Source organism: Stenotrophomonas sp. SMYL89 (assembly GCF_036319985.1).
Classification (GTDB): domain Bacteria; phylum Pseudomonadota; class Gammaproteobacteria; order Xanthomonadales; family Xanthomonadaceae; genus Stenotrophomonas; species Stenotrophomonas maltophilia_Q.
In genome coordinates, this window is record NZ_JAWIRW010000014.1 from 1 (window position 1) to 56,995 (window position 56,995).

Annotated in this window: 45 protein-coding genes and 1 pseudogene; 23 read left to right on the forward strand and 23 right to left on the reverse strand. The window is 68.0% G+C overall.

Annotation, left to right across the window (positions count from 1 at the left end; genetic code table 11):
* Positions 1-465: 465 nt before the first annotated feature.
* Positions 466-696, reverse strand: coding sequence for a hypothetical protein (locus V3B41_RS15905; protein ID WP_329861671.1), 231 nt, complete (start codon positions 694-696; stop codon positions 466-468).
* Here V3B41_RS15905 and V3B41_RS15910 point away from each other — a divergent pair.
* A complete protein-coding gene (locus V3B41_RS15910) occupies positions 689-1,876 on the forward strand; it encodes a benzoate/H(+) symporter BenE family transporter (protein WP_329861672.1) in 1,188 nt (395 codons plus the stop codon). The two genes, V3B41_RS15905 and V3B41_RS15910, sit on opposite strands and share 8 nt — an antisense overlap.
* 6 nt (positions 1,877-1,882) lie before the next feature.
* Here the strand turns inward: V3B41_RS15910 and V3B41_RS15915 are convergent, their stop codons facing one another.
* From V3B41_RS15915 to egtB, 4 genes are all read right to left on the reverse strand, one after another.
* Complete coding sequence (locus tag V3B41_RS15915; protein WP_043403041.1) at positions 1,883-2,656, reverse strand: DUF2628 domain-containing protein; 774 nt, start codon at positions 2,654-2,656, stop codon at positions 1,883-1,885.
* A gap of 26 nt (positions 2,657-2,682) precedes the next feature.
* Positions 2,683-4,869 carry a lytic murein transglycosylase gene (locus V3B41_RS15920; RefSeq protein WP_329861673.1) on the reverse strand — a complete coding sequence of 729 codons (2,187 nt, stop codon included), beginning with the start codon at positions 4,867-4,869 and terminating at the stop codon, positions 2,683-2,685.
* A 78-nt stretch (positions 4,870-4,947) separates the two neighbouring features.
* Positions 4,948-5,922: an L-histidine N(alpha)-methyltransferase gene (gene egtD / locus V3B41_RS15925; protein WP_329861674.1), complete on the reverse strand. Its 975-nt coding sequence runs from the start codon at positions 5,920-5,922 to the stop codon at positions 4,948-4,950.
* Positions 5,919-7,190 (reverse strand): ergothioneine biosynthesis protein EgtB, encoded by a 1,272-nt coding sequence (gene egtB, locus V3B41_RS15930; RefSeq protein ID WP_329861686.1) that lies wholly within the window; start codon positions 7,188-7,190, stop codon positions 5,919-5,921. The genes egtD and egtB overlap by 4 nt, the downstream gene beginning before the upstream one ends.
* 150 nt (positions 7,191-7,340) lie before the next feature.
* Here egtB and V3B41_RS15935 point away from each other — a divergent pair, with 150 nt between their 5' ends.
* Positions 7,341-8,621, forward strand: a complete 1,281-nt coding sequence (locus V3B41_RS15935) for a GGDEF domain-containing protein (protein ID WP_049429219.1) — start codon at positions 7,341-7,343, stop codon at positions 8,619-8,621.
* Between the two features lie 3 nt (positions 8,622-8,624).
* Here the strand turns inward: V3B41_RS15935 and V3B41_RS15940 are convergent, their stop codons facing one another.
* Entirely contained in the window at positions 8,625-9,017 is a 393-nt protein-coding gene (locus V3B41_RS15940; protein ID WP_049429218.1) for a YchJ family protein, read from the reverse strand.
* Between the two features lie 102 nt (positions 9,018-9,119).
* Between V3B41_RS15940 and V3B41_RS15945 the strand changes: the two genes are divergently transcribed.
* Positions 9,120-9,899 carry a sulfite exporter TauE/SafE family protein gene (locus tag V3B41_RS15945; protein ID WP_329861675.1) on the forward strand — a complete coding sequence of 260 codons (780 nt, stop codon included), beginning with the start codon at positions 9,120-9,122 and terminating at the stop codon, positions 9,897-9,899.
* A gap of 105 nt (positions 9,900-10,004) precedes the next feature.
* Here V3B41_RS15945 and V3B41_RS15950 read toward each other — a convergent pair whose 3' ends face one another.
* The 4 genes from V3B41_RS15950 to folE all read right to left on the reverse strand — a co-directional run bounded on the left by V3B41_RS15950 (position 10,005) and on the right by folE (position 16,283).
* Positions 10,005-13,385 (reverse strand): SbcC/MukB-like Walker B domain-containing protein, encoded by a 3,381-nt coding sequence (locus tag V3B41_RS15950; RefSeq protein ID WP_049429217.1) that lies wholly within the window; start codon positions 13,383-13,385, stop codon positions 10,005-10,007.
* 16 nt (positions 13,386-13,401) lie between these two features.
* A complete protein-coding gene (locus V3B41_RS15955) occupies positions 13,402-14,103 on the reverse strand; it encodes a DUF4194 domain-containing protein (RefSeq protein ID WP_049429216.1) in 702 nt (233 codons plus the stop codon).
* Positions 14,090-15,559 (reverse strand): DUF3375 domain-containing protein, encoded by a 1,470-nt coding sequence (locus V3B41_RS15960; RefSeq protein ID WP_329861676.1) that lies wholly within the window; start codon positions 15,557-15,559, stop codon positions 14,090-14,092. Before V3B41_RS15960 ends, V3B41_RS15955 begins: the two co-directional genes overlap by 14 nt.
* A 112-nt stretch (positions 15,560-15,671) precedes the next feature.
* Positions 15,672-16,283, reverse strand: coding sequence for a GTP cyclohydrolase I FolE (gene folE / locus V3B41_RS15965; RefSeq protein WP_004141296.1), 612 nt, complete (start codon positions 16,281-16,283; stop codon positions 15,672-15,674).
* Between the two features lie 691 nt (positions 16,284-16,974).
* Between folE and V3B41_RS15970 the strand changes: the two genes are divergently transcribed.
* The 6 genes from V3B41_RS15970 (at position 16,975) to V3B41_RS15995 (ending at position 22,663) form a co-directional block, all read left to right on the forward strand.
* Positions 16,975-17,430, forward strand: coding sequence for a MarR family transcriptional regulator (locus V3B41_RS15970; RefSeq protein WP_008265191.1), 456 nt, complete (start codon positions 16,975-16,977; stop codon positions 17,428-17,430).
* A 108-nt stretch (positions 17,431-17,538) separates the two neighbouring features.
* Positions 17,539-17,748, forward strand: a complete 210-nt coding sequence (locus tag V3B41_RS15975) for a DUF1656 domain-containing protein (protein WP_329861677.1) — start codon at positions 17,539-17,541, stop codon at positions 17,746-17,748.
* The gene (locus V3B41_RS15980; protein WP_049429212.1) at positions 17,745-18,662 is read left to right on the forward strand and encodes an HlyD family secretion protein; all 918 of its coding nucleotides are present in this window, start codon (positions 17,745-17,747) and stop codon (positions 18,660-18,662) included. Before V3B41_RS15975 ends, V3B41_RS15980 begins: the two co-directional genes overlap by 4 nt.
* The gene (locus tag V3B41_RS15985; RefSeq protein WP_329861678.1) at positions 18,659-20,128 is read left to right on the forward strand and encodes an efflux transporter outer membrane subunit; all 1,470 of its coding nucleotides are present in this window, start codon (positions 18,659-18,661) and stop codon (positions 20,126-20,128) included. The genes V3B41_RS15980 and V3B41_RS15985 overlap by 4 nt, the downstream gene beginning before the upstream one ends.
* 3 nt (positions 20,129-20,131) lie before the next feature.
* Positions 20,132-22,171, forward strand: coding sequence for an FUSC family protein (locus tag V3B41_RS15990; RefSeq protein WP_049429210.1), 2,040 nt, complete (start codon positions 20,132-20,134; stop codon positions 22,169-22,171).
* 93 nt (positions 22,172-22,264) lie between these two features.
* A complete protein-coding gene (locus tag V3B41_RS15995; RefSeq protein WP_197633478.1) occupies positions 22,265-22,663 on the forward strand; it encodes a hypothetical protein in 399 nt (132 codons plus the stop codon).
* Positions 22,664-22,769: 106 nt separating this feature from the next.
* Here V3B41_RS15995 and recD read toward each other — a convergent pair whose 3' ends face one another.
* Genes recD through recC form a run of 3 tightly spaced genes read right to left on the reverse strand, consistent with a single transcriptional unit; the run spans position 22,770 to position 31,671 of the window.
* A complete protein-coding gene (gene recD / locus V3B41_RS16000) occupies positions 22,770-24,650 on the reverse strand; it encodes an exodeoxyribonuclease V subunit alpha (RefSeq protein WP_329861679.1) in 1,881 nt (626 codons plus the stop codon).
* The gene (recB, locus tag V3B41_RS16005) at positions 24,647-28,327 is read right to left on the reverse strand and encodes an exodeoxyribonuclease V subunit beta (protein WP_329861680.1); all 3,681 of its coding nucleotides are present in this window, start codon (positions 28,325-28,327) and stop codon (positions 24,647-24,649) included. Before recB ends, recD begins: the two co-directional genes overlap by 4 nt.
* Positions 28,324-31,671, reverse strand: coding sequence for an exodeoxyribonuclease V subunit gamma (gene recC / locus V3B41_RS16010; RefSeq protein WP_329861681.1), 3,348 nt, complete (start codon positions 31,669-31,671; stop codon positions 28,324-28,326). The genes recB and recC overlap by 4 nt, the downstream gene beginning before the upstream one ends.
* Before the next feature lie 189 nt (positions 31,672-31,860).
* Here recC and V3B41_RS16015 point away from each other — a divergent pair, with 189 nt between their 5' ends.
* The 6 genes and pseudogenes from V3B41_RS16015 (at position 31,861) to V3B41_RS16040 (ending at position 35,960) form a co-directional block, all read left to right on the forward strand.
* Entirely contained in the window at positions 31,861-32,649 is a 789-nt protein-coding gene (locus V3B41_RS16015; protein ID WP_049429226.1) for an ATP-binding cassette domain-containing protein, read from the forward strand.
* Positions 32,649-33,398, forward strand: a complete 750-nt coding sequence (locus tag V3B41_RS16020; protein ID WP_005414955.1) for an MlaE family lipid ABC transporter permease subunit — start codon at positions 32,649-32,651, stop codon at positions 33,396-33,398. Before V3B41_RS16015 ends, V3B41_RS16020 begins: the two co-directional genes overlap by 1 nt.
* A gap of 59 nt (positions 33,399-33,457) precedes the next feature.
* Positions 33,458-33,922: pseudogene (mlaD, locus tag V3B41_RS16025) on the forward strand (outer membrane lipid asymmetry maintenance protein MlaD); the annotation flags it as partial.
* A 56-nt stretch (positions 33,923-33,978) separates the two neighbouring features.
* On the forward strand, positions 33,979-34,641 hold the full coding sequence (locus V3B41_RS16030; RefSeq protein ID WP_049429205.1) for an ABC transporter substrate-binding protein: 663 nt from the start codon (positions 33,979-33,981) through the stop codon (positions 34,639-34,641).
* The gene (locus V3B41_RS16035; RefSeq protein ID WP_197633471.1) at positions 34,631-34,942 is read left to right on the forward strand and encodes an STAS domain-containing protein; all 312 of its coding nucleotides are present in this window, start codon (positions 34,631-34,633) and stop codon (positions 34,940-34,942) included. Before V3B41_RS16030 ends, V3B41_RS16035 begins: the two co-directional genes overlap by 11 nt.
* 1 nt (position 34,943) lies before the next feature.
* The gene (locus tag V3B41_RS16040) at positions 34,944-35,960 is read left to right on the forward strand and encodes a VacJ family lipoprotein (protein WP_197650269.1); all 1,017 of its coding nucleotides are present in this window, start codon (positions 34,944-34,946) and stop codon (positions 35,958-35,960) included.
* A 106-nt stretch (positions 35,961-36,066) separates the two neighbouring features.
* Here the strand turns inward: V3B41_RS16040 and V3B41_RS16045 are convergent, their stop codons facing one another.
* From V3B41_RS16045 to rmuC, 3 genes are all read right to left on the reverse strand, one after another.
* The gene (locus tag V3B41_RS16045; protein WP_049429202.1) at positions 36,067-36,612 is read right to left on the reverse strand and encodes a glutathione peroxidase; all 546 of its coding nucleotides are present in this window, start codon (positions 36,610-36,612) and stop codon (positions 36,067-36,069) included.
* A gap of 126 nt (positions 36,613-36,738) precedes the next feature.
* Positions 36,739-37,137, reverse strand: coding sequence for a hypothetical protein (locus V3B41_RS16050; RefSeq protein WP_197619875.1), 399 nt, complete (start codon positions 37,135-37,137; stop codon positions 36,739-36,741).
* A 71-nt stretch (positions 37,138-37,208) separates the two neighbouring features.
* Entirely contained in the window at positions 37,209-38,759 is a 1,551-nt protein-coding gene (gene rmuC / locus V3B41_RS16055; RefSeq protein WP_197619876.1) for a DNA recombination protein RmuC, read from the reverse strand.
* Positions 38,760-38,804: 45 nt separating this feature from the next.
* On the opposite strand from rmuC, the gene V3B41_RS16060 reads away from it, so the two are divergent.
* Positions 38,805-39,410, forward strand: a complete 606-nt coding sequence (locus V3B41_RS16060) for a glutathione S-transferase N-terminal domain-containing protein (protein ID WP_049429199.1) — start codon at positions 38,805-38,807, stop codon at positions 39,408-39,410.
* A 161-nt stretch (positions 39,411-39,571) separates the two neighbouring features.
* Here V3B41_RS16060 and V3B41_RS16065 read toward each other — a convergent pair whose 3' ends face one another.
* Complete coding sequence (locus V3B41_RS16065) at positions 39,572-40,579, reverse strand: zinc-binding alcohol dehydrogenase family protein (protein ID WP_049429198.1); 1,008 nt, start codon at positions 40,577-40,579, stop codon at positions 39,572-39,574.
* Between the two features lie 91 nt (positions 40,580-40,670).
* On the opposite strand from V3B41_RS16065, the gene V3B41_RS16070 reads away from it, so the two are divergent.
* Positions 40,671-41,642 carry a LysR family transcriptional regulator gene (locus tag V3B41_RS16070; RefSeq protein ID WP_065428073.1) on the forward strand — a complete coding sequence of 324 codons (972 nt, stop codon included), beginning with the start codon at positions 40,671-40,673 and terminating at the stop codon, positions 41,640-41,642.
* 14 nt (positions 41,643-41,656) lie between these two features.
* On the forward strand, positions 41,657-42,286 hold the full coding sequence (gene leuE / locus V3B41_RS16075) for a leucine efflux protein LeuE (protein WP_049429196.1): 630 nt from the start codon (positions 41,657-41,659) through the stop codon (positions 42,284-42,286).
* A gap of 148 nt (positions 42,287-42,434) precedes the next feature.
* Here leuE and V3B41_RS16080 read toward each other — a convergent pair whose 3' ends face one another.
* On the reverse strand, positions 42,435-43,337 hold the full coding sequence (locus tag V3B41_RS16080; RefSeq protein ID WP_049429195.1) for a LysR family transcriptional regulator: 903 nt from the start codon (positions 43,335-43,337) through the stop codon (positions 42,435-42,437).
* Positions 43,338-43,434: 97 nt separating this feature from the next.
* Between V3B41_RS16080 and V3B41_RS16085 the strand changes: the two genes are divergently transcribed.
* From V3B41_RS16085 to V3B41_RS16095, 3 genes are all read left to right on the forward strand, one after another.
* Positions 43,435-44,520: an aldo/keto reductase gene (locus tag V3B41_RS16085; protein WP_197619877.1), complete on the forward strand. Its 1,086-nt coding sequence runs from the start codon at positions 43,435-43,437 to the stop codon at positions 44,518-44,520.
* A gap of 57 nt (positions 44,521-44,577) precedes the next feature.
* Positions 44,578-44,997 carry a hypothetical protein gene (locus V3B41_RS16090; protein ID WP_049429193.1) on the forward strand — a complete coding sequence of 140 codons (420 nt, stop codon included), beginning with the start codon at positions 44,578-44,580 and terminating at the stop codon, positions 44,995-44,997.
* A 158-nt stretch (positions 44,998-45,155) separates the two neighbouring features.
* Positions 45,156-46,583: an amino acid permease gene (locus tag V3B41_RS16095; protein ID WP_197619878.1), complete on the forward strand. Its 1,428-nt coding sequence runs from the start codon at positions 45,156-45,158 to the stop codon at positions 46,581-46,583.
* A gap of 126 nt (positions 46,584-46,709) precedes the next feature.
* Here the strand turns inward: V3B41_RS16095 and V3B41_RS16100 are convergent, their stop codons facing one another.
* The gene (locus V3B41_RS16100; RefSeq protein ID WP_049429191.1) at positions 46,710-47,945 is read right to left on the reverse strand and encodes a dipeptidase; all 1,236 of its coding nucleotides are present in this window, start codon (positions 47,943-47,945) and stop codon (positions 46,710-46,712) included.
* A gap of 138 nt (positions 47,946-48,083) precedes the next feature.
* Positions 48,084-49,253: a class I SAM-dependent rRNA methyltransferase gene (locus tag V3B41_RS16105; protein ID WP_010487449.1), complete on the reverse strand. Its 1,170-nt coding sequence runs from the start codon at positions 49,251-49,253 to the stop codon at positions 48,084-48,086.
* 320 nt (positions 49,254-49,573) lie between these two features.
* On the opposite strand from V3B41_RS16105, the gene V3B41_RS16110 reads away from it, so the two are divergent.
* Both V3B41_RS16110 and V3B41_RS16115 read left to right on the forward strand, forming a co-directional pair.
* Positions 49,574-50,536, forward strand: coding sequence for a TerC family protein (locus V3B41_RS16110; protein WP_010487446.1), 963 nt, complete (start codon positions 49,574-49,576; stop codon positions 50,534-50,536).
* A gap of 105 nt (positions 50,537-50,641) precedes the next feature.
* Complete coding sequence (locus V3B41_RS16115; protein WP_049429190.1) at positions 50,642-51,412, forward strand: rhomboid family intramembrane serine protease; 771 nt, start codon at positions 50,642-50,644, stop codon at positions 51,410-51,412.
* A 140-nt stretch (positions 51,413-51,552) separates the two neighbouring features.
* On the opposite strand, the gene V3B41_RS16120 is transcribed toward V3B41_RS16115, so the two are convergent.
* The 3 genes from V3B41_RS16120 to V3B41_RS16130 all read right to left on the reverse strand — a co-directional run bounded on the left by V3B41_RS16120 (position 51,553) and on the right by V3B41_RS16130 (position 56,831).
* Positions 51,553-52,668, reverse strand: a complete 1,116-nt coding sequence (locus V3B41_RS16120; RefSeq protein ID WP_100443733.1) for a glycerophosphodiester phosphodiesterase — start codon at positions 52,666-52,668, stop codon at positions 51,553-51,555.
* Between the two features lie 137 nt (positions 52,669-52,805).
* Positions 52,806-54,155 carry a tRNA uridine-5-carboxymethylaminomethyl(34) synthesis GTPase MnmE gene (mnmE, locus tag V3B41_RS16125; RefSeq protein WP_049429188.1) on the reverse strand — a complete coding sequence of 450 codons (1,350 nt, stop codon included), beginning with the start codon at positions 54,153-54,155 and terminating at the stop codon, positions 52,806-52,808.
* Positions 54,156-54,158: 3 nt separating this feature from the next.
* Complete coding sequence (locus V3B41_RS16130) at positions 54,159-56,831, reverse strand: polysaccharide deacetylase family protein (RefSeq protein WP_049429187.1); 2,673 nt, start codon at positions 56,829-56,831, stop codon at positions 54,159-54,161.
* Positions 56,832-56,995 lie beyond the last annotated feature (164 nt).

Below are 56,995 nucleotides of genomic sequence, written 5' to 3' on the forward strand. Positions count from 1 at the left end.
GGCCTACCGCCAGCGTTCACTCTGAGCCAGGATCAAACTCTTCACTTAAAACTACATGATCCGAAGATCAAAATTTAAAGCTGCAGATGATTGATGCTGGCAACGTATCGCTTGCTTTAAAACAATTAATAGTTGCTTGATCAAACGTCTGCAAGATGGACAATCATCCTTCCTGCAGGCGCCTTCACAAGATACCTGCGCATACTTTCAAAGATCAGGGGAAGTGGCCTCAGCGCCGTTCCCGTGTGCTGCGAAGTTTCCTTCGTAGCGAGCCGCCCATTATAGCCGGCTTTTCCGCTTCGTCAACACCTTTTTTCAAGGCCGTCTCACCGAAGTGGACGTTGTTGCCGATGCTGCTTCGTCGTTGGACCCGAAGGCCTTTCGTCGTTGCGAGCCGCCTATTATGCCGGACTTTTCGAGTCCGTCAACACCTTCGTTCGATCATCTCGTTCGTCGGTGGTGGCGTCACTGCTCGCGTGCCGTTTCCGAAGAAGCGATGCGCTGCAGCAAGGGAGCGAATTCTAGAGATCCTGCAGATTTCGTCAAGGCTTTTTTTTCATGGTGATGACAGAAGCGCCGCGACTTCAGGCATGACGTACGCTCGAAGATCACTGCGGCGTTGCCCGCGCGTTGCGCGGTCAACGCCGCAACGGCTATCAATGCACGGATGCAACAAGGAGAGACGGCAATGAACATGCAGGTGCGGCAAGCATGGTGGCGCGACCTTTCAGTGCCGGCCGTGGTCGCCGGCTTCATCACCGTGCTGGTCGGCTTCGCCAGTTCCGCAGTGATCGTGTTCCAGGCCGCACAGGCTGTCGGTGCCGACCAGGCACAGATCGCCTCATGGATGTGGGCACTGGGACTGGGCATGGGTGTCACCTGCATCGGGCTGTCGCTGCGCTATCGCGTGCCGGTGGTGACCGCATGGTCGACACCGGGCGCGGCGATGCTGGTGGTCGGTGCCGGTGGCGCCTCGCTCGCTGAAGCCACCGGCGCATTCCTGCTCGCTGCGGTGCTTGGCATGCTGGCAGGCTTCTCCGGGGTGTTCGCACGATTGATGCAGCGGGTGCCGATGGCGCTGGCCGCCGGCATGCTGGCCGGCGTGCTGCTGCGCTTCGGTCTGGACGTGTTCGTGGCCATGAATTCCCAACTGGTACTGGCACTGGCAATGTTCGCCACCTGGCTGGCGGGACGCCGCTTGTTCCCGCGCTATGCGGTCATCGCCACACTGCTGGTCGGCATCGCGGTCGCAGCCAGCCGTGACCTGCTGCACGCACAGCAGGTGCAGCTGCAGCTGGCGGTGCCGCAATGGGTGACCCCGTCCCTGTCCTGGACTGCGGTAGCCGGCATCGCCCTGCCCCTGTTCGTGGTCACCATGGCCTCGCAGAACATCCCCGGTGTGGCAGTGATGCGTGCCTCCGGCTATGACGCGCCGGTGTCGCCTCTGATCGGCTGGATCGGCGTGGTCAATACATTGCTGGCGCCGTTCGGTGCCTACGCACTGAACCTGGCCGCGATCACGGCCGCGATCTGCATGGGCCGTGATGCGCACGAGGATCCGGCACGGCGCTACACCGCCGCCATGGCCGCTGGGGCTTTCTATATTGTCATCGGGCTGTTCGGTGCCACCGTGGCCGCCCTGTTCGCGGCTTTCCCAAAGGAGCTGGTGGCCTGCGTGGCCGGTATCGCGTTGTTCGGCACCATCGCCAACAGCCTGGCCAGTGCGCTGGCAGTAGAGCAGGACCGCGAGGCGGCACTGGTCACCTTCCTGGTCACCGCCTCCGGCGTCTCACTGGCCGGCATCGGTTCGGCGTTCTGGGGCCTGGTGGCCGGTGCGCTGTGCCTGCTGGTGCTGCGGCCGCGTCAGGGCCGCTGACCTGTCCTACCCCGCCAGTGCGGCGCCGACGGTGCTCAACACCACCGAGATGACGATGGCGGCCAGTGTGGCGACCACGCTGGTGCCGCCGCGTGCGGTCAGCTCGCTGCGCAGCCGTGCGTCATCGCCGCCGCTGACGGCACGGGCTTGGGCGATCAGGCGTTGGCAGTGTGCCAGGTACCAGGTGTTGCCAAAGGTGCCGGTGGTGACGCTGAGCGCGATGGTGATGACCAGCGACACGCCTTCGGGCACATCCAGCAAGGTCTCCACCACGCTGATCAGCAGCAGCAGGCCGACCCACATTGCCGCCAGGCGGTACATCCTGCGGTACATCATCCAGATCGGGCCGAGCAGGAAGGCCGGCCAGTGCCAGGTTCCACTGGCGGTGGCAATGCCCTGATCCAGCCGCCAGCGCTGGCGATAGATCGGGAAGTTGCCGCCGACCACGCTGGCGTACAAGGCCATCTCGCCCTCCAGCCCCGCGGCGGCAGCCGTATCCGGTGCAGCGGCGGGGGCTCGATACGGATCGGACGGATCGCCGACACTTGGCGCAACGACCTCAACCGGTGGGGCTGTGTCGATATCCGGAGCCGGCGCCATCTCGATGGGCGTTGAATCCTGTTCCAGCTCCGCCAAGGGGCGCCACGAGGGCATGCCTTCGCGCCACAGCAGCGTGCGTGCCGTCACCGTGCCATCCTGCTGCAGGCGACGCAGGGCGGCCAGGTCCACCGGTCCTTCGCTCTGCCTGCTGTTGGCGTACCACCACTGTGCGTCCTGCATGAAAACATCCTTGCTGCGTTGATTCGTTACCGGGTTACCGGTGTCCACGGTGCCGCGGACAATGTCTGTGACAGCACATGGCTGCCACCCGGCGGCAGGGTCACCACGTCGGGTCCGGCGTTGGCCGCTTCCAGGCAGACGTAGTCGCGCCAGCCCTCACCCACATCTGCCATCTTCGCTGCAGCCTCGGCACCGGGATTCCACGCCACCAGCGAGCGGCTTCCTTCCGTACGGATGTCGATGCGGCGTTTCAGCACCGGATCACGCAGGACATAGTGACCCTTGGCCTGCGTGTAGATGCGGTCGCTGCGCCCGGGATCACGGGGATCGCGCAACGTCCAGGCGCCCTGCTGCCGACGCGGCGTCGCATAGTTCTCGAACTTGTCCAGATAGTCCAGTCCGTCCACGCCGTCCACATCCACCGCGCTGGCATCACCCACGCGGAAATAGTTGTGCAGCGCCTGGGTGATGCTGGCAGGGGAACTGCCGACGTTCTCGGTGATCAGTCGCTGGGTCAACTGGCGGCCTACACGCACAGTCATCCTCAATCGCAGGTCCAGGCTCTGCAGCACCGGGGGTGCCAGCGTGAGCTCGATGCTGCCGTCGTCCAAGCGACGGGCCTGTTGCAGTTCCCACGGCACGGTACGGACGAAACCGTGGGCGGGCACGTCGTTGCCCTGGCCTTGGCGGCCGAAGTACGGCCAGCAGACGGGGCTGCCTCCGCGGATCGGCGTGGGCAGTTCGGCGCGCCGGGGGGACAGCCACATCAGATCCGGCTGGCCCTTGGGCACGAAGGAAAGCAGCTGGCCGCCAAACACACTGATGGCCGCGCTGGCGTCGCCGGTTTCCACCAGCCAGGCATCGAGCCCCTGGTACTGCCCGCTGCGTACACCCTGGATCTGCTGCACGTGGGATCGACTCCGTATGGCCGGCGATTGCACGGCACTGTAGTTGCTGGGAAGCATGAAACGCGTGGGCACCGCTGCAGTGCGCGGCGCGTTCTGCAGAGTGCGAAGGATACGCTGTCCCGCGCGCCCATCTGCGTTGGCCCAGCCCAGGCGCTGCTGCTCGACCTGGATAGCGCGACGCGTGGCCGTACCGATCATGCCGTCGGCGCTTCCGATGTCGTGGCCGCGGGCCAGCAGCAGGGTCTGCAGCTGGCGGCGCTCATCGCGGCCGATACCGGGATCATCGGTCGGCCAGGCCGTGGCCAGGCCCGTGCCGCCACGCAGCTGGTCGGCCAGCGTGGCGATCGCCAGCGCGTAGCTTTCGGCAGCGTTGTAGCTGTAGATCGCGTCGTAGTTGCGGAACACCAGCAACGCAGGGCCCTTGCCGCCCGCCGGCAGCAGCAGGGCCGCGCGCGCGTCGGCAGGCAGGTTGGCCGGGGCCAACGCGCTGCCATCCAATGCGGTCACACCTTGCGCACGCCAGTCGGCCAGCGCCCGACGCTGGGTGCGCCCGGCCTGGCTGGCGTCGAAACCGGGCGGGATACGCACTTCCATGCCCCACGGCTCTCCGCTGCGCCAGCCGGCGCGCTTGAGGTAATTGGCGGTGGAGGCCAGCGCATCGGGAATGCTGCCGACCAGATCGCGGCGGCCATCGCCATCACCGTCCACGGCGATGCCTGCATAGGTGCTGGGCATGAACTGCGTATGCCCGAAGGCGCCGGCCCAGGAACCGGTGAGCCCCTGTGCCTGCAGGTCGCCGCGGTCGATCAACTTGAGCAGGGCCAGCAGCTCACCACGGAAGAAGGGCTGGCGGCGGCCGGCACAGGACAGCGTGGCCAGCGACTGCAGCAGCGGGCGCTTGCCGAACACACGGCCGTAGTCGCTCTCCACGCCCCAGACCGCGACGATGGTGGCCGGATCGACGCCGTACTGGGCCGACACCCGATCAAGCAGGGCCCGATGCTGCTGCAGCAGGACGCGCCCATCGTCCACGCGCTGGCGATCGACCAGCGCGGCCAGGTAGTCCCAGATCGGCGTGGTGAATTCCGGCTGCGCGTCGAGCAGGCCGAGCACGCTGGGATCGGGGGTGAGCCCGGCGATAATCCCATTGAAGCGGTCGGCACTGATGCCCTGGCTGGCGGCTGTCGATTGCAGGACGGCCAGGCAGCGGCTGAAAGCGGCATCGCTGCTGGCCGCAGGCGCTGCTGTCGAAGCGGGTGCCGCGGCGAGCACGGCCGCCAGGCCGAGCGTGGTCAGAATGGGCATGGCGTCCTCCGTGTTGCCGTTGCAGGGCCATCTTAGGCGCAGCGTAGGCGAACCTGAAGCAGCGCGGGCTGGCGGCGGCTAAAGGGCGCGAAGCAGGCGCAGGCCATAGGCCGGGCTTTCAGCATCCCAGCGCCGCACGACCTGCAGGCCCGCTGGCAGCAGCAACGCTTCGAAGCTGTCGTCGGTGTACTTGTGGCTGTATTCGACGCGGATCGGCTCGTCGGCCTGGAAGTGGAAGGTGCGGCCATCCAGACGGACGTCCTGCGCCCACTGGCTGACCAGGTCGGTTTCAATGCGCAGCCGCGCGGTGCTGTAACGGGCGCGGTGGCGGAATCCGTCGAGATCGAAGTCGCTGCCGATCTCGCGATTGAGGCGGGCCAGCAGGTTGAGGGTGAATGCGGCGGTGACGCCCTGCGCATCGTTGTAGGCCGCCTCGATCAATGCCGGGTCCTTGTGCAGGTCGATGCCAACCAGGGCCAGGCCATCACGGCCCATGGTCTGGCGCATCGCGCGCAGCAGCGCGACCGCGTCCTCGCCTTCAAAGTTGCCCAGCGTAGACCCGGGGAAGAACAGCAACCGCCGCGCGGGTTCGCGTTCGGGCATGGGCACGGCAACGGGACGGGTGAAGTCTGCACAGACCGGCAGCATCTCGACCTCGGGCAGCGCCGGGGCGAGATGGTCGATGCTGGACAGCAGCGCGGCACGCGAGATCTCGATGGGGGTATAGGCCACCGGCTCACGCAGCGCGGCCAGCAGCAGTGCGGTCTTGCGGCCACTGCCACTGCCCAGCTCCACCACGTGCAGGTGCGGGCCGACGCTGCGGGCGATGTCCGGCAGTACCTGCGAAAGCAGGGCCAGCTCGGTACGCGTGGGGTAATACTCGCGGGTCCGGGTGATCTGTTCGAACAGGCGCGAGCCACGTGCATCGTAAAAGTACTTGGACGGCAGCTGGCGCGGTGTGCGCGACAACCCGGCCACCACGTCAGAAAGGATCTGCTGGCGACCGGGCGTGAGATCGGTCAGCGCCTGCAGCGCGTCGCGCACCGTGCTCATGCCAGATCCCGGGCCAGGCGCAGGCCGGAGAACTGCCAGCGCGCCGGTGGCATGAAGAAGTTGCGGTAGCTGGCGCGCACATGGCCCCGGGGCGTGGCGCAGCTGCCACCGCGCAGCACCCATTGGCCACACATGAATTTGCCGTTGTATTCGCCGAGGTTGCCGGCAAAGGGGCGGAAGCCCGGGTAGGCGCCGTAGGCGCTGTGGGTCCATTCCCAGACATCACCGAACAGCTGCCGCAGGCCGCTGCCCTGCCCCACCTGGGGATGCAGATGATCGTCATCAGCGAAGTGACCCCGCACCGGCTGAGACGCGGCCGCAGCCTCCCACTCGAACTCGCTGGGCAGGCGCGCTCCGGCCCAGCGGGCACAGGCGTCGGCCTCGAAGTAGCTGAGATGGCAGACCGGCGCGTGCGGATCCAGTTCGCGCCAGCCGCCCAAGGTGTATTCGCGCTGCAGGGTGTCATCCCAGTACAGCGGATGCTGCCAGTCTTCGGTTTCGCGCAGTGCCCAGCCTTCGCTGAGCCACCAGCGCGGTTCGCGGTAGCCGCCGGCGTCGATGAAGGCGCGGTACTCGGCGTTGCTGAGCGGGCGTTCGGCCAGGGCGTGGGCGGGCAGCAGCACGCGGTGCGGCGGCGATTCGTTGTCGTAGGCGAACACGGCGTGGTGCGGCCAAGAGGCGGCGCCGACGGTGACGATGCGTTCGGGCGATTCGATCCAGCCCTGGGCACTGGCAGCGCCGGGGGTGGTAGGCAGGTCCTCGCGGTAGGCCGGCTGCAGCGGATTGCACCAGAACGCGTGCTTGATGTCGGTGAGCAGCAGCTCCTGGTGCTGCTGTTCGTGCTGCAGGCCCAGCTGCAGGTGCTGCAGCGCCTGATCGTCGAGATCACCCGCGTCCAGCCGTGACTGTACCTGCGCATCGATCTGGCAGCGGTAGTCCTGCACCTGCTGCAGCGAGGGCCGTGACAGCAGCCCGCGCTGCGGCCGTGCATGCGCCGGGCCGATGCTCTTGTAGTAACTGTTGAACAGGTAATCCCAGCCAGGGTCATGCGCCGGTGCAGCCGGGAAGCCGGCCAGCACGAAACGTTCGAAGAACCAGGTGGTGTGGGCCAGGTGCCACTTGCTGGGGCTGGCATCGGCCATGCTCTGCAGCATGGCATCTTCGGCACTGAGGGGGGCCGCCAACTGCACGCTGCGGTCCCGCACACGTGCGTACTGGCGGGCGAGATCGCGCTGCGGGGCAGCGACGGCGGCGGCTACGCTGTCCATGCCGGCAGCATCGGCGCCGGCGGGTGAGTGCGACGTCATGGTTCGACGTCAATGCGTTCACAAGCGTGACCGCGCCGCATTCAAGAAGCCGGTGCGGGCGCCGCTAACGGCAATGCTGCGGCCGCGTCGTCACCGCGCTGGAATTCCTGCTTGCCCCTGCATCCGCTCCGCCAGCCTGCGCATTACCTGTTCGTGCTGCCCGCCGTGCTGGTTGCCGTGGTGCTGTGGGCAGCACTGGGCAACGAAGACGTGGCCAGTCCGGCCCAACGCATCCTGCCCTGGCTGCTGGCCTGCCTCGGCGCCGGCCTTGCCCTGCTCTACCACCAGGTGCGTACGCTCTGCCTGATGCTGGTGGTGGCCGTGATGTTCGCCCTGCTGCACCAAGACGTGGGTGGCTACCTGCGCAGCGGCCATGTCACGGCGCTGACACCGTTGCGCTTCCATGCCATTTCGGCCTGGTTGCCCTTGCTGTTCGCTGGCCTGGCGTTGTGGCCCGAGCGCGGCCGCCGCCGCCGCGACCTGCTGCTGCGGGGCGTTTCCAGTGGCACCGCGCTGATGATCTTCCTGCTGCTGGCCACGCAGCAACCGCGTGGCATGCACGATCTCCTGTCCAACCGCCACTGGAGCTGGATTCCGGCCGACTGGAACGCGCTGGCACAGCTGCCAGCCCTGCTGTTCCTGTTGGCAGCCGCCGCGCTGGGCTGGCAGGCCTGGCGGCATCCGCGCCCACTGCACACGGCGATGCTGCTGGCCCTGCTGTGCCTGTGGTGGATGCTGCCAAGGGTGTTCCTGCAGCCGGTGCTGCTACCGGCACTGGCCAGTGCGGCCCTGCTGCTGCTGCTGGGCGCGATGCTGCAGGAGTCGTTCCATATGGCCTTCCGCGATGAACTGACCGGCCTGCCGGGGCGCCGCGCATTCAATGAGACCCTGCAACGGGCGCGTGGCACCTACAGCATCGCGATGGTGGACGTGGACCACTTCAAATCGTTCAACGACACCCACGGCCACGACACCGGGGACGATGTGCTGCGCCTGGTGGCCTCGCGCCTGGGCCGGGTGGATGACGGTGGCCGGGCGTTCCGCTACGGCGGCGAGGAGTTCGCGGTGGTGTTCCTGGATCGTCCCGCAGCGGCCTGCGTGGATGCGGTCGAGGCACTGCGGCAGACCATCGAGGAAACCCGCATGCAGCTGCGCGACCGGAGCACCCGCAGCCGCGACGATGAGACGGGGCGCCAGCAGCGCGGGCGCGGCGGAAGCGGGCAGACGGTGCAGGTGACGGTGAGCATCGGGCTGGCGGACAGCCGCGTGGATGGGCGGCCGGCCGCAGTGATCAAGGCCGCCGACCTGGCGTTGTACGCAGCCAAGGACGGTGGCCGCAACCAGGTCCGCGCGCATGCCGGCCAGCGCGTGTTGGCGGTACGCGGCGGCTGAGGCTCACACAGCGTCGAGGTAGTACCAGCGGCCGTCGATGCGCAGGAAGCGGCTGTGCTCGGCCATCTTCACCGCGCTGCCGCCGCCCACGCGGTAGCGGGCGGTGAAGCGTACTTCGGCGCTGTCGGCACCGGTGACCGTGTGTTCGTGCACGGTCAGGCCCAGCCAGTGCGTACGCTGGCCCGGCGCATCGTCCAACGCCAGCTCGGCCGGGCGGGTATCCGGGTGCCAGCTCTGGCGCAGATAGTCCGCCAGCCCCCGCACATAGGCGCTGTAGCGCGATCGCATCAGGTGCTCGGCATCGGGTGCGGCCTCACCGGCATGGAAACGGCCACAGCAGGCGGCGTAATCGGCGGGAAGGCCGCAGGGACAGGGATCGGAGGGTTTTCGGCTCATGCGGGCATTGTCGCCGGGTTGTGCGGATTGATCCACGCGGGGCACGGGTCAGCCGGTGCGGGACAGGCGTATGCTGTCGCGCCCCCACATCGATTGATCGCCGTGCTGGAACTGGTTCCCCCTGAGTTGTGGTGGCTGGTGGTGATCGCCTTCATCGCCGGCCTGGTCGATGCCGCCGTCGGTGGCGGTGGGCTGGTGCAGCTACCCGGCCTGTTCACCGTGCTGCCGCAGCAGACGCCGGCGATGCTGTTCGGCACCAACAAGTTCAGTTCGATGTTCGGCACCGGTGCAGCCGCCTGGCGCTATGCGCGCAATGTGCGCTTCCCGTGGAAGCCGGTGTTGTTCGCGGCAGGCACAGCCTTCCTCTTTTCCTTCGCCGGCGCCACCGCGGTAAGCCTGCTGCCCAAGGACGCGGTGCGCCCACTGGTGCTGGTGCTGCTGATCGCGATGCTGGGCTACACGCTGTGGAAGAAGGATTTCGGCGCGCTGCACCGGCCGCAGGAGATCGGCCGCCGTGAACTGGCGATCGCGCTGGCCATCGGTGCAGCGATCGGCTTCTACGACGGCTTCTTCGGGCCGGGCACCGGCAGCTTCCTGATCTTCCTGTTCGTGCGCTTCTTCGGCCTGGATTTCCTGCGTGCTTCTGCGGCATCGAAGGTGGTGAACCTGGCGACGAATGTGGCGGCGATCTCGTTCTTCGTGCCGACCGGCAACATCCTGTGGTTGTTCGCGCTGCCGATGGCAGCGGCCAACATCATCGGTTCGGTGGTGGGCACGCGTCTGGCGCTGAAGGGCGGCACGCCGTTCATCCGCAAGCTGTTCGTGGGGCTGGTGGTGGTGCTGATCGCGCGGATGGCGTGGGATACGTTCCGCGGTTCTTGAGGGGCGTTATGACGTGGCAGGTGCCAACCTTGGTTGGCACGTTGTTTCAGGTCGCGAAGGGCAGCCGAGCATGGCTCGGCTCTACAGGTGGATTGCCCGAGGCGCTCAGGCCTCGGCTTCTTCCGGTTCGTTGGCCTGTTGGCGGCTGCGTTCGGGCAACCTCAGGCGCTTGCCCTCTTCGTCGTACTCGATCAGCAGCACGCCGGAGTCGTGGCGGCCGCTGATTTCGACGAAGCAGGCGCCGCCGATGAACGGTTCCAGCGTCATCACCGACTTCAGCGGGGTGGCGACCACCATCTGGAAGCCGAAGTTGTCGAAGATGTTCATCGCCAGCGCGGTGAACTCGTTGTCGGCCTTGTCGAAGGCCTCGTCGAGCACAACCGCGGCATAGCTGGGCAACTGGCTGTCGGCACCACCCAACTGGTAGCGCAGCGCGGCGGCCAGGCAGGTGGTGGCCAGCTTCTGGCGCTGGCCACCAGACTTGCCGGCGCCGCTTCGGTAGATCTCGACCTGCTGGCGCGTTTCCGCATCCAGCTCGACGCCGATGAACTCCACGTGCATGCGCACGTCCAGCACCAGCTCGCGCCAGCGCTTGTCCTCGCCTTCCTGCGAGCCGAGGCGGTTGACCAGCTGCCGCAGCACGGTGAACTGCGATTCGGCCAGCTCGCGCTGCTCGGTCTGCTGCTGCGACAGCACCTCACGCAGCTGCAGGTGGAACTCGCCCACCTCCGGCAGACGGCGGTCGCTCAGTTCGATGGTCAGCAACGTGCCACGGTTGAACGGCACTTGTTCCAGGCTGGCGTTCACTTCGTCCAGGCGCTGGCCGATCGACTTGCGTGCCTCCGCGCTGTGGCGCTGCAGGGCCAGCAGGTTGTTCTTGCTCTGGTTCTGCAGCAGGTCGAAGAAGCGCTCTTCGTGCTGCGGCAGGCCATCGCGCTCCAGCCGTTCGAGGCGGGCGAGGAAGTCCTCGGCCGACGCCACCGACACGGTGAAGTCGCCCGATTCCTCCGGCCACTGCTGGATGAAGCGGCGGAAACAGCCGACCAGCTGGTTCTCGATGCGGTTGAGGTCCTGCTGCGAGGAGGACAGCTGCTCGTTCAGCGCGTTGCTGACCTGGCGCATGTGCGCTTCCAGCGTTTCCAGGCTGAGCGGGCCCTGCTCCTGCAGGCGCTCGGCCAGACCGGCTTCCTGCTCCTGGGCCAGGCTCGGCAGCACCAGCGCACGGCTCTGCTGGCGTGCGCGGTCGAGGCGATCGCGCTCCTTGACCAGCTGGCCACGCTCGACGCGGACGTCTTCATAGGTGCGGCGCGACTGTTCGATGTCAGCGCGCACCGCATCGATCTGCTTGGCCAGCTTGGCCAGGTCGGCATTGCCTTCGCGCAGGTCGCGCAGCGTCGCTTCGATATCGCTCAGGCGCTGCTGCGGGGCGGCGATATCGATCTCGTTCCAGCTGATGCTGACCAGCTCGTGACAGGCCAGGCGGCGTTCGTTGTCGCGGTCACGCTGGCCACGCAGGCGCGCGATGTCGGTCTCGCAGCCGGCGATGCGCTTGGCCAGTTCCTGCGCTTCACGCTCGAAGGCGCCGACCTTGTCGTGGTTGTTGAAGCCGAGGATCCAGCGACGGCGGTCGCCAACGGCGCTGCGGTCGTCCTTCTCGAAACGGTCGCCCGGATGCTTGACCTGGCCTTCGCGGGTGATGCCGCGGTCAACGTTGCGCAGCTGCCTGGCGTCCACGCACTCGTAGTCGAAGCGCTTGCCGAGTTCGCGGCGCAGCCAGCTTTCAAACACGTGCTCGCGCAGTTCCAGCTTGTGCAGCAGCGACTTCGCCGACGGCTCGCGGGCGAACGCATCGTCGTTGCGGCGCACGCGGTAATAGGTGAAGCGCATGCCCAGGTGGGTACGGTTCACCCACTCGGCGACGTCGTTGTAGTGCTTGTCATCGACCAGCAGCGACAATGCGAAGCCGCCCAGCACGCGCTCGATGGCCCCTTGCCAGCCCTGCTCTTCCGAGCGGACCTGGATCAGCTCGCCGACGAACGGCAGCGCCGCTTCGGCGATGCCGGTTTCCTCGGCCAGGCGCGCGCGCAGCTTCTGCATCGGCGCCGGGATGTTGGACGGCGTGCGCTGCATCGCTTCAAGTTCCGCGCGGACTTCACCGAAGCGGCGCTCGTCATCGCGCTTGCCGCCCAGGCGATCGCTGATCGCGTCGTCCAGTGCCGAAGAGGCACGCTGGCGGTCCTGCAGTTCGTTCTGCGCGCGCTCGACCAGCTCGGCGAAGCCGTGCGCGTCGTCCGGCAGTTCAGCCTGCAGCTGCTGCGCGGCCTGGCGTGCCTGCTCGCGCTTGGCCTGGCGGCGGTCGCGCTCGGCTTCGGCACGGCCCTGCTCGCGTTCCAGTTCCTCGATGCGCTCACCGCCCTGCTGGCGGCGCTGCAGTTCCAGCTCGGCCAGGCGCTCGGTGTGATTGTCGAGTGCGGCACGGCGCTGGGCTTCCTCGCCCAGCAGGCCACGGTCACGCACGTCCATCTCGCGCAGGCGCGCTTCGATCAGCGCCTGGCGGCGGCTTTCGCGGAAGCTGTCGACGCCGAGCTTCAGCGCTTCGTCGTCGCCACGCTGGCGGTGCATTTCCTTCAGGTCGTTGTAGTAGGCGCGTGCCGGCAGCAGGGTTTCCACCTGGCGGCGCGCGGTGACCACCGCCTGGTGTGCGCCATCAAGCTCGGCGAAGTCGCTGACCAGGCGCTCGGCGGCGTCGAAAGTCTTCGGCGTGTCGAGCATGAAGTCGCGCAGGAAGACGTTGAGGTCGCCCAGGTTCTTCGCCGACTGCGTCTTGTGCAGCAGGCGCAGCGCCATTTCGTTGTCGATGCCGAGCAGGTCGCGGAAGCGCTCGGCGTAGCCGGAGAAGGTGTCGAAGTGGTGCAGGTCGGACAGCTTCTGCTTGAGCTTGCGCAGGTCCAGGTCGAAGCCACCAAGATCCTTGGCGATGTCGAACGGGCGTTCGGCGATCATGTAGTGCTTGCGCACATCGCCGGCCGAGGTGCCGTTGCCGGAGATCCACAGCAGGCGCACCAGGCTGACCACACGGCCATCGCCGGCGCGGTATTCCAGCACCAGCGCGGTCCAGGTCGCGCCCTTGCGCAGGTACTGGGTGGCGATTTCGCCGGTGCCGCTGTCCTGCTGGTCGGCCCACGCGCCACGCACGTAGGACACCAGGTTGCGGTCGCGGCCACTGCGCTCGGCTTCACGCGCGGCGGCGTTGAAGTCGACGATGGCCGGCGGCGTCAGCAGCGCGGACATGGCATCGAGCAGGGTCGACTTGCCCGAGCCGGAACGGCCGACGAACAGGAAGCCACGCTCGGCGATCGGTACTTCGGTCAGGCCGTTGAACGTGCCCCAGTTGTGCACCTGCAGACGGCGCATGCGGAACTGCTGCAGGCGCGGGTCCGGCAGGCCTTCGTTGAACAGGGCGGGAGTGTGCTTGGAGATAGCCATGCGATGGTCGGGTCTCTCAGGCCTCGGCGGCCGGGGTTTCGCGCAGCTGGCGGTAGACCGCCGAGAGCTGGGACACGTCTTCGGCGGAGAACAGCAGCTTCAGCGCCGGCGAGACTTCGTGGCGGTCTTCCTGGCCGCTGAGGCGGGTCAGGATGTGGTTGTCCTTCATTTTCTGCACCGCCGAGGCGACGCGGCGGTTGAAGCCGGCGCGGTCGGTGGACAGGTTCTTTTCATAGATGGCCAGTGCTTCGGCCATCTCGGCATCGGCGACCACCGCGCGGTTGCCGCGCGCATCGGCCTCGGCCAGCTGCTGGCGCAGGTACAGCAGCAGCACCGAGTCGATGAAGGTCAGCGGCGAGGTGCGCAGCAGCACAGGCGCGTCGACATCTTCGGTATCGGCCTGGCGGGTGAACGCCACGCCGCTGTCACGGTCGAGCACCAGTTCCAGGAACAGGTCCGCCAGCGACGAGCGGATCGCCGCTTCGCTGCGGATCAGCGCCGGCCACAGCTTGGCGTGGCGCAGCTGGTCGATGCTGGGACCGATCAGCAGCTGGCACAGCGCGCGGCGCGCATCCAGCGGCAGGCGCCCGGTATCGCCGAGGTAATACACGTCGTTGCCACGGCGGGGCTGCGCCACGGCCGTCACCGGCTCGGCCTCGTAGGCGTCTTCCGCCACGTCGGCCTGCGGTGCGTCGATGGGATCTTCATGCCAGCTCATGGCGTCTCTCCTGGGTGAACCAAACCAGCGGGATGCGGGCGCGACGGATCTGGCCGTCGCCACCACGCCATTGCGCAAGCTCCTGCTCGCCGGCAACCACGTTGCCGAAGCGCGTGCCCAGCGACAGGTAGCCGATGACGCTGCCGAGGCCCTGCGGCGCTTCGCGCTGCGACAGGGCCTGGGCGATGCTGAGCCGCGGCTGTGCATCGAGCAGGTCGTGCAGGTCCTGGCGCAGCGTGCGGAAGTCGATTTCGGACGAGGCCACCAGGTCGCCGACGCTCTCCAGGCTGATCGCAGCGGCGTCGTTGTACTCGACGTTGCCGTCGACCTGGGCGCTGCGCGGATCGTGCAGCTTCCACTGCGACCACGAGCGCAGGCGGCTGGTGGTCAGCTGCAGGTCGCGGCCGATGCCGCGTTGTGCGGGGAATTCGTCACGCAGTGCCAGCGCTTCGGACTGCGCCTGCTTCAGCAGCTGGTTGAGGCGGCGCTGTTCCAGGTAGCCACGGCTCTGCACGAAGCCGCGCAGGCTGCGCGCGAAGTTCTGCAGCACATCGTGCACCTGGCCACCGCGCTCGAGCATGGTGCTGGTGAAGCTGCGCAGGAAGTTGCGTTCGTTGCGGTCCAGGCGGCGCGCGAACCCGCGCGCCAGCACCGCTTCCAGCGCGGCATCGAGCTGGGCACTCTGTTCGGCGTCGTTTAGCAGGCGCCAGAAGGCCTGGAAACTGCGTCCGGCGTCACTTTCGCCGATGACATCCACACCTTCGAACAGCTGCGACAACACATCGCCGCGCTCGCCCTCGTCGTCGATGATGCGTTCGCGGAAATCGCGGTTGAGCTGCTCGAAGTCATCGCGCACACGGCGGAAGTCCTCGGTCAGCTCGTCGGCCAGGCCGATGATCTGGCGGGTGCGTTCCAGCGCGCGCTTGCCGTCCAGCGCAACCACGCGGCCAGTGCCGACCCGGGCGATTTCGGCATCGATGCGGTCGCGCTCGTCGTGCAGCGCGGACAGGCGCGCATCAGGATCGGCCTCGGTCTGCGCAGCCAGCGCCGAGAGCTGCTCAATGACCAGCGCCAGGCGGCTTTCGGTGGCGGCCACGCGGGCCTGCTCGAGGCCGTCGGCGAAGCGGATCGCCTGCAGTGCAGCGGTGGACAGTTCGTACTGCTCCTGGTCGGCGCCTTCGGGCAAACGGCGTTCCAGCCAGCCCTGGGCCAGCCAGTGCGCGATGTAGGCCTGGGCGGTACGCGGCAGCTCGCGCGAGAGATCATCGCCGGCCAGCTGGTCCAGCGCGCGCTGCAGTCGTTCGTTCAGCACCGAGGACGGCAGCGTGCGCTCGCCGTCCATCAGCAGGCCCTGCAACAGGCCGATGATTTCCGGGGCGTGGTCGGCGGCAAGCAGCTTCCACTGGGGCTGTTCGCGCAGGTGGCGGTAACGGGCAATGCGTTCGCGATGCTTCATGCAGCGAAAGAAGTCTGTAGGGCTGACAGGGACGAGCCGCGATGCACGGCTGCCGCGAGGGCAGCCGTGGGCATGCCGGCCTGCAGGGGCCGGCGCGGTGCGGGCAAGCGGCTCAGCGCTTGCCGCCCACTTCGATGAAGCGCAGGAACTCGGCGCGGGTGCGCGCGTCGTCGCGGAAGCTGCCCAGCATCTTGGAGGTGACCATGCTGACGCCGCGCTTGTGGATGCCGCGGGTCGTCATGCATTCGTGGGCGCCTTCGACGACCACGCCGACGCCGATCGGCTGCAGCACATCCTGGATGCACTGGGCGATCTGCGCGGTCATCTTTTCCTGCACCTGGAAGCGGCGGGCGTAGGCTTCGACGACGCGGGCCAGCTTGCTGATGCCCACCACCTTGCCGGCCGGCAGGTAGCCGACGTGCACGCGGCCGATGATCGGCGCCATGTGGTGCTCGCAGTGGCTTTCGTACTCGATGTCACGCAGGACGATCAGTTCGTCGTAGCCGGCCACTTCCTCGAAGGTCCGCTCCATGTAGGCGCGCGGGTCGTCGCGGTAACCGCTGAACCAGTCGCCATAGGCTTCGGCGACGCGGCGGGGGGTATCCAGCAGGCCTTCACGGGACGGGTCCTCACCGGCCCAGCGCAGCAGGGTGCGCACGGCATCCTCGGCCTGGTCCTGGGTCACGTCGCCCTGCGGGGCGGCCTTTTCGTTGTTCTTGCTCATTGCGTACAGCGTCCCGAACGGGGGGCGAGCATCGTACCCGACCGGGGGGTGGGTCGTCCTGTTGGGACGGTTCATCGGGGGTCTCTTGCGGCGCCTCGTTGCTATCGGTTTGGAGGAGGAGAGGGGGCTGCGCAGGACACGCCGTAAACCCGTCCCTGGGGGCTCGATGGCGCCATCCATGGCGCCCACGGTCCTGCGCAGCCCCCTCTCCCCCTCCCGGACGGTTTCCTGCGGGCGCGGCCGAACCGCCCGAAAGCGGGGTCGAAAGCTTGGGTTCATGGCTTCGGAAGCGCCGCGCGACTGCGCGACTGCTGTGGTGGGTGCGAACCCTTGGTCCGCACAGCGTTGGCTTCTGCCCCTGCCTTTAAAGAGCCAACCCACCGCGCTCGCGGGATGTGGGGTGGGTGGCGGAGGGCCGGGCGGGGCAGGGCCGTGAGGCGCATGGATGCGCCGATCGAGCTTACATGGGTGAGGGCGCTTTGCTTGCGAGGCATGCCTCGCAAGCGACCGAACGCCCGGCCGCCAGCGGCTGGGCCGGGCCCCGGAGGGGTACTTGCAGCGTGCCCTGCCCCGTCCGGCCCTCCGCCACCCCAGCCGATAGCCAGCAGGCGCAACGCTTTCCTCAACCCACCCACCCATTCAGCAAAAACTATTGATAGGAATGAAATTAGTAGTATCCTATCTATCTCTTATGGACCGACCCCTCGACGAGCGCACCGTGCTGCAGATGCAGCTCAGCTCCGGCCTGCTGTACGCAGGGCGGCAGTGGCAGCGCCTGGCCGACAGCCGGCTCGGCAGCTACGGCATCTCCACCGCCTGCACCATGCCGCTGCTGATGATCGGCCGCTCCGGCGGTGGCATCCGGCAGGTGGCGCTGGCCCAGCAGCTGGGCATGGAGGGTCCCTCCCTGGTGCGCCTGCTGGACAAGCTGTGCGCCAGCGACCTGGTCCGCCGCGAAAGCGATGCCAGCGACCGCCGCGCCAACCTGTTGTGGCTGACCGACGCCGGCCAGGCGCTGGTCAGCGAGCTGGAAGACCAGTTGATCGGCCTGCGCCAGGACGTGTTCGGCGAACTGTCCATGGATGAACTGCACGCCGTGCTGAAGGCATGGCGCCTGCTGGCCGAGGCCGCCGACCGCATCACGTAAGCGCGCTGCCCCCGAACACCGCCGCTGCCGTGCACACGCCAGCGGCTTTTGCCCGTTGCCGTTGTTCTGTTGTTCCTCCCCTCCCCCACTTGCCCCCGCCCCCTACCGATGCCCGGTGAATTCAGTCTCCACGGAGTGTTCGTCCCGACCCTGCTCGGGTTGATGGTGTTGGCCTACCTGGTCAACAGCGGTATGCATGCGCTGCTGCAGCGTGCCGGTGCCTATCGCCATATATGGCACCCGCCACTGTTCAACCTGGCGCTGTACGGGATCGTGCTTGGCCTGCTGTTCCACCTCCTGCGTTGGATGCAATCGTGAACAAGATCGTGAAGAAAGCCCTTCCCGTACTGCTGACCAGCGCAGCGGTGATCGTCGCCCTGCTGGTGCTGCGCCAGCTGTGGGTCTATTACATGGATGAGCCGTGGACCCGCGACGCCCACGTCGGCGCCGATGTGGTGCAGGTCGCGCCGGACGTGTCCGGGCTGGTGGAAACAGTTGACGTGGCCGACAACCAGGCGGTGAAGAAGGGCGACCTGCTGTTCGTGGTCGACCGCGCGCGCTACCGCATCGCGCTGGAGCAGGCGCGGGCCAGCCTGGCCGAGCGCCAGGCCTCGGTAGCGCAGCTGCGCCGCGAGATCGGTCGCGACCGCAGCCTGCAGGACCTGGTCGCCGCCGAGGATGCCGAAGTGCGCCGCGCCAAGCTGCAGGCTGCACAGGCGGCGCTGGCCACCGCACAGGCCGCGGTCGACCTGGCCGAGCTCAACCTGGGCCGTACCGAGGTGCGCGCGCCGGCCGATGGCCGGGTCAACGACCGCACGATGCGCGTAGGCGACTATGTGGTGGCCGGCAAGCCGGTGCTGGCGTTGCTGGATACCGGCTCGTTCCGCATTGATGGCTATTTCGAGGAAACCCGACTGCGCGGCGTGGCGCCGGGGCAGACGGTGGACATCCGGCTGATGGGTGAATCGACGCCGCTGCGCGGCCATGTGGAAAGCATCGCCGCCGGCATCGAGGACCGCTACCGCAGCAACGGCAGCACCCTGTTGCCGAACGTGACGCCGGCCTTCGACTGGGTGCGGCTGGCGCAGCGCATCCCGGTGCGCATCGCCATCGACGAAGTGCCCAAGGGCGTTGAGCTGATTGCCGGGCGTACCGCCACGGTGACCGTGCAGACCAACAGCACGAAGCACGCAGACAAGGCCGGCGCCGCGCCGACACAGGCGGGCCTGTGAACGCCACCCTGCCCCGTCTCGGCCTGATCGTCGCGCTGGCCAGCCTGGCCGCGTGCAGGACCGTCGGCCCGGACTATGCATTGCCGGAAGGCTCGGCGTTCAAGCGCCCCGAAGCCAATGCCGCCTTCATCGATACGCAGAACCCGCAGGTGGCCGCCAACCAGGCGCTGCCCGACCGCTGGTGGTCGTTGTACAACGACCCGGTGCTGGACGGGCTGATCACCCGGGCGCTGCGTGACAACGTGGAACTGAAGGCCGCCGATGCGCACCTGCGCCGCGCCGCCGCCGTGTACGAACAGGCGCTGGACGCCGGCGGCTTCGAGTACGAGGCCGAGGCCGGCGTCAGCCGCGCGCAGCTGTCGGCCGAATCGTTCCTGCAGGAGCACGAGCTGCCGGTGATCAACCTGGCCGACGGCAAGTTCGCGGTCAGCTACCAGTTCGACCTGTTCGGCAAGCTCAAGCGCGGCGCCGAAGCGGCGCGTGCCGACGAGCAGTCGGTGGCGGCGGCACGCGATCTTGCCCAGGTCAGTGTGGTCGCCCAGGTGGCCGACAGCTACCTGGAGATCTGCCACGCCAACCATGAGCTGCACGTGGCCGAACATTCGCTGCAGCTGCAGCAGCGCAGCCGCACCGTTACCGAACGCCTGATCGCCGCCGGCCGCGGCACGCCGCCGGAGCTGGCCCGCGCCAATGCCCAGGTGGCGCTGCTGGAAGCTGCACTGCCGCCGCTGCATGCGCAGCGCTCGGCGGCCGCCTATTCGCTGGCCGCCCTGCTCGGGCAGACCCCGGGCCAGCTGCCGGCCGGCGTGATCGACTGTGCACACGCGCCCGGCCTGGCGCAGCCGCTGCCGGTCGGTGATGGCCGCGCGCTGCTGCAGCGCCGCCCGGACGTGCGCCAGGCCGAACGCAAGCTGGCCTCGGCCACCGCGCGGATTGGCGTGGCCACCGCCGAGCTGTATCCGGACATCCGCCTGGGCGCCTCGGTGGGCGCCGCCGGCCTGCTGGAAGACTTCGGCACACCGATGACCCAGCAGTGGTCGATCGGCCCGCTGATTTCGTGGACGCTGCCGTCGTCGGGCACGCATGCGCGCATCCACGCTGCCGAGGCCGGTGCCGACGCGGCGCTGGCCGAGTTCGACCACACCGTGCTGCAGGCACTGCGCGAGACCCAGACTGCGCTGGACCGCTATGCGCAGGACCTGCGCCGCCTGCAGTCGCTGCGCATCGCGCAGGAGCAGGCCGCGCTGGCCGCCGAGCAGAACCGCCGGCTGTACCAGGGAGGCCGCACGCCGTACCTGTCCAGCCTGGATGCCGACCGCAGCCTGGCCACCAGCGACGCCACTCTGGCGGCTGCCGAAGCGCAGGTCTCGCGCGACCAGATCCACCTGTTCCTGGTGCTGGGTGGCGGCTGGCAGGCAACGGTTGCCCCGACGGCGCCGGCCACCGCACAGGCCTCGGCGAAGTAAGCCATGAACGCGCTGACCGACCGCCAGGCGTGGCTGTTCTCGATCAAGACCTACCTGGCCGCGGTGGCCGCGCTGTACATCGCCATGGCCGGCAACCTGTCGCGCCCGTACTGGGCGATGGGCACGGTGTACATCGTCAGCCAGCCGCTGCTGGGCCCGACCCGCGCCAAGGGCGTATACCGCATCGTCGGCACGCTGGTAGCCGGCCTGGCCACCCTGCTGGTGCTGCCAGCACTGGTGGAAACGCCGCTGGTGCTGAGCGCAGCGATGTCGATCTGGCTGGCCGGTTGCCTGTTCATGGCCCTGCTCAACCGCGGCCCGCGCGGCTACGCATTCCTGCTGGCCGGCTACACCACCGCCTTCATCGGCTTCCCCGCAGTGACCTCGCCGGAAACCATCTTCGACACGGTGGTGGCGCGCAGCGAGGAGATCATCCTCGGCACGGTGGTGGCGGTGCTGTTTGCCTCGCTGCTGTTCCCGGCCTCGGTGCGCCCGATGCTGCGCGCGCGCATCGGCAACTGGATGGAGGACGCCGCACAGTGGTGCCGGCAGATTCTTGAACGCGGTCGCGCACATGCGCCGCGCAACCGGCTGGCCGCCGACCTGGTGCAGTTCGAGGCGCTGATCGAATTCCTGCGCCGCGATGATCCACGCCATGCCGGGTCGGCGGTGTCGATGGAGCGCCTGCGCGAGCGCATGCTGCTGCTGTTGCCGGTGCTGTCCTCGATCGCCGACCGCCTGAGCGCGCTGCGCAGCGACGGCCAGGCGTTGCCCGAAGGCCTGCCGGCGTTGATCGACGACATCCACGACTGGCTGGACGGGCCGACCAATGCCAGCGAGTACGCTCGCCTGCGTGCGCGCATCAGTGCGCTGAAGCCGCAGGTGGACCGCGACCTGCAGCACCTGCAGCTGGCCAGCCTGCTGCTGCGCCTGGAGGAACTGGTGGACCTGTGGCAGGACTGCCGCACCCTGCAGCACGCGATCGACCACGGCACCGCGCCGCTGGACCGCGCGCATTACCGCATCCGCACCGAGCGCGTGGCCGCCGACAAGCACGTCGACTACGGCATGGCGCTGTTCTCCGCGCTCAGCGCCGGCGTGGCACTGATGAGCTACTGCGTGCTGTGGATCGCACTGGGATGGGAAGGCGGAGGCAACGGCGCGATGATGGCCGCGGTGACCGCCGCGTTCTTCGCCGCGCAGGACGATCCGGCACCGAGCATGGTGTCGTTCCTGGTGTGGGCGATGGTGGCCTCGGTAGTGGCCGGCGTGTACCTGTTCGGCGTGTTCCCGGCGGTACACGACTTCGGCCTGCTGGCATTGGTACTGGCGGTGGTGTTCCTGCCACTGGGCCTGATGCTGCACCACCCGAAGAGCGCGCTGTTCGCGCTGCCGCTGACAGTGAACCTGGCTGCGCTGCTGAGCTTGCAGAACACCTACAGCGCCAACATCCAGACCTTCCTCAACTCGTCCATCGCGATGTTCATCGGCATTGGCTTTGCGGTGGTGATGACCCGTCTGTTCCGTTCGGTGGGTGCCGAGTGGACCGCGCGCCGGCTGGTGAGGCAGGGCTGGACCACGCTGGCCGAAGCCGCCGAGGGTCGTGGCCAGCAGGACCGCCAGCGCTTCGCCGCACGCATGCTCGACCTGCTGGGCCTGCTCGCACCACGCCTGGCGGCAACGCCGGAAGGCAGCGACATCGCCTCGGTGGACATGCTCAACGAGGCACGCATCGGCCTGAACATCCTGCAGCTGCGCCGCGCCCGGCTGGAGCTGCCCGAGCGCAGCCGCGAGGCGGTCGAGCACATCCTGGAGGACATCGCCGCGCACTACCGGCAGCAGATTGCCGCGCGCAAACCGATGGTGGCGGCCGAGGCGCTGCGCGAGCGGTTGGATACCTCGCTGGGCCGGGTCGGCAGCGTGGGCGCCTGCAAGGCCCGCGACGAAGCGCTGATGGGTCTGATCGGCCTGCGCTTCGCACTGTTTCCCGAGGCGAAGGCGTTGGCGCCGGGCTTGGCAATGGACACGGCGACGCAGCCGTAGCGCGCTACCCTCTGTGTCCACAGACTCCGCTCCGGGGTCGGATCCTTCGCCCCAGGCGAAGGCTCTGACCCCCGCTCTGCACAGGAAGCTCCAATGAGTTACGACATGATGGTGTTCGAGGCCAGCGCGGCCCCACGCGAGGCGGCGGCCTTCATCGCCTGGTTCGAGAAGCAGACGCAGTGGAACGAGCGCCACGAGTACGACGACCCGGCAGTCAGCAGCGCGGCGCTGCAGGCGTGGTTCGCGGAGATGGCGCAGGAATTCCCGCCCCTGGACGGACCACTCAGCAACGACGATGACGATCGTGACGAAGTGACCGAGTACAGCATCGGCCGGCAGGTGATCTACGGTGCGTTCGCCTACTCGGTGGCCGAACGCGCGCACGGCCGTGTGCAGGACCTGGCCGAGAAGCACGGCGTGGGGTTCTTCGATGTGAGTGCGGATGAAGCGGCGATCGTGTTCCCCGATGGCCTGGTGCTGATCGCGGAATGACGCCGGGTCGGATCCCTCCCGAAGGGAGGGCTCTGACCCGGAACAGGCGTGTCTCGGGCGCCGTGGTCAGAGCCCGTTCCCGTTGGGAACGGGATCCGACCCCGGTTCAGAACAACTGGCCCTGCACCGCTGGCTGTTCGATGGGCGCCGGTGCTTCGATCACGTCTTCCGCACCCAGCCGCCAGGCCAGGCCACCCAACCGGCTGGCGTGGCGCTTCAACGCCGCCTGCAGCACGTCGGCGCCGCCGGCCACATGCAGCACCTGGCGGGCACGGGTCAGGCCGGTGTAGACCAGTTCGCGCGACAGCACGCGGCTGTCCTGGCGTGGCATCTGCAACCACACTTCGTCGAACTCCGAACCCTGTGCCTTGTGTACGGTCATCGCGAACGCGCTTTCGTGCGCGGGCAACGCGGCCGGGTGGAAGGCGCGCGGCTGCTCGACGGTGTCGCCGGGGAACCAGGCCACCATCGCGCCGCTGCCGTCGCGCAGGCAGATGCCGATATCGCCGTTGAACAGGCGGTGCCGGTAGCTGTTCTCGGTCACCAGCAGCAGGCGGCCCTGGAAGTAGCCCGGGGCGTTGCCGGCCAGCAGCTGCTCGATGCGGCTGTTGAGCCCACGCGCGCCCTGCGGGCCTTCGCGCAATGCGGTCAGCACGCGCAAGCGGCCGGCCTGCTGCAGGGCAAGCGCTGGATCGGCCACGTCGGCCAACGCACGCCAATGGCCCAGCAGGTGCTCGCGTTGGCCACGCAATGGATCGGCTTCGCCTTCGTGGAAATGTACGCCTGCCAGCGACCCACCACGCAGCAGCTGCAATGCGGTGCTGCTGTCGCCTTCACGCACGGCATGCGCCAGCGATGCCAGGTCCAGCGCATCACTCTGCCGGTAACCGCGCAGCAGCTGCACGCGACGGCCGGCGAAGGCGCGTGGCGTGGCCTGTGGCTGCAGCGTCGCCGGCGCCAGCAGGCCATGCAGCGCCTGCGCATCGTCGGCGCGGGTGCCGATGCCATCGCCGCTGGCACGCAGGATCGCACTGAGTACGTCGCCGGCTTCCACCGACGGCAACTGGTCCGGGTCGCCGAGCAGGATCAACCGGGTGCCGCTGGCGATCGCATCGACCAGCTTGGCCATCATCGGCAGATCGATCATCGACGCTTCGTCGACCACCACCACGTCCACCGGCAACGGGTTGTCGGCGTGGTGGCGGAAGCGCGGCGAATCGGGAATCACGCCAAGCAGGCGATGCAGGGTGGTGCCGGTACTGGGCAGTGCCGCGCACAGTGCCGGGTCCACGCCGTCCTCCTGCAGGCGCTGCACGGCCAGCCGCAGGCTCTCGGCCATGCGTTCGGCGGCGCGCCCGGTGGGTGCGGCCAAGGCCACCTCGGGCAGCGGCTGCCCGGCCTGCCGGGCCTGCGCTGCCAACAGCAGCAGCAGGCGCGCGATGGTGGTGGTCTTGCCGGTACCGGGGCCGCCGGTCACCAGCGCCAGCGGATGGCGCAGGGTCACGCCGGCGGCGCGGGCCTGATGATCTTCGCTGTCCAACGCCCGCGGGAACAGGCGCGCGAACAGCGGTGCCAGTGCGGCCATGTCCGGCGCCGGCAGTGGATGCCGGCCGATGCGCTGCAACCCGGCCGCCAGCTGGCGTTCGTACTCGCGATATCGGCGCAGGTAGAGCAGGCCGTTTTCCAGCACCAGCGGCGCGTCCTCGGCGATGGCGTCGAACTGCTTGGGTGTCGCTACCCAAGGGGATGCGCGCAGCTGGGCCAGCCAGTCCTGCGCATCCGGCCATTCCGGTACGCCTTCCAGCAGGCGCTGCGGCTGCGCCGGATCGAAGCCGGCGTGGCCCTGCGACACTGCCAGCGAGGCCAGCGCCGCCGCCAGCGCCACGCTCTCGGGCGTGTCGTCGCGCAGCCGCATCAGGCTGGTCGCCAACGCATGGTCGAGGGTGCGCAGCTGGCCTTTCTTGTGCAGTTCCTTCAACAGGCTCATGCGCTGGCTCCACGCGCACGCGCCGCCAGTTCGGCCTGGGCCTGCTCGCCACCGGCGAACAGCGCGTCCAGTGCATCCACCAGCGCCAGCGGGAAGCGGTCCACATGCACGCCGTTGCCAGCGCCATCCAGCCCGCGGCAGAACAGGTAGCGGATGCCACCCATGTCGCGCTCGTAGTCGTAGGCTGCCCCCAGGCGGAAGCGCAGCCAGCGATGCAGGGCCACGGTGTAGATCAGTGCCTGCAGGTCATATTCGCTGTGGCGCATGGCGATGGCCAGCAGGTCCGGGCTGTAGCCGGGCAGGCGGTTGGACTTGTAGTCGAGCACGTACCAGCGCCCATCGCGCACGTAGGTCAAGTCGATCATGCCGGTCATCAGGCCTTCCAACCGGCGGCGCTGGCCGAAGCCTCGGCGACTGCTGGAAACGCCATGCGCGTGCAGTACCTGCAGCAGCGCCGGCACGGTGGTCGGTTCGATGGCGAAGTGGAAGTCGATTTCCGCGCGGCGCTCGCCCTCGGCCAGGCTGCACAGGGCGCCGCCTTCGGGCAGCGGTACGGTCAGCGTGTGGCCAACCAACGGCACCAGCACCGCCACGCCATCGTCCAGATCGACATCGGCATAGCCTTCGTCGTGCAGCGCCTTGCGCAGCACCTCGGCTTGCCCCTCGGGCGCTTCCAGGCCCGGTTGCCAATCCGCCCATGCAGCGAAGTCGACGTTCTCCATCGCCTCATGCAGCACGTTGCCGAAGCGGCTGCCCATGAAACGCGGATCAAGCGGCGCGCTGTCTGCGGCGGCCGCGGCGGGTTCCGGCAGGGCCGGTTCCAGCGGCAGTTCCGGGCCAGCCGGTTCGTCGGCCGCCGGTGCTGGCAGTTCGGTGGCGGCCGCTTCGATATCGTCGCCGGCGCCAGCATCGGCATGGGCCAGCTGGGTGAAGCTGTACACCCACCAGTCATGCGGCACGCGCCGGGTCAGCGCACGCACGGCCGGCAGGTCACCTTCCACTTCGGCCGCCAGCTGCGGCAGCGCGGCCGGCGCCTCGCTGTCGTCGACATACACATCAGCATGTGTGCGCAGCACCTGCAGGTCACCCAGCAGCGGCGCCAGCCGCGTCCTGCCGAGCCCAGCCAGATCGCCCACGGCGATCCACAGCGCGTGCTCGGCACGGGTCAGGCCCACATACAACAGGCGTGCATCTTCGGCACGCTGCTCGCGTTCGCGCTGCGCGGTGGCCGCTTCCCAGGCCTCGTCCTTGTCGAGCTTCCAGTGCAGCTGGCGCTGGCCGCCCACATGCACCGTGCAGTGCGACGCGGTGTTCGGCGCCCCGCCGTCGATGCCGATGAAGGGCAGGAACACCAGCGGATACTCCAGGCCCTTGCTCTTGTGCAGGGTGATGATCTGCACACGACGCGCGTCCGATTCCAGGCGCAGCAGCTGCTGCTCGTCATCCTGGTCGGCATTGGCCATCTGTCCCTGCAGCCAGTCCAGCAGGCCATGCATGCCCAGCGCCTGCGCGGAGGCTTCCTGCAGTAGTTCGCCCAACTGCAGGTAGTTGGTCAGGCGGCGCTCGCCATCGATCAGCGCCAGCAGGCGCTCGCCTTGTGCAGCACAGATTTCGGCGATCACCGCGAACGGGCCACCACGCTGCCAGCGTTCGCGCCAGTGCAGCAGCTGTGCCTGGAACCCGCGTTGCAGGTCGCCCTCGCGTTCCATCGCGGCGATCGCGCTGGCCTGCTGGCCGAGCAGTACGGTGGCCAGTGCCGCACGCAGGCGGCCTTCATCGGCCGGTTGCAGCAGGGCCAGCAGCAGCGCACGAAGATCGCGCGCTTCAGGGGTGGCAAACAGGCTCTGCTTGCCGGCCGCCACCGCCGGAATGCCCACCGCGGCCAGCGCGCGCTGTACCAGAGTGGCCTCGCGATGCGAACGCACCAGCACCGCGATGTCGCCCGGCTGCACCGGTCGCCCACGCAGCACGGCGTTGCCGGCACGCGCAGCAACCAGGGTCTGGTGGATCGCTGCCACACAGGCCTGGGTGGCGGCATCGCGCGAGGCATCGGCGCTCATCGCCTTGTCGCCGCCACTGCGCAGCACGCGCAGGGTCAGCGCGACGGCGGCACGACCATCGCGCAGGTAATCCTCGTCAACCCGCACGCCGCCGGGCCGCACCGGCTCGAACTGGATGTCGCGTTCGAGGAAAGCGTCTTCGCCGCCGTTGTCATACAACGCCTGCAGCGCACGCAGCACGGCCGGTCGCGAGCGGAAGTTCTGGTCCAGCACCGGTGCCTTCTGCGCCACCTGCTTGGCCTTCAGGTAGGTGTGGATATCACCGCCGCGGAAGCCATAGATCGCCTGCTTGGGGTCACCGATCAGGAACAGCGCCGGCGCCAGGCCGAGTTCGCGCACCTCCGGCGAATTGCCGAACACGGTGTGGAAGATGCCCCATTGGCGGTCGTCGGTATCCTGGAACTCATCGACCAGCGCGATGCGGTACTGCGCGCGCAGCTGCTTCACCAGTGCCAGCCGCTGCGGGCCTTCCAGCGCCAACGCCACGCCATCGATCAGATCGTCGTAGGTCTGCACCCGGCGAGTGCGCTTCAGTGCCTGCAGCCGCTGCGTGGCGTCGGCGCGAAGCGCGTGCAGGAAATTCAACGCGGTGGCACGCAGCCAGGCATCGCGTTCGGCCAGCAACGCGACATAGCGCGCCAACGGCGCCTGCAACGGCGACGATGGCGTGCGCTCGGCGAACTTCTTGTTGGTCTTGGCGGCCAGTGCCTCGGGCAGCAGCGCTGGCAGGCGCTCATTGGCCAGCAGCTCGCGCGGGTCGGCGCGCTCGGCCCAGGCCAGCAGCTGCCGGCCCAGCGGGTGCAGCCACCCCAGCTTGTAGGACACGCCGTTGATCCACTTGTTGTCGACCGCATCGCAGAGGTCGATGAAGAACTGCTCGCCATGCGCGCGCACGCTTGCGGACAGTGCTTCCGCCGCGCTCTGCAGGGCCGGATGCGGATCGGCCAACGCCACCGGCTGCGGCAACGGATGCAGCGGCGGTGCGGCCAGCAGCGCGCGCAGATCGGCGGCCAGCGCGTCCGGGGTGGACCACAGCCAGGTCAGCGGTTCCAGCGTGGCCGGGTCGTTGGCATGCACACGCCACAGGTCGGCCGCCAGCTCCTCCAGCAGCTCACGGTCACTGGCCAGCAGTTCCGGCGGGTCGAAGGTGTGGCCGCTCTCCAGCGCATGCTCGCGCAGCACGCGGGTGCAGAAGCCGTGGATGGTGAAGATGGAGGCCAGGTCGATCTCGTCCGCGGCCACCTGCAGGCGCCGCTTCAGTGCGGTGGCACTCTCGGAGCCGCCCTGCAGATGGCGCTGCAGGACTTCGCGGGTCAGGCATACATCCGGCGCTTCACCCTCGGCCGGTTCCAGATCGACCAGGCGTGCCGCCAGCGCCAGGCGCTCGCGGATGCGCTTGCGCAGTTCCTGGGTGGCAGCGTCGGTGAAGGTCACTGCCAGGATCTGGCCGATGCGCAGGCCCTGCTCCACCACCAGGCGGGTGAACAGCGTGGCCAGGGTGAAGGTCTTGCCGGTGCCGGCGCTGGCTTCGATCAGTCGAATGCCATCCAGCGGCAGGGCCAGGTAGGGATCGCGGCTGAGGAGCTCGATGCCGTCCCCGATGATCACGGTGCTCATGCGCTGCCCTCCTGGCGTGATTCCGTGCCGAGGGTGCGGCCTTCGCGCACCGCGCTGAAGACCACCTGGCTGTTGCGCAGCAGGTCGGCATAGCTGGCATCGGTGGCGAATGGGTCGGCACCGCGCAGCAGCAGCTGCCAGGCGTTGCTGCTGGATTCACCCCAGGTGCGGTCGCTGCCGTGCCACTGCTTCCAGCCTTCGCTGCGCTGTTTTTCTGCCGGCGCGTTGTACAGCACCCAGCCGGTGTACGGGGCAAAGCGCAGCGGCTCACGCAGGCCACGCTGGCGCAGCTGCAGCAGTGCACGCAGCGCCGCGCGTGCGGCGGGAACGCTCAGCGCCGGTACGACATGCGGGCCCGGCCCGGCATCGCCGCCATCATGGAACTGCACCAGCGGCAAGGCATCACCGGCGGCATTGGCCAGCAGCCAGTCCAGGCCATGGCGGATCACCGCGTTGCCGTTGAGGGTGCCGGCGCGCAGGCGCACCAGGCCCTCGGGATGCCGATCGGCCACGCGGCCGTGCAGGCGCACCCCGTCGATTTCCACTTCGTAGCGACGGCTTTCCAGTGGTTCGCCCTGCATCCAGCCCAGCAGCGCACTGGCATACGGGCGGGTTTTCAGCTGCTCCACCTCGAACTGGCGCTCGCCCAATGGACCCGACGGCAGCAGTCCACGCGCGCGCAGGCGCGGGTACAACGGCTCGGTATCGCCGCTGAGCGTGGCACGTACCACCGCCGCCTGCACGCTGCGCTTCTCCGGCCCCCGCGAAGACAGCACCAGCGGTTCCAGGTCATCCACCTCCTCGACCTCGTCAGCCAGGCGCAGGCCCAGTGACTGTGCGAGAAACTGCCCGGCCGGGTCGCACAGGAAGCGACGCAGGGTATCGAGCGAGACCTCCTCTTCCACCGCATCGTCGAGCGGCGGTGGCAACGGTGCATCGAACCACGGCTGCAGGCCTCCACGCTGGCCGGTGAGGCGACCGGCAGCGGGATGCCACTGGCGGCGATAGCTGAAGCGGCGCGGGTCGCCATCGCCGAACGCGCCTGGCGAAAACGGCTGCAGTGCGTGGCGCACGGTGAAGTCGCGGGTGGCCACAGCCGGATCGAGGTGATACGCCGCAGCCGCATCGATCAGTTCGCTGACCAGCACCGACGGCTCACGCACGCTGCCATCGCGCGGATCAGCACCGAGGTAGCTGAGATAGAACACCTCCTGCGCGGCGGCGAACAGCTGCAGGAACAGGAAGCGATCGTCCTCGCGGGTGGAGCGGTCGCCCGGCCGGCGGCGCGGCGTATCCAGCTCCGCAGTGAGCTGGTTGAGACCGGCGGCCGGGTCACGGCGCGGGAAATCGCCATCGTTGAGGCCCAGCACGCAGATCACCCGGAACGGCAGCAGGCGCATCGGCACCATGCGGCCGAAGCTGATGCCACCGGTCAGCAGCGGTGCGCGCGTATCGGCCTCGCCCAGCGCGCCGGCGAAGTGCGAACGCACCACCTCCGGCGGCACGCCGTCTTCGAAACCGGCCTTGGCGGCGTCTTCAGCGAACTGGTTGAGCAGCTTGCGCAGGCGCTCAAGGGCACGCTGGCTGTTGGGCGAGCTGGGCGCGGTTGGCAGCAGTGCATCCAGCAGCGACAGCAGGCGCTGCCGCCACTGCGCGGGCGTCAGCAGTTCGCCGAGGCGTCGCTGATACACCGCCAGCACACGCAGCAGGCGCAGCAGACGGTCCAAGGCGTCCAACGCGCCGCCTTCCAGTTCGATCCACGGCGCCACGCCGGCCAGATCGGCCTCGCTGCCGGTGGCATGGCCGAGTACCAGGCGATCCAGTGCGAACTGCCAGGTATAGGCATCGTCGGCTGGCGCCTGATGCTGGTTGCGGTGCTTCGCATCCAGGCCCCAGCGCGCACCGGCCTGTTGCAGCCAGCCGTGCAGGCGGTCGAAGTCCACTGCTTCCAGCCCGGCCGCTTCGGCCAACGGCGCGCTGGCCAGCAGGTCCAGCACTTCGTTCAGGCCAAAACGCGAGACCGGCAGGCCCAGCAGGTGCACGAACACATCGGCCAGCGGCTCGCCGGCCAGCGGGCTGCTGTCGGCCAGCGCATACGGAATGTGCTCCTCGTCGCCCCCCCGGCCTCCGAATACCGCTTCCAGATACGGCACGTAGGGATCGATGTCCGGCGCCAGCACCGCGATCTCGCGTGCCTGCAGCGGTGGGTCGAAACGTGGGTCCTGCAGCAGGCTGCGCAGCTGGTCGTGCAGCACCTGCAGCTCGCGCAGGCGGGTATGGCAGGCATGCACCTGCAGGCTGGGATCGTCGCTGCGCAGAGCCTCGCGCAGCGCGCCCGAGGGCAGCGCACGGCGGTGGAACAGATCGCGCTGGAGGCGATGCAGCAGGCTGTCGGACAGTCCACCTTCGTCCAGGGTTGGCCGGGTGTCTTCCTCCGGATCGGAATAGGCGGCGATCTCGCCGGCCGGGTGCACCACCTCGTAGCTGCCCAGCACCGCCATGAAATCGCGGCCGGCCGCCCCCCAGGCTTCCAACAGGCGGTTCTCGCCGGCGGCCTCGCCGAACGGGTCCGGTGCGCCGCTGCGCAATCGCTCGGCCAGCGTCTGCAGGTCGCCCCAGTACGACTGCACCGGGGTGGGCATGTAGAAGTGCAGTTCGCCCACCCGCGCCTGGGTGGCCATCACCCGCAGCACATCGGGCGAGATGTTGAGCGTCGCGAACGCAGACATGCGCGGCGGCAGCCCCTGCGGCAGCGGCTTGCCGGCGCCTTCGAAGCGGTCCAGGTACTCCTGGATGCGACGTGCACGGTAATCATGACCGTGGGTGATGGTGCGCCACAGGATCGCCTGCGGGTCGGCCGGATCGGCACCGGCTGCCCAGCGCAGCAGCCAGTCGCGGCGCCACGCCTGGTACTTCTCGAATACCGAGGCCAGCTCGCCCGCCAGCGCCCATGGCTTCAATGCGTCACCGCCGGCAAGATAGGACCGCAGCGCGCGCATCGGTGGCTGCGCCAGCAACGCCGGGTCGCGCAGCGCCTGGTACAGCTTCCAGTGCAGGCCGGCCGCGTCCAGGTCGTCCTGCTCGCCGCTGACATTGGCCTTCAGCGCGCGGGCCACGAACTCGCCCGGGGTGAGGAATTCGAGGTTGGCAGCGACACCGAATTCGGCGGCCAGTGTCGCTTGCAGCCAGCGGCGCATCGCGACCTGCGGGATCAGCACCACTTCCGGCGCCAGCAACGGCTGGCCCGGCACCGGCGCGCGCACGTTGCGCGCCAGCAGCGCGGCCAGCACGTCCAGGGAATTGGAATGGTAGAGGCGGAAATCGCTGCCTGGGTCACTCATCATGCACAGTGTGCAGGACGGCAGGCAGTATTCAATGGTCGGCCCATCGACGGTACGGATTGTTCCGGGCTGCCGGCCGATTGTCCCGGCCTGCGCCAAGCCCTGCCGTGCAACAATACTGGACCGTCCAGTCTGCTTATGTTCAGCCGGCTGGCCCGATCCTTCGATGTCTAAAAAACGTTAATGGTGCCCATGTCGGCTTCCGCCTCCAGTCTGGTGCAGTTGTCCAACGTCCGCATCGACCGGAGCGGACGCACGATCCTGCGCGACGTGTCGCTGCAGGTGCCCAAGGGCAGCATCACTGCCGTGCTCGGCCCGTCCGGCAGTGGCAAGTCGACCCTGCTGGCGGCACTGACCGGCGAGCTGCGACCGGTCGCCGGTGAGGTCACCCTGTTCGGCAAGCCGATCCCGCACGACAGCAGCGCGCTGCTGGAGATGCGCAAGAGCGTGGGCGTGCTGCTGCAGGGCAATGGCCTGCTGACCGACCTCACCGTGGCCGAAAACGTCGCACTGCCGCTGCGCACGCATACCCGCCTGCCGGCCGCCGTGCTGCGCCGGCTGGTGGAGATGAAGCTGCATGCGGTGGGCCTGCTGGCCGCCGCCGATGCGTGGCCGCGCGAACTGTCCGGCGGCATGGCACGCCGCGTGGCGCTGGCCCGTGCGCTGGCGCTGGACCCGCCGCTGATGATCTACGACGAGCCGCTGACCGGGCTGGACCCGATCGCCTCCGGGGTGATCATGAGCCTGATCCAGCGCCTCAACCACAGCCTGGGCCTGACCAGCATCATCGTCAGCCATCACGTGCACGAGACCCTGCCGATCTGCGACCAGGTGATCGCCATCGCCAATGGCGGCATCGTGTTCCAGGGATCGCCCGAGGCACTGGAGTCCAGCCAGGATCCGCTGCTGCGGCAGTTCCTGCATGGCCAGCCCGATGGCCCCATCCCGTTCGATGCCGCGCCGCGCGCGAGGGTTGCCTGATGCCGTTCGTTCAAGCCACCCGTTCGCTGGGCCGCGCCGGCCTGTTCTCGCTGACCGTGCTGCGCGGTTCGCTGCCGACCCGTGACTTCCTGGCCGAACTGACCCGCGAGATCTACAAGATCGGCGCGCGCTCGCTGCCCATCATCGCCGTCGGTGGCGCCTTCGTCGGCTTGGTGCTGACCCTGCAGGGCTACCGCACGCTGACCACCTTTGGCGCGGCCGACGCGCTGTCGACCCTGCTCGGCCTGTCGCTGTACCGCGAGCTGGCGCCGGTGCTGACCGCGCTGCTGTTCATCGGCCGCGCCGGCAGTTCGATCGCCGCCGAGCTGGGCCTGATGCGCGCCACCGACCAGATCAAGGCGCTGGAGCTGATGGCCATCGACCCGGTGGCCAAGGCCGTGGCACCACGCTTCTGGGCGGCGGTGCTGACCGTGCCGCTGCTGACCGGCATCTTCTGCTCGCTGGCGATCAGTGCCAGCTACTTCGAGGCCGTGCACGTGCTGGGCCTGGACAATGGCGTGTTCTGGTCGGCGCTGCGCAACAGCGTCGATTTCTGGGATGACTTCGGCGTGGCGATGCTGAAGTCGGCGATCTTCGGCGGCACCGCCGCCCTGGTCGCCGCCTACGTTGGCTTCCACGCCGAGCCGACCATCGAGGGCACCTCGGTGGCGACCACCCGTGCGGTGGTCAACGCCTCGCTGCTGGTGCTGATGTTCAACTTCGTGCTGTCGGCAATGTTGTTCACCTAACCCCTCCACCGGCGGTGCGCTGGCGCGCGCGGCCACCACGACTTGATCAGGTAATCCACATGGCCATCCGCGGTCCCAGACTCGAATTCTCCGTCGGCGCTTTCCTGCTGCTGGCCCTGGCCTCGCTGATGGTGCTGGCCGTGGCTTCGACCAACCAGCGCTGGAGCTGGGGCAGCCAGGGCTACGAACTGAAGGCGCGCTTCTCCCAGGTCGGCCAGCTGCGCAAGCAGGCGCCGGTGAAGATCGGCGGCGTCACCGTCGGCCAGGTCGCCTCGATCGACCTGGACCCGGTGAAGTTCGAGTCCATCGTGACCCTGCGCATGGACAGCAAGGTCAAGGACCTGCCGGCGGATACCTCGGCCGGCATCTTCACCAGTGGTTTGCTCGGCGAGAGCTATATCGGTCTGCAGCCGGGCGGTGATCCGGACGTGCTGAAGGCCGGCGACGAGATTGTCTTCACCCAGCCGGCGGTTGACCTGATCCAGCTGGTCGGCAAGTACATGTTCAGTGGTGGTGCCGGTGGCGGCGCTGCTCAGAAGCCCAACGATGGCGCGCAGGCGCCTGCAACGGAACCGCAACCATGAAGATGAAACTGATCCCGGCCCTGCTCGCCTCGGCGCTGCTGGCGGCTACTCCGTTCCTCGCCCAGGCCCAGGCCGCCGCTCCCGCCGCTGCCGCGACGCAGGGCCAGGCCGGCAAGGTGGTGATCGATGCCAGCACGCGCATCCTCACCACCCTGCAGCAGCGCAGGAGCGAGTTCGGCAGCAACCCGGCCAGCCTGCGCAACTACATCGACAGCGAACTGAACCGCACCTTCGACCGCGACTATGCCGCGCGCCTGGTGCTGGGCCCGCACGCACGCGGTGCCTCGGATGCCGACATCAAGCTGTTCGCCGATGCCATGGCCGACAGCCTGATGCAGCGCTATGGTTCGACCCTGCTCAACATCCAGGGCAAGCCGAGCTTCCGCCTGAAGGGTGAAAGCCCGCTGCCGGGCAACCGCGGCGTGCGCGTGAGCACCGAGCTGGTGCGTGCCGGCAGCGAGCCGACCCCGGTCGAGTACTGGATGCGCAACGTGAACGGCCAGTGGAAGATCTTCGACGTCAACATCGAAGGCATCTCCTACGTGCAGACGTTCCGCAACCAGTTCGACACCCCGCTGCGCCAGAAGGGCATCAAGCAGGTGGCCAGCGAACTGCACAGCGGCAGCATGCAGGCCGGGCCCGCGGGCAATGGCAAGTAACCCACTGGCACTGCTGGAAGGCGACACCCTGCGCCTGCGCGGGGTGCTCGACCGCGCCGCGGTGATCGCGCTGTGGCCGCAGCTGCAGGCCCTGCCGGCAAAGCTGGCACGGCTTGAGCTGAGCGAGGTCGAACGCGTGGACAGCGCCGGCCTGGCCCTGCTGGCCGAGCTCGCGGCACGTGCGCGCAAGGCCGGCCACCCGCTGGTGATCACCGGCGCGCCGGCTGGCTACAACGAATTGAGCGCGGCCTATCGGCTGTCGCCCAACCTGGATTTCAACGCTACTTCTGCTGCGAGCTGACATGAACGTCGTGCGCACCCTCCCCCTGATCGTCCTGGCCACCGCCCTCACCGCCTGTGCCGGCAAGCCCGCGCGCAGCGATGCACCCGCGGCCAGCACCCTGGTTCCGGCCAGTACCACCACCTCGCCTGCTGCCGCAGCCACCGATGCAGGCACGGCTGACGCTGCACCGGTCGCACCCGTGGCCAATCCGCCGGCTGCTGTCGCATCGTCGCCGGCTGCGCCGACCGACAGCGGCGACAGCAGTGCAGCGAAGACCGCCACAGCCGCCACGCCCGGTGGCGATGACGACTTCGATGCCCTCTATGGCGGTGCCGGCAACACCACCAATGCGGCGGCCTACGACCCGTGGGAACCGTTCAACCGCAAGGTGCACAAGTTCAACAACGCGGTCGACCGCGGCGTCGCGCGTCCGCTGGCCACCGCCTATACCCACGTGGTGCCGCGCTTCGCCCGCACCGGCGTCAGCAACTTCTTCAGCAACCTGCGCGCGCCGGTGACCATCACCAACCAGCTGCTGCAGGGCCGTGGTGCCGATGCCTGGGACAGCCTGGGCCGCTTCCTGATGAACAGCACGCTGGGCATTGGCGGCCTGTTCGATCCGGCCAGCAAGGCGATGGTGCCGCGTCGCAATGAAGACTTCGGCCAGACCCTGGGCGTATGGGGCTGGCGTCGCTCGCGCTACGTGGAACTGCCGTTCTTCGGCCCGCGTACCGTGCGCGATGTGTTCGGCCTGGCCGGCGACATCCCGCTGTCGCCGATCCGCCGCATCGAGGAAGACAAGGTCCGCATCGGCCTGCAGGGCCTGCAGCTGGTGGATACCCGCGCGCAGCTGCTGGCGATCGACGACCTGCGCGACACCGCAGTGGACGAGTACTCGCTGGTGCGCGATGCATGGATGCAGCGCCGCAACTACCAGATCGAGAACGATCTGCGCAGCAAGCGCGAGCGTGGCCACGACGACGCCAATTCGCCGATCCCGGTCGATGCAATGCCGATGCCGCAGTGGACCCACTGAGTCCTTTCAGCAGCGCATGAAAAACCCCGCCTCGGCGGGGTTTTTCTTTGGCGCTTCGGGGCGGGTCGGAGCCCTTTCCCGTGGAAAGGGATCCGGCCCCGGCCGATCAGGCCGCCAGGGCGGCCTCGATGGCTTCGCGCAGGCGCGCGTCATCGGCCGCCACGTCCGGAGCAAAGCGCGCGAGGACCTTGCCGTCGCGGCCAACCAGGAACTTCTCGAAGTTCCACAGCACCGCCGGTGCTGCGTGGATCGGGATCTCCTTGCTGGCCAGGCGCTCGCGCAACGGACCTTCACCGATCGACTGCGGCTGAGCGGCGATCAGCTGCTGGTACAGCGGGTGGGTGTCGTCACCGGCCACGCTGATCTTGGAGAACATCGGGAAGCTGACGTCGTAGGTGAGCTGGCAGAACTGCTGGATTTCCGCCTCGCTGCCCGGCTCCTGGCCGAGGAAGTTGTTGGCGGGGAAGCCCAGCACTTCCAGGCCCTGCGCGTGCTTTTCCGCATACAGCGCCTGCAGGCCTTCGTATTGCGGGGTCAGGCCGCACTTGGAGGCGACGTTGACCAGCAGCAGCACCTTGCCCTGGTAGTCGGCAAGCGAGGACGGCTGGCCGTCGATGGTGGTGAGGGAAATGTCCTGGATCGGGGTGCTCACGCGGGGGCTCCGGCTACGGCGGGGAATGGCCCACCAGCATAGCGCCGCGCACGCGGTTGTAGAGCCGGGCCCACGCTCGGCTGATGCCACAGCAGCCGAGCGTGGGCTCGGCTCTACAGGCAGGATTCAATCCACGCAGATCGTGCCCTGCGCCTTGCCGTCCTCGATGCGCTGGCGGCAGCCGAAGTTCTGGCTGACATCGCGCTGGCAGGTACCGGTGGCGACGCTGCCAGCGGCCACCTCGCCGCTGGCCAGGCATTGGCCCGTGCAGTCGCTCTTGCGACTGCAGGCCTTGCCGGCATCGGCGTAGGGAATCACGCACTGCTCGCGCTGCAGCCGGCCCAGCCGCTGCAGGGTGCCACCGGCCGCCTGGCAGTCGACGTCGCGTGCCTCCTGGTAGGCCTCGGCGGCTTCGGGGCTGGCCGCAGTGCCGGTCTGCGCCGCCACGTCCACGGCCGGCGGCGCACTGCTGCAGGCGGCAAGCAGTGCGGTCAAGACAAGGCTGGAGCAGAGGCGCAGGCGCATGGCGGTACCTGATCGAAGCGGACAGGCCGCCAGCATACGCATCGGCGATGCAGGCGGCGTGTCAGCGTGGCTCAGGCCTCGTCGCCGTCGTTGCCTTCGTCCTCGCCGGCCCCATCGCCCTCGGCCAGATCACCCAGCAGCGACTGCGCCTGTTCGGACGCCAACGATTCCACGCCACGCAGGCGTCGTTCGATGGTGCGCGTCTTGCGGCTGGCCTCGCCGATGCTGCGGCCGACCGTGGTGATCTGCTTCTCGGCCTTTTCCAGGATGCCGGCGAACTTGCCGAACTCACTCTTCACCGCACCCAGCAGGCTCCACACTTCGCTGGAGCGCTGCTCGATGGCCAACGTTCGGAAGCCCATCTGCAAGCTGTTGAGCAGGGCAGTGACGGTGGTCGGCCCGGCCACCACCACGCGATGCTCGCGCTGCAACAGGTCGACCAGGCCCGGGCGCCGGATCACTTCGGCGTACAGGCCTTCGGTGGGCAGGAACATCACCGCGAAATCGGTGGTGTGCGGCGGCGCGATGTACTTGTCGCAGATCGACTTGGCCTGCACGCGCACCGCGCGCTCCAGCTGGATGCCCTGCAGGCGCACGCCCTCTGCGTCCCCCTGTTCCTGCGCATCCAGCAGCCGTTCGTAGTCCTCGCGCGGGAACTTGGAGTCGATCGGCAGCCACACGGGCGTGTCATCGCTGCTGCGCCCCGGCAGGCGTACGGCAATGTCCACCATTTCACCGCTGTCCGGCCGCACCTTCACCGCACGTGCGTACTGCTCCTGGGTGAGCGTCTGCTCGAGGATGTTCTCCAGCTGCACTTCACCCCAGCTGCCACGGTTCTTGACGTTGGTCAGCACACGCTTGAGATCGCCGACGCCGGTGGCCAGCAGCTGCATCTCGCCGAGGCCACGCTGCACCTGCTCCAGTCGCTCGGACACCAGCTTGAAAGAGTTGCCCAGGCGCGTTTCCAGCGTCGACTGCAGCTTCTCGTCCACCGTGTGGCGCATCTGCTCCAGCTTCTGTGCGTTGTCGTTCTGCAGCGCGCGCAACTGTTCTTCCAGCGTGGCGCGCATTTCGGCAATGCGCTGTTCGTTGCGCTGGGTCAGTTCCTGCAGGCGCAGGCCCAGGCTTTCGGTCAGGCGCTGCTGCGACTGCGCACCTTCCTCACGGCCCTTGCGCGCATCGTCCACCAATGTCTGCCGCAGCGCGCCAAGCTGGGTGTCGGTGCGCCCGGTGAGCTCCTGCAGCTGCTGGCCGAACGCGTGGATGCGCGCTTCCTGCTGCTGGCCGAAGGTTTCCAGCTGGCCGCGCAGTTCCTGCAGGCGCTGTCCCATCAACGCGGCGCCGCGCTGCTGGCTGTCGGCGGCTTCGGCGCGCGCCTTGCGGGCGTCTTCGCCCAAGGCTTCGCGCAGCAGGTCCAGGCGCTGGTCGGTGCGGGTGGAGAGGTCGGTCAGCGCGCGGGCAAAACCATCGAGCTGTTCGCGCAGTTCGCTGCGCCCGGCGCGTGCCTCCTCGCGCACCGCCTGTTCCAGGCGGTCATGCGGTGGACGGCGCAGCAGGGCGACCAGCTGCAGGATGAGCACGGCCAATAGAAGGCCGCCGATGAGCAGATATTCGGTTTGCATGGCACAAGTGTAGGCTGGCGGAGTCTCAGCTGCTGCGCCGGAACCATGCTCGCTCTGTACGGAAAGCCAACCTCCATCAATGTGCGCAAGGTGCTGTGGCTGTGCGCGGGGCTGGATCTGCCCCTGCACCACGAGCCTGCGCCACCGGCAGACCTGGTGGCCACACTGAATCCGAACCGGCAGGTACCGGTGCTGCGCGATGGCGACTTCGTGCTGTGGGAGTCCAACAGCATCTGCCGGTACCTGGCCGTGCTCGCCGGCCGTGACGACCTGCTGCCTGCTGCGGCGCAGGCCCGTGCGCGGGTGGAGCAGTGGATGGACTGGCAGGCCAGCGACCTCAACAGTGCCTGGCGCCACGTGTTCATGGCGCGGGTACGGCAACACCCGGACTACCCGGATGACGCCCGCGCCGAGGCCAGCCTGGCGCAGTGGAACCGGCTGATGGGGGTGCTTGATGCACAGCTGGCCGCCACCGATGGCTACGTGGCGGGCAGCACCTTCACCCTCGCTGATGTCGTGCTGGGGCTGTCGACCCAGCGCTGGCGCAGCACACCGGGCCACAAGCCCGTGCTGTCACACCTCGCGGCGTGGTTCGAACGCCTGCGCCAGCAACCGGGCTTCACCGCCCATGTCGACAACGGCGTAGCCTGAGGGGAGGTGCCGGTCGCTGTTGGCAGGTGTCGACCTGGGTCGACACGGTGGATCCATGCCATTCGTGGATGAATCTCTGTAGAGCCGAGCCCATGCTCGGCTGAGCGGCGTGCGCTGACGGCAGCCGAGCGTGGGCTCGGCTCTACAGGAAAAACCGGGCCTTACCAGCCTTCCAGCACGATCTTGCCCTTGGCGCGGTGGCTTTCCAGCAGCGCGTGCGCGCGCCGCAGGTTGGCCGCGTCGATGCGCCCGAAGTGCTCACCGAGCGTGGTCTGCAGCACGCCTGCATCGATCAGCTCGGCCACCCGGTTCAACAGCTCATGCTGGCGCTGCATGTCCGCGGTCCTGTACAGCGGGCGGGTGAACATCGATTCCCAGTGCAGCGACAGCGCCTTGCGCTTGAGCGCCATCACATCCACCTGGCCCGGGTCATCGATCAGGCCGAACTGGCCCTGCGGCGCCAGCAGTTCGACGATCTGCGCGTAGTGCTGGTCGGAATGGGTCAGGCTGGCCACATGCTGCACCTCGCTGATGCCCAGCCGTGCCAGGCCTTCGGCCAGCGGCTGGCTGTGGTCGATCACGTGGTGCGCGCCCATCGCATACACCCAGTCCTGGGTGTCCGGGCGCGATGCGGTGCCAATCACCGTCAGTTTCGTCAGCTTCCGCGCCAGCTGCACCAGGATCGAGCCGACGCCACCGGCGGCACCGATCACCAGCAGGGTCTGGCCCTCGCCACCACCCTCGGGAATACGCAGGCGGTCGAACAGCAGCTCCCAGGCGGTGATCGCAGTCAGCGGCAATGCCGCGGCGGCCGCATCACCGAGGCTGGCCGGCTTGCGACCGACGCTGCGCTCGTCCACCAGCTGGTATTCGGCATTGCTGCCCGGCCGGTCGATCACGCCGGCGTAGTAGACCGCATCGCCGGGCTGGAACAGGGTCACTTCGCTGCCCACGGCGTCGACGATGCCGACCGCATCCCAGCCCAGCACGCGCGGGCCATCGGTGGCCACGCCGCGGCGGACCTTGGTGTCGACCGGGTTCACCGCCACCGCGCGCACCGCCACCCGCAGGTCGCGGGGGCCAGGCTGCGGCAGTTCCAGTTCGATGTCGATCAGGGCCCGGGCGTCGTCGATCGGCAGGCCGGCGTGGGTGTAGGCAATGGCGCGCATGGCAGCGGTCCAGTGGGGAAGGAGTGGACAGGTTGCGCCGCGCAAGGCCGCTCAGAAAGGCGCAGAATCGGGCAGCACTTTCACTCTGGCAATGAAGATGATCCGCTTCGACGATCTGCAGTTGTTCGTCCGCACGGCCGCACTGGGCAGCTTCTCGCAGGCCGCGCGCGAGGCCGACCTGTTGCCCGGCCAGGTCGCTGCCGCCGTGGCGCGGCTGGAGCGCGAACTGGACCTGCGCCTGTTCGTGCGCACCACCCGCAGCCTGCGCCTGACCGGTGAGGGCGCGCTGTACCTGCCGTATGCGCAGGAGGTGCTGGCTACCCTGCGCGAAGGTCGGGCCCGCGTGCAGGGCGAGGACGCCGAACTGCACGGCACGCTGCAGCTGTCGGCGCCATCGGACTTCGGTCGCAACCTGCTGCTGCCGTGGCTGACCGCGTTCCGAGCCGCCCATCCACGGCTGCGCCTGCACCTGCAGCTGTCCGATGAGGTAGCTGACGTGTTCCGCGATCCGGTCGATGTGGCAATCCGCATCGGCCACTTCGACGACGCCAACTACGTGGCCCTGCCCCTGCTCGAAGGCAACCGCCGTGTACTCGCGGCTTCGCCCGATTACCTGCGGCGACGGGGCACGCCCGTGCGCCTGGACGAACTGCGCGAGCACGATTGCCTGGTCTACCAGCTCAGTGGCCGCGCCTACGATCGCTGGTCGTTCGAGGTCGACGGGCGCCGCACCGTGATCCCGGTGCGCGGCCCGCTGGTCTGCGACGACGCCGACGTGGTGCGGCGCTGGGCGGTGGCCGGCGAAGGCATCACCTACAAATCCTGGCTGGACCTGCGCGAAGACGTGCTGGCCGGCCGCCTGCAGCTGCTGCTCGATGGCGTTGGCAGCCACATTCCGCTGCAGCTGGTGTGCCCGCATCGCAAGCAGTTCTCGCCGGCGGTGCGGCAGCTGCACGCGCAGCTGCGCCAGCACCTGCAACCGCTGCTGTCTGGCATGCCCGATGGACTCACCAGCCCCCTGTCGCCCGCCCCGGTGCTGGCCGACAATGACGGCCCCCCGTAAAAGAGAACACCGCCATGCCGTGGATGGGCATCCAGGACCTGTGGACGTTTCTGGTCGCCGTGCTGGTGTTCCTCGCCCTGCCCGGCCCCGGCACCTTCACCCTGCTGACCGCCACCGGCCGAGGCGGCGTGCGCGGTGGCTACACGGCACTGGCCGGCCTGCTGGTCGGTGACCAGATCCTGATGTGGCTGGCGCTGGCCGGCGTGGCTGCGCTGCTCAAAGCCAATCCGCTGGTGTTCCATGCCGTGCAGTACCTGGGTGCGGCCTACCTGGTGTGGGTGGGCATCAGCCTGCTGCGCACGCCCAGGCACGAGGGCGGCGACGCCGGTCCGATCCGCATGCAGCCCGGCCGCTACTTCCAGCAGGCGATCCTGGTCAGCCTGCTCAACCCGAAGGCAATCCTGTTCTACATGGCCTTCCTGCCGTTGTTCATCGATCCCAAGGCACACCAGGGCATCGCCACCTTCGCCGCGCTGGCCGGCATCATCCTGGTGGTCAGCATCGCCTACTGCTCGATGCTGATCGGGGTCGGCAACCTGGCCCGCCGCCGGTTGATCCAGCATCCGCGCATCAGCGATGCGCTGCGCCGGGTGGCCGGCCTGTTCCTGGTGGGGTTCGGCATCCGGCTGGGGTTGAACGGCTGATACCGCCGTCGAGCAGGCTCTGACGCCGCGTCGACCAACCAAGGTTGGCCTCTACCAGAGCGCGGGATCCGGTAGTCGCCGGCCTTGGTGGCGCTGGCGCCACCGGCGTTCATGGTCCCAGAGGCCGTCTGCCAACCAGGGTTGTCCTCTACCGGCCGTGCATTTCGGCACGCAGATGGTCGATGAACACCCGCAGTTTCGGTGCCATGTGCTCGCGTGCCGGGTAGTACAGATGAAAGCCGGCAAAGGGCGGCTGCCAGTCGTCCAGCACCGCCTGCAGGCGCCCGGCCACCAGATCATCGGCTACCAGCGAGGCGAACCCCTGTGCCATGCCCAGCCCGGCCAGCACGGCGGCGTAGGCCAGTTCGGCATCGTTGAACACCAGGCGGCCGGTCACGTCCACCTCCAGATCGTGGCCATCCCGGCTGAACTCCCACGGCATCAACCGGCCATTGGCACGACGGTGGACGATGCACGGATACCCCTGCAGATCATGCGGGCTGGCCGGGATGCCATGCCGCGCGAAGTAATCCGGCGTGGCCACCACCACCTGTCGCTCCGGCGGCCCGATCGGCACCGCGATCATGCCGCGCGCCAGTGATTCACCCAGGCGGATGCCAGCATCGAAGCCCTCAGCCACCAGATCGGTCAGCGCCGGCTCGACGCACAGTTCCACCTCCACCTGCGGGTAGCGCGCCAGGAACGCAGGCAGTGTGGGCAGCACCCGGCGCTCGGCAACGATGCGTGGCAGGGTGATGCGCAGCTTCCCGGCCGGGACCGCGCGCACGCTGTCGAGATCGGCGAACGCCGATTCGATCTGTGCCAGCCCGCCGCGTACATGTGCGAGGAAGCGCGCACCGTGTTCGGTCAGGCCAACCCGGCGCGTCGTCCGCTGCAGCAGGCGCACGCCCATCCGCGCTTCCAGCGCGCGCACGCTCTGCGACAGCGCCGAGGTGGAGACCCCCAGCGCATCGGCGGCGCGGGTAAAGCTGGCATGGTCGGCGACGTGGACGAAGGCAACCACCGCCGACAACGGTGCGGAGGGATCCATTGTGAAGCCACTCTTCATGGTGAGTCCGGTTCCTTCCAGTTTATCCACAGGATCGGGCGACGGATGCTGTGGCTCCCGGCGGTGCAGCCGCCTTCCTGTGAGAGAGCCCCACATGTCGCTGGACCACTACCGCCTGCTTGGCCGCTCCGGCCTTCGCGTCAGCCCGTTGGCACTGGGTACGATGACCTTCGGTGCCGACTGGGGCTGGGGCGCGGACGAAGCCGAGGCCCGCCGCATCTTCGACAGCTACGTCGAACGCGGCGGCAATTTCATCGATACCGCGAACAACTACACCAATGGCAGCGCCGAGACCCTGCTCGGACGCTTCGCCCAGGGCCAGCGCGACCGGCTGGTGATCGCCAGCAAGTACACGCTGGCCACCGTACCCGGCGACCCGAACAATGCCGGCAACCACCGCAAGAGCATGCTGCGCTCGGTGGAGGACAGCCTGCGCCGGCTGGGTACCGACTACCTGGACCTGCTGTACCTGCATGCCTGGGACGACACCACCGGCGTGGACGAGGTGATGCGCGGCTTCGACGACCTGGTCCGCAGCGGCAAGGTGCTCTACGCCGGCATCTCGGACACGCCGGCCTGGCAGATCGCGCGCATGCAGACCCTGGCCGACCTGCGCGGCTGGGCACCGTTGGTGGCGCTGCAGATCGAGTACAGCCTGATCCAGCGCAGCGTCGAGCACGAACTGCTGCCGATGGCCGATACGCTTGGGTTGGGCGTGGTGGCGTGGTCGCCGCTGGGCAGTGGCGTGCTGACCGGCAAATACAGCGCCGCCGACCTGGCCCAGGGCGATGCCCTCGATGCCTCACCGGGTGGCTCACGCCGCAATGTCGCCCTGATCAATGGTGCATTGACCCCACGTTCGCTGCAGATTGCCGAGGAAGTCGGGTTGATCGCCGCCGCTCTTTCGCATTCGCCTGCGCAGGTGGCACTGGCCTGGTTGCTGCAGCGCCCCGGTACCGGCGCGCTGCCGATCATCGGCGCCCGTACCCTTGCGCAGTTCGAGCACAACCTGGCCGCGCTGCAACTGGTGCTGCCGGCCGATGCCCTGGCTCGTCTTGATGCGATCAGTGCGGTGGCGCCTTCGTTCCCACACGATTTCCTGCAGATGCCATTGCCAAGAATGCTGATGAGCGGCGGCACCCGTCTGCGCGCCCGCGGGCGCTGAGGCCCTGGCAGGGAGGGCGCGCTATGCTGGCCTTCCCTGCCGAATGGACGCGCGTGGATGGCCCGGTTGGCTCGCTGTACCCTGCCCTTGCTGCTGCTCGCCGGCACCGCCTCTGGCACCACCGTGCAGGACCATCGCTGCCTGACCGGTGGTCGCAATGACAGCATCCACCTGGAATGGCGCTGGCTGGAGGACGGCCAGTCCGACGTGCGCTACGCGGGCCACCGCGATCGCCTGCCGCTGCGCCGGGTTTCGATGGAGACCACGGTGCTGGCCGAAGATCGCCCCTACCAGTTCGACAGCGTCTGGGAAGAGCATGTCGATGGCCGCCTCAACGGCCGTTACCTGCTGAGCACGCAGGGTGCCCTGGTGCTGGATTTGCGCTACGAACGCGCCCGCGACGGCCGCAGCACCACCTTCCACGACGACCCCGAAGCCTGGCAGGAAGACGGCTGCCACTGGCCCAGCCCCCCCTGAGGCGGTACCGGGCTTACGGCCCTTTATGCCGATTCCGGCAGCCTGCTCGCGGTGCAGCGCGCGGCGTGTCGGGTATGACCCGCGTCAGTGGTAATGCTGCGCTGCGTTCGGTCACACTCGGGGACTTGTCGTTCTTAGTCACCCCTTCCGAGGCCTGCATGTCCCTGTTCCGGCGCAAGTCCCTAGATTCCGTCACCGTCCACGAAGCCGGCAGGCGCCTGATCCCGACGCTCAGCTGGCCGCACCTGATCGCGCTGGGCATCGGCGCCATCGTCGGTACCGGCATCTACACGCTGATCGGCGTGGGTGCCAACCTGGCCGGCCCGGCCGTTCTGATCTCCTTCGCGATTGCCGGTGCGGTCTGCGCCTGCGCGGCACTGTCCTACGCCGAACTGTCGACGATGATGCCGGCCGCCGGCAGTGCCTACACCTACAGCTACAGCGCGCTGGGCGAGGTATTCGCCTGGGTGGTGGGCTGGAGCCTGATCCTGGAGTACTCGCTGGTGGTGAGTACGGTGGCGGTGGGCTGGTCCGGCTACTTCGTCGGCTTCCTCGAATGGGTCCACACCCAGTTCGGCTGGAACGTGCACCTGCCGGCCTGGCTGGCCGCCGGCCCGCACGTGGAAGGCGGCATGATCAACCTGCCGGCGATCATCATCACCTGGCTGGTAGCCGGTATGCTGATGGCCGGCACCAAGGAAAGCGCCACCCTCAACGCCATCCTGGTGGTGTTCAAGCTGATCGCGCTGGCCATCTTCGTGGCGGTGGCCCTGCCCGCCTTCGACAGCAACAACCTGCAGCCGTTCATGCCGTACGGCTTCGCCAAGTCGATGGGCCCCGATGGCGTCGAGCACGGCGTGATGGCGGCAGCGGCAATCATCTTCTTCGCCTTCTACGGCTTCGATGCGATCTCCACTGCTGCGGAGGAAACCAAGAACCCGGGCCGCGACCTTTCGATCGGCATCATCGGTTCGATGATCGGTTGCACCATCGTCTACGTGCTGGTCGCGCTCGCCGCCGTTGGTGCGATGAGCTACGCCGTGTTCGGCCACAGTGCCGAGCCGCTGGCGCTGATCATGCGCCAGCTCGGCCATCCGACCGCGGCAATGGTGATCGGCGTGATCGCGATCATCGCGCTGCCGACCGTGCTGCTGGCCTTCCTGTACGGCCAGAGCCGCATCTTCTTCGTGATGAGCCGCGATGGCCTGCTGCCGCGTGGCCTGTCCAAGGTCAACGCCCGCACCGGCACACCGGTGGCGACCACGCTGTTCACTGCGGTGGTGGTGTCGGCGCTGGCCGGTGTGGCACGCCTGGACGAGATCGCGGCGCTGGCCAACGCCGGTACCCTGGCCGCGTTCACCGCGGTGGGTATCTGCCTGGTGGTGCTGCGCCTGCGCGAGCCGAACCGCGAGCGCACGTTCCGTACGCCGCTGGCCTTCGTGGTCGGCCCGCTGGCCGCGCTGGGCTGCATCTACCTGTTCCTCAGCCTGCCGCACAGCACCCAGCTGTACTTCCTGCTGTGGAACCTGGTCGGCCTGGTGCTGTACTTGCTGTACAGCCGCCGCCACGCGTTGATCGCGAAGTAAGGAGGCCGCCGGGCATGGCCCGGCGCTCCTCTGTAGAGTCGAGCCATGCTCGGCTCACGGGGTGCCTATCGAAAGCAGTCGAGCATGGCTCGACTCTACAAAGGCGCAGTCGAGCGCCGCTCGACTCTACGGAGCAGCGGCGTACTCCTGCGCCTGGCGCATCACCCGCAGCAGGTTGCCGCCCCAGATGCCGGCAATCTGCTGCTCGGTATAGCCCTTGCGCAGCAGCCACGCGGTGATCTTCGGCAGCTGGCTGACATCGGGCAGATCGCTCAGGCCACCGCCGCCATCCCAGTCCAGGCCGATGCCCACATGTTCCGGGCCGACCACCTTGAGGATGTGCTCGAAGTGGGCGAAGAAGTCGTCCAGGCTGGCATGGCGCACCGGGTGCTCATGGTCCAGCGCCTGTTCGGCGTTGAGCAGAGCCACACCCTGCTCGATGCCCATGCCTTCCCAGCCGCCCAGCTGCTTGCTGAGCGCTTCTTCGGCCTGCTTGCGCTCGGGCGTCTTCGCGGTGTCGATCAGGTAACCGCCATAGGCATTCACCTGGATCACGCCACCGGCCTTGGCCAGCTTGCGCAGGCGCGCATCGTCGAGGTTGCGCGGGTGGTTGTAGATCGCCTTGGCCGAGCTGTGCGAGAGCACGAACGGCACCTGCATCATCGCCAGCAGGTCATCGAACACCGCGTCCGACGCATGCGACTGGTCGATCACGATGCCCAGCTTCACCGCTTGCCGCACCAGGTCCTTGCCGGCCGGGCTCAGGCCTTTCCATTCCGCGCCCTTGGGGTCGGTGGCCGAATCGGCGAACTCGTTGTTGGCGAAATGCACGGTGCTGAGCAGGCGCAGGCCGGCGCGGTGGTAGAACGAGAGCAGGCTCGGGTCAGCCACCAGCGGGCTGGCATTTTCCATGCTGATGTAGACCACGCGCTTGCCGGCGGCCTTGATCCGCGCCGCGTCATCGGCGGTCAATGCCAGCGCGAAACGCTCGGGATTGGCGGCCAGCATTTCGCGGATCTCCAGCAGCCGCTGCAGGCCGTGGTCACGCTCGGCCAGATGGGCGGCGGCGGTGCGGTCGCCCTGGTCGGTGTAGATCGCCCAGAAACCGCCGTCCAGCGCGCCTTCGACCATGCGCGGGTAGTCCACCTGCGAGAGCGCGTTGCGGTCGTGGCGCTGTTCGATGTCGAAGCCGGCGCGGCCGAAATTGGCCGGCGTATCCAGATGGCTGTCGAGGGTGACCAGGCGTTGCTGCAGGGCCTTGGCCCGCGCCAGCTCCTGCGCGCTGAACTCGATGGCATGGGCGGACAGCGGCGCACTCAGCGCCAGGGCAAGCACAACGGACAGACGACGCAACGATGGCATGGGCTCTCACCGGCATTGGGAAGAGCCCGACCATAGCGCTGCGGCCGCGCATTGGGTAGCGCCGGGCCACGCCCGGCGGATCTTGAGGCTGTCAGGCAGATCAGCCGAGCATGGGCTCGGCTCTACAGCGTCCCGCGGTCAATCCACCACGCGGCAGAACACGGCCTTCAGGTAACGCGATTCCTGCACGTGGGCCATGAACGGATGGTCCGGACCGGCGCCAGCCACCTTCAGGATCTGGATCGTGCGGCCGGAGAAATAGGCCGCGCGGCGCAGCATGTCGAGGAACTGGTCCTCGGCCACCAGGCCGGTGCAGGAGAACGTGGCGAACAGGCCGCCCGGCTTCACCACGCCCAGCGCCAGCTTGTTCATGTCCAGGTACTTCTTCAGCGCAGTGATCACCTGGTCGCGGTCGCGGGTCATCTTCGCCGGGTCCAGGATCACCACGTCGTACTGCTCGCCACGGTTGGCGGCATCGCGCAGCCACGGGAAGATGTCGGACTGCACGAACTTCGGGCGCACGTTGTTCAGGCGCGAATTGCCCTTGGCGATCTGGATGACGTCTTCATCGATGTCGATGCCGACCACTTCCGAAGCGCCACGCGCCGCCGCATACACGGCGAAACCGCCGGTGTTGCAGCACAGGTCCAGCACGCTCTTGCCTTCCACCTGCTGGCTCAGCCACTCGCGGTTCTCGCGCTGGTCGGCGAAGAAGCCGGTCTTGTGCGCACCGGCCGGGTCGGCGCGGAACTTGATGCCGTACTCGGTGATCACCGACGCTTCGGTGGTGGTGTTGCCGTGGAAGTCGAAACTTTCCTGCTTCTGCACGTGCTCGTCGGCGAAGCTGTGGAAGCGGCAACCCGGGAACTGCTCGCGCAGGGCGTCGTAGATCCACTCGCGGTGGCGGAACATGCCGGCGGCGAAGAACTCGACCACCACCAGGTCGCCGTAGCGGTCGACCACCAGGCCGGACAGGCCGTCGCCTTCGCTGTGCACCACGCGCCAGGCGTCGGACACCGCGTCCAGCTTCAGCACCTCACGGCGCAGCGACACCGCTTGGGCGATCTTGCGCGAGAACCAGCCGGCATCGACCGGCACGTTCTGGTCGGTTTCGAGGATGCGCACGGCGATGCGCGAGTGCCCGTTGTAGAACCCGCGGCCAATGAACTCACCATCGATGCCGACCACGTCGACGATGGAACCGGGCTTGGGCCGGACGGTCGGCTTCTCGACCAGTTTCTGGAAGATCCACGGGTGGCTGGAACGCCACGCATTCTTGAGGCGGACAATCGGAAGGGGGGTATTCATCCACCTATTGTAAACCGGCCGCCGGGGTCGGATCCCCGCAGGGGCTCTGACTCCATTGGGGTTACCGCCCCGCCCGGGCCCCATTTGACGGCAGCCCGCCCAGACGGCAGAATCGGCGCCAGAAGGGGAGTAGCTCCCAGACGTTGTCGCCGTCATTTCGAGCCCGCAGGCTCCGGTGCAACGGCAGTTCCAGCCGACTGGGACTGCGAGCGAGACCTTCGCCGTACTGGCGAAGCTCTGTCCCTGGATCCCCCTCCCGATCCTCCGTTGCAGATCCTCGCCGTCCGGCCTGGCATTCATCTTTCCAACGGACATTCCCAATGCAGACGATCGGTAACGTGTGGTTGTGGGGCGGCTTCGCAGCGGTGGTGGTCATCGCCCTGCTGGTCGACCTCGTGTTGATGCGCCATGGTGGACCGCACAAGGTCACCTTCAAGGAGGCCCTGTGGTGGTCGATCGGCTGGGTCGCGCTGGCCCTGCTGTTCAACGCCGGCCTCTGGTACTACCTGAATGAGACCGCCGGCCAGGTCGTGGCCAACAAGGTCGGCCTCGAATTCCTGACCGGTTACCTGGTCGAGAAGGCGCTGGCGGTCGACAACATCTTTGTCTTCCTGATGATCATGAGCTACTTCGCGGTGCCGGAGGAGCAGCGCCAGAAGGTGCTGATCATCGGCATCCTGGGTGCGATCGTGCTGCGTACGATCATGATCTTCGCTGGCAGCGTGCTGATCAGCCAGTTCCATTGGCTGCTCTACGTATTCGGCGCCTTCCTGCTCTTCACCGGCTGGAAGATGTGGTTCGCCGCCGGCCAGGAGCCGGACCTGGAGACCAATCCGGCGCTGCGATGGATGCGCAAGCACCTGCGCCTGCTGCCGGACTACGCCGGCAACGCACTGAGCGTGAAGCGCGACGGCGTGCGCTGGTTCACCCCGCTGTTTGCCGTGCTGATCCTGATCGCGGTCACCGACGTGATCTTCGCCGTGGACAGCATCCCGGCGATCTTCGCGATCACCACCGACCCGTTCATCGTGCTCACCTCCAACGTGTTTGCAGTGCTGGGCCTGCGCGCGATGTTCTTCCTGCTGGCCGGCATGGCCGACCGCTTCCACCTGCTGCCGTACGGGCTGGCACTGGTGCTGGGCTTCATCGGCATCAAGATGATGATCATCGACCTGTTCAAGATCCCGACCCCGGTGTCGCTGGGCGTGGTGGCGGTGATCATCGCCGCCACCGTGGTGCTGAGCCTGAAGTACCCGCCGAAGGAAGGCGAAGGCCAGGCCTGAGCCTGACCGTTGAACGGCGCGGCCGGTGGGATTGTCCCGCCGGCCGTTTCCACTCTCCCGCTGCGGTGGCCTTGGTTTCGCGCCACTCACCGCCATTGCTGGGGTATGGACAACAACGCGCCCCTGCCCGCCGGCGACGTACCGGCCCCTCGCAATGACCGCTCGCGCATCCTGCGGGCGTTCAATGTCAGCCTGGCCGCCGTGCTGATGCTGGTGGCCGTGTTCGCCCTGCAGGGCACCTTCGACTGGCGGCCCTGGGCCGTGGCGCCACTGGAAGCGAAGGGCCTGCTCGGCCTCATCGGTGGCCCGATGCTGCATGCCTCGGTCGAGCATATCGCCGCCAACAGCATCGCCATCCTGATCCTGGGCACCCTGGCCGGCAGCGTGTATCCGAAAGCCACCGTACGCGCGCTGCCCCTGCTATGGCTGGGCTCGGGCCTCGGTGCGTGGATGCTGGGCAACCCCGGCAGCGTGCACCTGGGCGCCAGTGGCGTGACCCATGGCCTGATGTTCCTGCTGGCCAGCCTGGGCCTGCTGCGCCGCGACCGCGCGGCAATCGCCACCGGCCTGATCGGCATGCTGTTCTACGGCGGCATGCTGATGACCGTCCTGCCGCACGCCGACGGCGTGTCCTGGCAGTCGCACATGGGCGGCGCCTTCGCCGGCATCATCGCCGCGCTGCTGTTCCGCAACGCCGACCCGCTGCCGCCGCGCCAGCGCTACAGCTGGGAAGACGAGGAGGACGAGGTCGAGCCGCTGGCCGACGACGAGCTGGAGCCGCCGTCACCGCAGCGCGTGCCGGTGCTGTGGCAGCCGCGCGAAGGACAGGACTACGTGGTGATTCCGTTCCGCCGCCCGGACGAGCCGCGCGGTTGATCGGTGACGGGGTCGGATCCCCGAAGGGGCTCTGACCCCATCCGGCATCTTCATGACCCGGTAGTGGCCGACCTTGGTCGGCGCTCCTGCTGCATGCCAACCAAGGTTGGCAACTACCAGAGCACGCGGACCAGCGCGGGTCAGTCCGCCGCGCTACCCGCCGCGCCCATTCCATCCACCGCCTGCCGGCCCAGCGCCGGGTCATCGGTGAAGAACGCATCGATGCCGGTGGCCAGGTAGGCACGCATTTCGGCGATCGATCCCTCGGCATTGCGCGCGTTGTCGGCGCCCTTGCGCAGGTTGCTGGCCTGGAAATGGTTCTCCGGGCGGAAGGTATACGGGATCACCATCAGCCCCACCGCATGCGCATCGCGCACCAGCGAAGTCGGCGTGCCCAGTGCACCCTTGGCATCCAGCGGAATGATCGAGCGCAACTCCGGACCGATGCTGTCGGCGTAGCCGGCGATGTCCTTCAGCCCGGCCGGGGTCATCATCTGCGCGTAGGTCAGCTTTCCACCAGCCTTGGCGATGTCGGCCGGCTGGGTATCGCCCTTCCACAGCAGCTGCAGCAGGCGGATGTTGCTGCCACGCGGGATCTTGCCGCGCAGGTAACGCAGGTTGGCGATCTCGAACGACTGGATGGTGACCGGGCCGACGTTGGTATAGGCGTTGCCGCGCAGCGCGGCCAGCAGCTTGTCTTCCATCGGCAGGCCGATCGACTGGAAGTAGGTCGGGTGCTTGATCTCCGGCACCAGGCCGATGCCGCGGTTGGCGCGCCCGGCCTGCTGGACCAGGAAGGCCAGGATCTCGTCCAGGCTGGCGATGCGGAACTGGCCGTCGTAGGCGGTGCTGCGCAGCTCCGGCAGGCGCTCCCGCGCGTACAGGGTCTTCAGCTCGGCCAGGGTGAAGTCTTCGGTGAACCAGCCATCGACCTTCTGCCCATCGATGACCTTGCTGGTGCGGCGACTGGCGAACTCGGGATGCGAGGCCACGTCGGTAGTGCCGCTGATCTCGTTCTCGTGGCGGGCCACCATCACCCCGTCCCTGGTCATCACCAGGTCCGGCTCGATGTAGTCGGCGCCGTCGGCGATGGCCTGGGCGTAGGCCGCCAGGGTGTGCTCGGGCAGCAGCGCGCTTGCGCCGCGATGGCCGTAGACCGACACCTTGGGCGCGGCCGGGGTGGAGGATTCAGCACTCATGGCCACCGATGGTGCCACGGCCAGCGACAACAGCAACGCACAACCCCACGACTTCACTGCGACTTCCCCAAGCGGTATGTGATGGGCGTCAGTATGAGGCGGCAATGTGACAGGCGGGGGAAGCGTGCACCTGTAGAGCCGAGCCCATGCTCGGCTGACGGGTAGAACCGCCGAGCATGGGCTCGGCTCTACAGTTACTTCCCGATGCAGAAACTGGAGAAGATCCGTCCCAACAGGTCATCGGCGCTCATCTGCCCGGTGATCTCGCCCAGCGCGTCATGCGCCAGGCGCAGCTCCTCGGCGGCCAGTTCCAGGTGTTCGTGCGCCAGCTCGCCATCGGCGCGCTGTGCGTGTTCCTGTGCGCGTTCGATCGCATCCACGTGGCGTGTGCGTGCGGAGAACTCACCGTCCACCTGCTCACCTGCCCCGGCAGAGGCAATCGAGCGCAGACGCGCATGCAGGTCCTCCAGGCCGGCACCAGTCGCGGCCGAAACGAACACGCGGTCCGGGTCATCCAGCGCCGGCAACGCTTCCAGCAGGTCCGACTTGTTGTGGATGTAGACCCTGTGCGGCACCGCCGCTACGGCATCACCCAGCGCGGCCTCACCGGCCGCCGGATCGCGCGCGTCCAGGACGATCAACGCCAGATCGGTACGCTCGATCTCCACGTGGGCGCGGCGCATGCCTTCGCGTTCGATGGCGTCACCGCCGTCGCGCAGGCCGGCGGTGTCGACCAGGGTCAGCTCCAGGCCGTCCAGGCGGATGGTCTCGCGCAGGGTGTCGCGGGTGGTACCGGCGATGTCGGTGACGATGGCGCGCTCGCTACCGGCCAGCGCGTTGAGCAGTGAACTCTTGCCCGCATTCGGCGGACCGATCAGCACCGCGTGCAGGCCATCGCGGAGGCGACGGCCGCGTTCGGCATCGCGGCGCAGAATGGCCAGATCGCTGCGCGCCTGTTCCAGCCCACGCCGCACCTGCGCGCCACCGAGGGTATCCAGCGGTTCGTCAGCGAAGTCGATGGCCGCTTCCACATGGATGCGCAGCAGCACAAGCTGTTCGACCACGGCCTCGATGCGGCGCGAGAACACGCCATCCAGCGAGCGGCGTGCCGCGCGCGCGGCGCGGTTGTCACCGGCGGCGATCAGGTCGGCGATGGCCTCGGCCTGGGCCAGATCGAGCTTGCCGTTGAGGAAGGCGCGTTCGCTGAACTCGCCCGGCCGCGCCTGGCGGGCGCCCAGTGCGATGCAGCGCGCGACCAGTTGCTGCAGCAGCACCGGACTACCGTGGCCCTGCAGTTCCACCACTTCCTCGCCGGTGAAGCTGTTCGGCGCCGGGAACCACAGCACGATGCCATCGTCGATGACCTCGCCGTCGGCATCGCGCAGGCGCGCGTAGTGCGCATGGCGCGGCCGCAGCGCGGGCGCGCCCAGCGCGTTGGCGATCACCGCGGCGCGCGGGCCGGACAGGCGCAGCAGGCCGACACCGCCGGCGCCCGGCGCACTGGCAATCGCCACGATGGTGTCGGTGCGGATCGCGTCGTTCATGGCTCAGAGCTTCTCCAGCTGCGCGCGCGCCTGCGCCGCACCGCTGCCCTGTGGCTGCAGCGCCAGGTAAGTGGTGTAGGCCTGCTTCGCCTTGGGCTTGTCGCCCGCGTTGAAGTAGGCATCGCCCAGATTCAGATAGGCCACGGCGCGCGAGGGATCGATGTTCAGCGTGTTCTCCAGCCAGCGTGCGGCTTCAGCGTAGCGCTGCTGGCGGTAATAGACGAAGCCGAGGTTGTTGGCAGCCTGGGCAAAGTCCGGGCGAAGCTTCAGCGCCTCGGTGAACTGCGCCACCGCCTCGTCGTACTGCTTCTCGCGGTACAGCAGCAGGCCGCGGTCATTGGCCTGCTGCGCGCGCTGGCGATCCGATGCCGGGCCCGCAGTGGGCACCACCAGCTTGGCTTTGCCGCCCTGCAGGTCAGCCACGGTCACCGGTGCCTGGCTGCCCTTGGCTTCGCTGGCGGCTTCAACCTTGTTGTTCAGTGCGATCGCGTCGGCGGTCAGCTGGCGCGTATCGGCGTTGAGGAATTCCTGGCTGTCCGGCACCTGGAACACGAACTCGCCGCCCTGGGAACCGGGCAGGCTGCCGAACGCCGGCGTCTGGTGCGAAACGGCCGAGACGGCCGGCGCCACGTAGGCGGCCAGTTCGGTACCCGTGATCAGGCCATCGCCGTTGAGGTCGCCCTTGCCGGCCAGCGCCTGCAGCAGTACCCACGTAAACACCGAATGGCCATTGGGGCCGGCGTCGGCCACCTGCTGGTCGGCACCGCCGGCGGTCAGCATCTGGCGCGCGCTGCGGCGTGCGTTCTCGCGCAGGAACGACGACGACGAAGGGCCACCACGGGTCAGGCCCAGGCCGCTGTAGCAGGCATCCATCACGAACATCACGTGCTTGGCCTGCATGCTTTCGGCGATGTTCTGGATGTCGGTCATCGCAATCGCGTCGGTGGCGAATTCCTTCGGATCCGAATCGACCGGAATGATGTAGCCGAGGTCGCGCCCGGAGGCGAGCTGGCGGGTCGCGCCATGGCCGGCGAAGAACACGAACACGCGGTCGTTCTTTCCGGTGCGGTCGTCGGCCAGGCGGTCGTGGAAGGCGGCCAGGATGTTGTTGCGGGTGGCCTGCTCGTTCTTCAGCACGATCACCTGCGAGGACGGGAAGCCGAACTGCCCGGTCAATGTGTCGGCCACTGCCTGCGCGTCATGGCTGGCGTATTCCAGCTTCGGCCACTTGGCATAGTTGTCGATGCCGACCACGATCGCCCACGACTTCTCGTAGCCGGTGGTGACGGTGGCGGCACCGGTGTCGCCCTTGCGCGCGCGCGCAACGGTGAAGTCGCGGCCGTTCCAGCCTGCGAACTGGTAGCCATCGGCAATCAGGCGGTCGAGGATCTGCGGCAGCGCCTTCACCGCACGATCGTGGATGTCGTGGAACAGGATGATGCCGCGCTGTTCCTTGTTCACCTGGTCGAGCACGCGCTGCACGATCGACTCCGGCACCGGATCGGCCCAGTCCATCGAGTCGATGTTCCACATGATCGATTTCAGCCCGGCCTCGTTGAGCAGCTGCAGGCCTTCGGCGTTGCGCGCGCCATAAGGGAAGCGGAACAGCGGTGCACGCTTGCTGTCGACGTCCTTCAGCAGCGTGTCGGTGTCCAGCACCTGCTGGCGCAGCGCATCACCGGTGGTGCGCGAGAGCTGGGCGTGGGTCAGGCTGTGGTTGCCCACCGCATAGCCCTCTTCCATCAGGTTGCGACTGATCTTCGCCATCGGGCCGAGACTGACCTTGCCATCGGCTTCCACCTTGCCCAGGTTGCGGCCCACTTCGAAGAACACGCCCGGCACGTCGTAACGCTTGAGGATGGCCACCACTTCATCGGTGTAGGCCTTGTGCGGGCCATCGTCGAAGGTCAGCACCACGGTCTTGGCGGGCAGGTCGCGGCCGAAGATCTCGCGGTCGCTGTCCTTCATCGACATCGGATACGGCTCGATCACGCCATAATCGCGCAGGATCGCTTCGCGGCTGTAGTCCTTGTGCAGGTGGGCGATGTAGTCCTCCCACTTCTCGCGCTTGAGCTCGATGGCACGGGTGCGCTCGAAGCGGCTGAAGATGCGGGTCAGTTCCTGGTTGTAGTTGCGTTCGATCTCATCGAGCGCTTCCAGGTCCTCGCCGATGCGCTGGTGCAGCTTCACCGCCGGCAGCGAAGAGTCGGTGCCAACGCGCTCATGCAGATCGCGCAGCACTTCGCGGAAAGCCAGGCGGTCGGCGTCGAACAGTTCCGGCGCCGACTCGATGTAGTCCAGCACGGTGCCGAGGGTGGCGAAGCGCTGAGGGCTGGAACCACGCAGCAGCGCATCGAACTGTGCGGCGATCGCCGTGCGCTGTTCCAGCCCATCGTGGAACAGCTGCTGGCCCACGCGCGTGGAGGTGCCGCGGTCGGCGGCCGACTGCTGTTCCTCGTCAGCCAGCAGCACGATGATCCGACGGTACCCGTCGAGCTGCTTCTGCAACGCAGCCAGCAACGGTGCGGCGGTCGGATCGGCGGCCGCCGCCGCCTGCGCGCTGGGCTGGGTGAGGGTGGTCGCCGGTGCCTTCGCGGCCTTGTCACCGCAGCTGGCAACGACCAGTGTGAGCAGCAGCGAAGGCAGGAACAGGCGGAACGACGACGCACGCGGCATGGCGGACTCGGAAGTGGGAGGAACGGTGTGCGGGGAATTCTAACGCCGCATGCGAAAAGCCCGCCTTGCGGCGGGCTTCTCGCGTCGATCGGGGCGGTAGAGTCGAGGGGTGGTGGGGAGGGGCGGCGCCCCCGGCAAGAACCAAAGCACATAAAAAAATAATT

What these genes read in the sequence shown, in the direction of transcription:
- V3B41_RS15910 (WP_329861672.1), top strand. Translation starts at nt 689, where the DNA reads ATGAACATGCAGGTGCGGCAAGCATGGTGGCGCGACCTTTCAGTGCCG.
- V3B41_RS15905 (WP_329861671.1), bottom strand. Translation starts at nt 696, where the DNA reads ATGTTCATTGCCGTCTCTCCTTGTTGCATCCGTGCATTGATAGCCGTT.
- V3B41_RS15915 (WP_043403041.1), bottom strand. Translation starts at nt 2,656, where the DNA reads ATGCAGGACGCACAGTGGTGGTACGCCAACAGCAGGCAGAGCGAAGGA.
- V3B41_RS15920 (WP_329861673.1), bottom strand. Translation starts at nt 4,869, where the DNA reads ATGCCCATTCTGACCACGCTCGGCCTGGCGGCCGTGCTCGCCGCGGCA.
- egtD (WP_329861674.1), bottom strand. Translation starts at nt 5,922, where the DNA reads ATGAGCACGGTGCGCGACGCGCTGCAGGCGCTGACCGATCTCACGCCC.
- egtB (WP_329861686.1), bottom strand. Translation starts at nt 7,190, where the DNA reads ATGGACAGCGTAGCCGCCGCCGTCGCTGCCCCGCAGCGCGATCTCGCC.
- V3B41_RS15940 (WP_049429218.1), bottom strand. Translation starts at nt 9,017, where the DNA reads ATGAGCCGAAAACCCTCCGATCCCTGTCCCTGCGGCCTTCCCGCCGAT.
- V3B41_RS15950 (WP_049429217.1), bottom strand. Translation starts at nt 13,385, where the DNA reads ATGGCTATCTCCAAGCACACTCCCGCCCTGTTCAACGAAGGCCTGCCG.
- V3B41_RS15955 (WP_049429216.1), bottom strand. Translation starts at nt 14,103, where the DNA reads ATGAGCTGGCATGAAGATCCCATCGACGCACCGCAGGCCGACGTGGCG.
- V3B41_RS15960 (WP_329861676.1), bottom strand. Translation starts at nt 15,559, where the DNA reads ATGAAGCATCGCGAACGCATTGCCCGTTACCGCCACCTGCGCGAACAG.
- folE (WP_004141296.1), bottom strand. Translation starts at nt 16,283, where the DNA reads ATGAGCAAGAACAACGAAAAGGCCGCCCCGCAGGGCGACGTGACCCAG.
- V3B41_RS15970 (WP_008265191.1), top strand. Translation starts at nt 16,975, where the DNA reads ATGGACCGACCCCTCGACGAGCGCACCGTGCTGCAGATGCAGCTCAGC.
- V3B41_RS15975 (WP_329861677.1), top strand. Translation starts at nt 17,539, where the DNA reads ATGCCCGGTGAATTCAGTCTCCACGGAGTGTTCGTCCCGACCCTGCTC.
- V3B41_RS15990 (WP_049429210.1), top strand. Translation starts at nt 20,132, where the DNA reads ATGAACGCGCTGACCGACCGCCAGGCGTGGCTGTTCTCGATCAAGACC.
- V3B41_RS15995 (WP_197633478.1), top strand. Translation starts at nt 22,265, where the DNA reads ATGAGTTACGACATGATGGTGTTCGAGGCCAGCGCGGCCCCACGCGAG.
- recD (WP_329861679.1), bottom strand. Translation starts at nt 24,650, where the DNA reads ATGAGCCTGTTGAAGGAACTGCACAAGAAAGGCCAGCTGCGCACCCTC.
- recB (WP_329861680.1), bottom strand. Translation starts at nt 28,327, where the DNA reads ATGAGCACCGTGATCATCGGGGACGGCATCGAGCTCCTCAGCCGCGAT.
- recC (WP_329861681.1), bottom strand. Translation starts at nt 31,671, where the DNA reads ATGATGAGTGACCCAGGCAGCGATTTCCGCCTCTACCATTCCAATTCC.
- V3B41_RS16015 (WP_049429226.1), top strand. Translation starts at nt 31,861, where the DNA reads ATGTCGGCTTCCGCCTCCAGTCTGGTGCAGTTGTCCAACGTCCGCATC.
- V3B41_RS16020 (WP_005414955.1), top strand. Translation starts at nt 32,649, where the DNA reads ATGCCGTTCGTTCAAGCCACCCGTTCGCTGGGCCGCGCCGGCCTGTTC.
- V3B41_RS16030 (WP_049429205.1), top strand. Translation starts at nt 33,979, where the DNA reads ATGAAGATGAAACTGATCCCGGCCCTGCTCGCCTCGGCGCTGCTGGCG.
- V3B41_RS16035 (WP_197633471.1), top strand. Translation starts at nt 34,631, where the DNA reads ATGGCAAGTAACCCACTGGCACTGCTGGAAGGCGACACCCTGCGCCTG.
- V3B41_RS16040 (WP_197650269.1), top strand. Translation starts at nt 34,944, where the DNA reads ATGAACGTCGTGCGCACCCTCCCCCTGATCGTCCTGGCCACCGCCCTC.
- V3B41_RS16050 (WP_197619875.1), bottom strand. Translation starts at nt 37,137, where the DNA reads ATGCGCCTGCGCCTCTGCTCCAGCCTTGTCTTGACCGCACTGCTTGCC.
- rmuC (WP_197619876.1), bottom strand. Translation starts at nt 38,759, where the DNA reads ATGCAAACCGAATATCTGCTCATCGGCGGCCTTCTATTGGCCGTGCTC.
- V3B41_RS16060 (WP_049429199.1), top strand. Translation starts at nt 38,805, where the DNA reads ATGCTCGCTCTGTACGGAAAGCCAACCTCCATCAATGTGCGCAAGGTG.
- V3B41_RS16065 (WP_049429198.1), bottom strand. Translation starts at nt 40,579, where the DNA reads ATGCGCGCCATTGCCTACACCCACGCCGGCCTGCCGATCGACGACGCC.
- V3B41_RS16070 (WP_065428073.1), top strand. Translation starts at nt 40,671, where the DNA reads ATGAAGATGATCCGCTTCGACGATCTGCAGTTGTTCGTCCGCACGGCC.
- leuE (WP_049429196.1), top strand. Translation starts at nt 41,657, where the DNA reads ATGCCGTGGATGGGCATCCAGGACCTGTGGACGTTTCTGGTCGCCGTG.
- V3B41_RS16080 (WP_049429195.1), bottom strand. Translation starts at nt 43,337, where the DNA reads ATGGATCCCTCCGCACCGTTGTCGGCGGTGGTTGCCTTCGTCCACGTC.
- V3B41_RS16090 (WP_049429193.1), top strand. Translation starts at nt 44,578, where the DNA reads ATGGCCCGGTTGGCTCGCTGTACCCTGCCCTTGCTGCTGCTCGCCGGC.
- V3B41_RS16095 (WP_197619878.1), top strand. Translation starts at nt 45,156, where the DNA reads ATGTCCCTGTTCCGGCGCAAGTCCCTAGATTCCGTCACCGTCCACGAA.
- V3B41_RS16100 (WP_049429191.1), bottom strand. Translation starts at nt 47,945, where the DNA reads ATGCCATCGTTGCGTCGTCTGTCCGTTGTGCTTGCCCTGGCGCTGAGT.
- V3B41_RS16105 (WP_010487449.1), bottom strand. Translation starts at nt 49,253, where the DNA reads ATGAATACCCCCCTTCCGATTGTCCGCCTCAAGAATGCGTGGCGTTCC.
- V3B41_RS16110 (WP_010487446.1), top strand. Translation starts at nt 49,574, where the DNA reads ATGCAGACGATCGGTAACGTGTGGTTGTGGGGCGGCTTCGCAGCGGTG.
- V3B41_RS16115 (WP_049429190.1), top strand. Translation starts at nt 50,642, where the DNA reads ATGGACAACAACGCGCCCCTGCCCGCCGGCGACGTACCGGCCCCTCGC.
- mnmE (WP_049429188.1), bottom strand. Translation starts at nt 54,155, where the DNA reads ATGAACGACGCGATCCGCACCGACACCATCGTGGCGATTGCCAGTGCG.
- V3B41_RS16130 (WP_049429187.1), bottom strand. Translation starts at nt 56,831, where the DNA reads ATGCCGCGTGCGTCGTCGTTCCGCCTGTTCCTGCCTTCGCTGCTGCTC.